The sequence below is a fragment of the Terrabacter sp. 2YAF2 genome (assembly GCF_052114705.1).
In the GTDB taxonomy this organism is placed as follows: domain Bacteria; phylum Actinomycetota; class Actinomycetes; order Actinomycetales; family Dermatophilaceae; genus Terrabacter.
In genome coordinates, this window is record NZ_JBFRFG010000023.1 from 1 (window position 1) to 55729 (window position 55729).

Below are 55729 nucleotides of genomic sequence, written 5' to 3' on the forward strand. Positions count from 1 at the left end.
AGGTGCCCAGGCAGGTGCCCAGGCCGGCGACACCGGCCGCGGCGGCCACGAGCGCCACCGAGGCCAGGACCTTGCCCGAGGTGTTCTTCTTGCCGTGCTTCTTCGAGGTGGCGACGCCCATGGTGACTGCTCCTGGTGTGAGTCCGGCCGGATCGGGCCGGGAGGCTGCGGGTCGGGGTTTCCTCCCGACATCCAGAACTCTGGCGGGCCGAACGCAAGACAAACCCGGCCAAACACCAAGGAATCCCGCAAGAAAGACACAACCCCACGGCATACGACGACAAGACCCGCCCACCGAAGACGGCGAGCATGGCCGCGCGATTGCGGCCGACTGACGGGTCATGGCGCCAACGTCAGGTCCTGGCGCGGTGCCGTCCAATGTGCCGCCGTCCGGGTCCCAGTAGCCTGCGCGCGCCTGAAACGCGCATTGACGAGGACGGACCGGCGGTTTCCGCCAAATCATCTGCACCATGTTGAGGTTGGGCCTGAGACCGAGCGTCCGGCGCGGGTGGCGGCCAGTCGGAGCCGCGGACCAACTCGGCCGACAGATACTGGTCGGTCCAGCCGTCGGCGTCGCGGAAGCGCAGCCACCCGTCCCCGACGTAGAGCCACCCCGGTTGCTCGTGCATGGTCGTTTCCCCCACCTATGCCACAGTCACCGGTCCCCCGACCGGTAGGCCAAACATAGGACCTCGATGAGTTCGCTTCTGCCGGTGTCCGATTAGTCGTTTTCTTCCCCGTGAGAGCCGCGCAGCAGCGCTATCGAGGTGGAGCGGAACCTGTCGACTGGGGGGCACCCCGGCGTTCGCGACGCGCGTCTCGGCCTGCCGACCAAGGCCGATCGGGACAGATCTCCGGATTGCGACCCCATGACGGACGCTTGCGTTGCCTCGAGAAGAAGGGAGGTGGTTGTGCCGTTCTTCTATGCAGACCTCACCATTCGAGCAGAATGAGCATTATGTCTCTTGGGGGCTCGGAGTCCGGCGCCTCGCTGCGGCGATTCAGTCCGTCTAGCCCAAGGTTGCCCAGACGGGTCGAGGCGCCCGTTATAGCGATGCTCTGGTTAGCCGGCGCCTACCTTGTCTTCGTGAGCGTGTCCTACTACGTGGCGCGGGACCGACTTGGTGGCGACGCCCATGCCTACTGGCTCACGGGACAGTCTTGGTATGTCGCCTACGAGATCGCGCCGAACCACAATGATGCCTTTCTCTACTCGCCTGCCTTTGCACAGCTCATTCGCCCACTTACGTGGCTTCCGTGGCCCGCGTTCTTGACTTTGTGGGTCACTGCGGAGACGGCAGCCTTCGGGTGGCTTCTGCGTCCCCTGGGGTGGCGATGGGCATTGCCTCTCATCCTTTGGTGTGCGCCAGAGATCGTCATAGGAAACGTCCTGGGCTTTCTGGGCGTCGCACTTGTCGCGAGCTTTGCCCGACCGTGGATGTGGTCGGCGATGGTCCTCACCAAGCCGATTTTTGGTCTCGGATCGTTGTGGTTCGCCGCGCGGCGGCAATGGCGTCAATTTGCTGGATCGATGGGGGCCACCGCTTTGATCGTTGCGATATCGACGGTTCTGAACCCGACAGCCTGGGCTCACTGGCTTCTATTTCTCGCTACGAACGCCGGAGGCAGCGCCACGACGCTCATTCTTCGGAGTGCACTCGCTGTCACGGTCGTGGTCATCGCTGCCCGGAAGGGGCAGCGATGGCCTGTGGCAGTCGCTCTTCTCCTGGCAACCCCGGTCTTCGCAGGCGCCCCCTCCCTCACGATCCTGGCGGCCATCCCGCGGCTCATGTGGAACACGGAACCCGACAATCGGCAGGATGTGTCTGGGGCGGCAGAGGTCGTGCGGGTCTCGACAGGATGACGCGAGAAGCGGCCGATGGGCTCAGGTGAATGCGTACGCTTCGGCGGCGCGGCCCCGCCGCACTCAGTTCAGTGCTTCGACCCCAGGAGAACGTAACCGTCAGCTTCCCCGGCGATCGACCACTCGCCGGTAGCGCGCATAGCCGGGAGGACCGCTGCATCGATGGGAAGCAAAGCGTACGAGCATCCGACGTGCGCGAGGTAACTTTGCCACCCGGGATCCGCAGCCATAAAGCCGAGGTACGCCTTGATGCGATCCACCGTATAGAGCTCGACACGAGTGTCCATGGTTGGGCGCAGGCCCGGATGCTTGAGCATGAGCCACCCACCGTCGCTCTGGTCGTTGCACAGGACAGTCCCGCTGGGCAGATGGCCCAGCGCAGCGTCAAGACCGTTCGGTCCGAGGGCCGGTCGCGCTGCTGCCGTCGGGACGAGCACTCCGGCGAGCAGCAGACTCAAGAACCCCGACACCAGTACGGCCAGCCGCTCGCGCCGGCCGCCGCGGAAGCAGATTCCTCCCGTGAGTCGCTGGATCGCGGTGGCCGCCAGAGGGGCCATGATGACCGCAGCGAGCCCGGTTGTGCGCGACCACGAGACGGCGAGCACGAGCGCAAGCACGGTGACCAGCGCGAGCGTCCAATCACAACTCCCCCGGGCCACCTGATCGACGACAACCACGACGATCAAGAGCAACGCGGCGATCAGAGCCGGGTCCGTCGCACCCGGTGGTTGCCACTCGCTGATCAACGCAGTCACACCATGCACTTGGAAGGGGGAGGCGAAGAGCAGCGGGCCTGTGGGTGTCCCTGCCGAGACAATTACGGAGAGGAGCGGCACGAGTGTCAACCGGGCAAGCTCGCGCGACGTGACTCGACGCTCCAAAACCATCCCCAACACGACGGCGCCGCCGACGAGCGGACCCATGAACCACATGCCGTGACTGCACGCCCAGAGCCAAGTGAGTGGCACCAGCCACCACCGAACACGACGGTCCGCACGCGTCAGCAACCATGCGCTCGTCGTAACCGCCGTCAGGGCAAACGTGACCAGCTGGGGACGCGGCGAGAGACTCCCGGTGAGCGCGACGAAGACAACGGCGAGGACGAGAGCGGTCACTAGAGCGGACGACCGGCGCCGACACGCGGCATATACCGCGAGTCCGACAAGGAAGGACCCCAGACAGAGCAGCCAGGCGACGCCCGGGAGCCCATAGGCCGCGTACGCCCAGTGCATAAGCACTTCGGGCAGCCACTGGTTGAGAATCCAGATCTTGTCGGTCGCAGCGCCGAAGGGATCAGCGAGGACGAACTGGCCCGTCTGCAGGAGGTGCTCCCCCGCGAGGATGTGCCAGTAGGCGTCTGGGTCTTTGACAGGCCCGAGAGGCTTCAGCGCAAATATCGCCAAGGAAATGGCTGGCAACAACCAGGCGATCTGGCCCACGGGAGAGGCCGCCGACGGGTCATCGGCGACTCGGACCTGCGCGTCAGCAGCGACGGGCACGGCCCGTCAGCCCCCGAAGGCCTGCATCATCCGGATGCCGCCAGGCCCGATGATGACGATAAAGAGGGCGGGGAGGATGCAGAACATCAGCGGGAAAAGGATCTTGATCGTGACCTTCTGAGCCTGCTCCTCAGCCTTCTGGCGGCGGACCAAGCGCATGTTGACGGTCTGTTCGCGCAAGACGCCGGCGATTGGCAAGCCGAGCCTGTCGGCCTGGACGAGAGCGGTGATGAAGTTCTTGACCTCCGACAGGCTGACGCGGTCGCCCATGGAGCTGAACGCCTCGCCCCGGGATTTGCCGATCTGAATCTCGGAGAGCACGCGGGCGAACTCGCCGGAAATCGGGCCGTCGACGTTTCGCGCCACCTGGAGCAGCGCCGCGTCGAAACCCTGGCCTGCCTCGACACACACGCTGAGCATGTCGAGGGCGTCGGCGAGGCTCTTGCTCGTCTGCTCCTGGCGACGCTGCGCCACGTTCTTGATGAGCAGATCCGGCAGGAAGAAGAGCGCTGCGCCGCCGATCAGGGCGTCGAAGAGGGCATTCGGCAGTTGAAACTTCCCGTAGAAGGCGCCGAGCACGATACCGACCAACAGAGCCGCGCCCTTGAGCCCCAAGATGCGTTCAACCGTCCAGCTAGCCGGGTTGCCGGCCTGGTCGAGCATCTTCGTGTACCGGTCGTCTGCCCCTCCCGGGGATAGGGCGCGGGCCAAACCCTTGGTGCGGTCGAGGATCGGGGTAAGGAGCCGGTCCCTGGCGGCCAACTCGGTGGTCACCACCTCGCGACGGTCCACCTGGTGATCGACGAGCATGAGGGACTTTGCAACGCCGCGTGGCTCGCCGCCACTGAGGTCCAAACTGAGCACGGCAAGGATCAGGCCGATGGCAAGCATGGCAGCGGCGACGTAGATGACACCCATGGTCAGGTCACACCTCGATCTTCACAACTTGACGCATCCATACGATGCCGACCCCAAGGGACACGAGACCACCCACGCTCATGAACAGACCCACGGTGGTGGTCCAGAGCAGGCTGACGTATCCGTAGTTGACTTGCGTCATGTAAACGAAGATGAAGATCGGCATTGCGACGAGGATGTACGCCGACAAGCGCCCTTCGGCGGACAGCGTCGCCACCTGACGGTGCAGCGACTCCCGCTCGCGCAGTGTGCCGGCGGTCGTGCGCAGTGTGTCGGCCAGGTTGCCGCCTACCTGGCGCTGGATGCGGATTGCCATGACCGCCCAGTTCATCGACTTGCTCTCCATCCGCACCGCAACCCGTTCGAGTGCGTCCGAGATGTCGGTGCCGATGCGGGTCTCGGCGAGGGCGCGGCTGAACTCCTTGCCGGCAGGCTCTGCCGCGTCGCGCGCGACGGCGTCGAGGGACTGCGGCAGACCGAAACCGCTGCGGAGGCTGGTCGAGATGAGGAGCAGGATCTGAGGCAACTGCGCCTCGAACTTCCGGGCGCGACGGGCGGCCTTGAAGCGGAGACCCAGCGGCATGAGGAGCAACCCCAGGACGGCACCGATGACGAGACCGACGACCTTGCCCTGACCCGCGAGCACCATGCCGACGGCCGCAGCTACGACGATGGCGATGACTCGCAGGACCAGCCATTCGCCGGCTCGGAAGGGTAAGTCGGCCCGTTCGATGAGGGCCATCGTCTTGCTCGTCGACTTGCGGTCCTTCATGACCCGGTCGCCCATGTCGAGCAGTTGCGTTGTGATGGTGCTCTGGGCCGCCTTCAGCTCCTGTCGCGACAGAGGGACCGTGTCGCCGAGGACGTAGGCATCGATGGCGGCTACCCGATCCTCTCGCTTGGTCTGGCGGGTCGGCACGAGCGCGGTCGCGAGGACGAAGAGCGCGAGTGCCAGCAGCCCAGCGGCGATGTAGGGACTCCGGTCTGTGACGGCAACGGTGGCCGGGTCGACTCCGGCTGCTCGGGGGACCAGCGCGGCCGCAGGTTGTGGGCGGCTCGTCGGCGAAGGGGAAGGAGCATCAGCGCCCACATTGATCTGAAGGCTTAACCCGATGTCGGTAACGGCCGTCATGCGAGCGCTGACGGGCCCCCCGGCCGCGTGTGCTATTCCTGCGGGTAGGACGACGAGGACGAGCGCAACCGCGATCTGCCCTGAGACGCGCCGACAGGTCGTGCGCATCAGAGTACTGACCGAGAGAAGAGCGAGACGGGCAACTCGACACCCACGTCGGCGAGGTCGGACGTGAACTTCGGGCGGATGCCGGTGGGCATGAGAGTGCCGAGGAAGCGGCCGTTCTCATCGCGACCGGCCCCGTAGTTGAAGGTGAAGATGTCCTGGAGCGTGATGACGTCCGACTCCATGCCGACGACTTCGGAGATCGCGACGATGCGACGTGAGCCGTCCTTGAGACGTGACTGCTGCACGATGAGGTCGACCGCTCCCGCGACCTGCTCGCGGATGGCGCGAACGGGCAGCTCAATGCCCGCCATGAGCACCATCGTCTCGAGACGCGCAAGGCTGTCTCGGGGGGTGTTGGCGTGCACCGTCGTGATCGACCCGTCGTGGCCCGTGTTCATGGCCTGGAGCATGTCGAGCGCGGCGCCGTCACGGATCTCACCGACGATGATGCGGTCGGGGCGCATACGCAGGCAGTTCTTGACGAGCTCGCGGATGGAGACAAGACCGCGGCCCTCGATGTTTGCCGGGCGAGCCTCCAGGCGCAGCACGTGCTGCTGTTGCAGCTGGAGCTCGGCGGCGTCCTCAATGGTGACGATGCGCTCGTCGTGCGGCAGGAAGGAGCTGATGACATTGAGCGTCGTCGTCTTACCCGAGCCCGTGCCGCCGCTGATGATGATGTTGCGCCGGCCCTTGACGCACGCGTCGAGGAAGTCACGGACCTTCTCGGTCATCGTGCCGAAAGAGATGAGATCCTTGGCGGTGAACGGGTCGGCGGAGAACTTGCGGATCGTGAGCATCGAGCCGTCGAGCGCGATCGGTGGAACCACCGCGTTGACACGAGAGCCGTCGGGCAGACGAGCGTCCACCATCGGGCTCGACTCGTCGACACGACGACCGACACGACCGACGATCTTGTCGATGGTGCGACGCAGGTGCGTCTCATCGGAGAACTGTGCATCGACCGGGAAGATCTTGCCTGCGCGCTCGATGTAGATGTCCGCGGCGCCGTTGACCATGATCTCCGAAACTTCCGCGTCACGCAGGTAAGGTTCGAGCGGACCGTGACCAAGGATGTCGTCCAAGACGTCTTGGGCGATGCGGGTGCGGTCCGAGTGTGACAGCGGCGTCTGCTCAGCGTCGATGACCTCCTGCAGCGTCGTGCGCACCTGCGCGGCCAGCTCGACCTCGCTGAGGTTCGGGTCATAGAGCCGCGGGCCAAGCGAAGCCACCAGCGCCTGATGCACCCGCTCCTTGACCCCGGCGAACGGGTCGACACCACGGCGGCGCACAGGCACAGCACCATTGGTGATGCGGACCTGGCCACCGTTGCCCGGCGCAGGCTCGGCGATCTGGCTCGACGCACGCGCGCGCTCAAGACGGTCGGCGAGGGTGCTCATCGCTTGCCTCCAAACAGGGAGAAACTGCGTCTTTCCTCGTTATGGAGCTCTTCGCCGAAGCGGCGACGAATCTCTTGGTCCGCGAGCTCTCGGATGGCCACCGACACCGGGTTTCGCGGGTCGTCGAGCACGAGGGCGACACCACGGTTGACCGAGGCCGGCACCGTCAGACTGTTGGGCACGTTCGCCGAGATCGGGGCCTTGAGGGCCGTCTCGACGTCATCGGGCCTGAGTCCGACTTTGGCATCGGAGCGGTTGAGCACGATGGTCCGAGCCTCTTTGGACGTGCCGAGCGTGTCGAGGGTGTTGATCGCGATGCGGAGGTTCTTCACCGCGGGGATGTCCAGCGTCGCGATGAGTACGGTGAGGTCGCTGACGTCGATCGCGGCGAGCACGTGCTCGGTGAACGAAGGTGGGGTGTCGACGATGACATAGTCGTACTGCCCTCGCGCCACACGCAGCAGCTCGATGATGACGTGAGACGGCACGCGGTCAGCGTCGGCCGGGTCAGGCGGAGCGACGATGACGTCGAGACCGCTCTCCTCATGCCGGGTAACGACGGACTGGATGCCCTGGTCATCCAGATGTCCGCTCATGGTTACGACATCGCGCACCGAACCATGAGGTTGAAGCTGCAGGCTGATGGCGACATCGCCGAACATCAGGTCGAGGTCGACGAGCAGCGTCTTCGCCCCAATAGATGCGAGGTAGGCCGCGATGTTCGTCGACATCGTCGTCTTGCCGACGCCGCCCTTCGCGCTGAAGACAGTGATGATCTTTCCGTCGAGGCCGCCCACGGTGGTGCCATGGCCGCCAAGTTGCTGGGTCAGCGCGATCGACCGGCGGACTGCGTCGGCGATGGCTGGATGGTCGTCCGCCTGAACGACCTCACGGACGCCGCTTCGCAGGGCCTGCGCCAGAGCAGTGACGTCGAGTCGGTGACGCAACAGGATGACGCCGAGCTCGGGGCGGTCGATACGCTCTCGCTCGGCAAGATCGCACGCGGAGTCCAGATCGATGTCAGGACCGATCACCACAAGTGAGTGGCTCCGGGCCTCCTCGAGCTCACGGCTGACGCGCGGCGCCGAGTTGAGCACGAGCGCGTCTCCACCGAGGGCGAAACGATAGGTGTCGCCTGCCGCGGGGTCGAAGTCCCAGAGGATGGTCATGGTCCGGCCACCGCACTTCGGAGTTGGAGATCGGTGACTTCAAGAGACGGGTCCATCTTGACGTCGGAACCGCGGAGAGCACCGTAGAGCTGGCGATTGTTGATGCCGTGGATGAGTGTCGCAGCATCGGCCGGCTTTACCGCAACGGTGACCAGATAGTTGCCACTTGCGCCGGCGGCAGTCGCAGGCTGCCCCTCTGCAGCAGGCTGAGCCGCTTGGCCCGAGAGCGGTGAGTCTCCCATCGCGATGACAAGAACGTCGGCCAGCAGCAAGCTCGTGCCGTGAACGTCGTTCTGGTTCAGGATCTTGGCCTCGGGTGTGTCGTGCAGGTCCTTGATCTTGTACGACTGGTAAAGCGCGATGTGGGAGCCGGGCGTCACGAATTTGCCGACGCGCGCCGGGTCGGAAAGAGCGACCGATACGGCGAGCATGCCGTTCGGGACCTCGATCGCCTTGGTTCCGGCGGGCGTCGCGCCGAAACGGGCCGCCAGGAGGTACTCCCCGGCGGGGATGTCGGAGGTGGCGAGCAGTGCACCGTTGTCCGCGTTGATGTCTTGCAGGGCGCCCACCGGGACGGCCTTGGCGCTCACCGACGTCTGGGCGATGAGGCCCGTGCGCTGCGCGTCCTTGAGAGTCGTTCCCGCCTGGATTGGCTGCTGCGCGACCCACACCGGCGATGGCGACTCGGCGGCGATGGCCCGAGCATCGGCGTTGCGCGCATACATGATCACGAGAGCCCCGCCGCCCAGTGCGAGGGCTATCGCCACCACAATCGTGAGAATGCGACGGTTCATGCTGGGGTCCCCCCAAGGAAGAAGTTCATGGTGATTCGCTGAGTGTCAGCCCGCGGGTCCGGCCATCGAGGCGCTCGTCGAGCGTCTGAACCGATGGCTGTATCGCCGGCAGAGAAGCCCGCAAGCGAACCAGCCCCCGGACGCGGTCTTTGTCGCAGGGTTGGCTTGGTCCTTAAGAACAACGCCTGACCCCGCGGCTGGAAGTGGCGAGCCCCCGGACCAGGCGGACGGACCCGACGCCACCGTCCTCCACGAGAAACGTGGATCGTCGGCGCCAGCTTTGAGCGCGATGGCGGGCCGGGCTTGGCACAGACACCTTCGCGCGCCGTGATCGTCAGCTCGGTCTGGGTGAAGTACGCCCACTCGAAGTCGACGAGTTGGGCGCTGACGGGAAGCAGCACGATTGCCCGCCCCGCAGCGGATGCGCCGTGCTCAGTTCCGGCCATACCAGATCGCACTCCCCAAGTTGTGTGGTGCCGTCCAGTGCCCCCAGCCTGGACGTCTATCGAGGTCTCAGACCTGGGACGCGACGTTGTTGAACGTCGTCGACAGGTTGGTGCCGAGCAGCGAGACAGCGGCGATGATCACGACAGCGATCAGGGCAACCATCAGGCCGTACTCGACAGCGGTCGCGCCGCGCTCCTTGTTGAGAAGCGTCTGGACGCTGGCAGCAACTTTGGTCATTCTGTTTCCTCCCGTTGGGTGGGTGAGCGTCAGCGATATCTACTCATACCGACAGATTCGAACGGGCCCCGGCGACGAGCGAGTCACGGGTGCGAAGCGGCACATCCGGCTTCGCACCCGTGTTCGGTGCTCAGACCTTGGCGGCGACGTTGTTGAACGTCGTCGACAGGTTGGTGCCGAGCAGCGAGACGGCGGCGATGATCACGACAGCGATCAGGGCAACCATCAGGCCGTACTCGACAGCGGTCGCACCCCGCTCCTGGTGGAGAAGGGTCTGGACCTTGGCAGCAATCTTGGTCATGGTGAAGGGTTCCTCCCAGAGATGCAGGGCCACCCGATGTGCCCCCCGCTGAGGGAAGATTATGGTTCGGCTTCCAGCCATGTCCTGAAAACGGTCGAAATTGCACAATCCTTGCGAAATCCCTCCTCCTGACTACGGGAGATGGCACCGTTGGGCCCGTCGGGGAAGCCCCCTCGGCGAGCGACGACTACTGGAGACGCGGATGCCGATCGACGTGACCCCCACCTCACGGCGCCGCTCGACAGGCATCTCTCGTAAGCTCGGCGTCGCGACGCTGGTGATGGTTGCCGTCGCTGCCCTATACCTGCGATGGGGGCATGCGCCAGCCTGGAATTTCGTCGACCTCACAGACTTCTACTACGGCGGTGTCTCCGTCCTCGACGGAGTGGACCTTTACGCCTCACGGCGCAGAGTCTTGGCATTCAACTACCCCCCCTTCGCCGGCGCCGCCTTCGTCCCGCTCGCCATTATCGGCCTAGGCGCTGCCAAAGCGGCATTCACCGGGCTGACTCTGGCTGCGTACGTGGTGAGTCTCGCGGCGATTCGTCGCGCAGTGGAGATCCCTTGGAGTACAACGCTGCTCGTCGGCCTAATGGGCCTGTCTCTCGAGCCCGTAGTGCGCACGATCGTCCTGGGTCAGATCGGCATCATCCTCATGGCGCTCGTGCTCACCGATCTGTTTCTAGTGCCGCCGCCCTTTCGCGGACTCCTGATCGGACTGGCCGCCGGGATCAAGCTGACACCGGCAATGTTTGTCCTGTGGTTCGTGCTCCGTCGCGACTGGGCATCGGTCGCGAGGGCTGCGGCAGCCACTTTCGCGACCGTTGCCATCGGATGGGTGGTCGCTCCCGTGTCGTCGCAGCGCTACTGGCTCGGCGGGTTCGACAAGCTCGACCGGTTCGGAGATCTTGCCTTCACGCCCGTCAACCAGTCGATGACCTCCTTAGTCGCGCGCGTGAGCGGTGGCGCAACGGGCCTCGTCCTTTGGGTGACCGTCACGTTGGTCGCGGGCCTGGTCCTGGGCGCGGCGGTTGTCCTAACCCGCCGCGGTAGCTGGCCCGGCGTGGCGTTGACGCTCGCCGGCGCCACTCTGCTGCTTTCCCCGATCTCGTGGACCCACCACTGGGTATGGGTCGTACCGCTTCTGGCCGCCCTCACCTCCGCCCGACACGGTGTGGTCTCTGCCGTGGTTGCACTCGTCTTCTACGCGGCGCCGATGTGGTTCGTCCCCGAGTCGGGGTCGATCGAACCTGTCCAAGTCGTCTTTGCCTACGCCTATACCCTTACGACGTTGGCGCTCCTTGTCGCGACCATCACGTTCCCGTCGATCGAACGGTCGCGGCCAGCGAGGACGCAATGACCGCCCCCGACACGCTGGACACGACCCCACTTGACGCCGCCCGGCGCACCCCGGTCGCGGCGCCGATCTTTGTCGCCCTTGCGCTCATCGCGTGCGCAATAGCATGGTTCGGCGTTGTCGGGTCCGATGCCCTTTGGCTTAGCGCCATGGGAGACGCAATCCGACGCGAAGGCCATGTGCCACGGAACGTTCCGTTCGCAGCCGCTCCGACGGACAGCTGGGTCAACAGCACCGTGGCCGGACAGGTCGTTCTCTCCGGCTTCTACGCGGCCGGCTCGATCGGCATCGTGGTGGCCCAGCTCGCGGCCGTAGTCGTCGCGCTCGGCGTCGTCGCGGGGGCTGCGATGAGTCGTGGTGCGGCGCCGCGCGCGACGGCTGCTGTGCTTGGGCTCGTCGCCATCGGAGCCGCCGCGCCACTCCTCATCGGTCGGGCCCAGTTGCTGTCCCTCGTCCCCTTCGCCCTACTCCTCGCCCTCGTCCGCGGGCAGCAGGTCCGTCAGAGCGCCGCCATCTGGTGCGCGGTTCCGATACTGGCAGTGTGGGGCAACCTCCACGGTGCCGTCCTCGTCGGCGTGGCCATCCTCGGTTGTTTCCTCGCCTTCACCCTGCTGCGCAGGGCCCCCATGACAGCGGTCGGGGTCGGCTTCGGATCACTGCTCGCGACGTGCCTCAACCCGGGACTGACCAGGGCACCGCACTACTACCTCGGCGTCTTCGGGGGCGCGGCGACCAGCGACGACTCGGGGATGTGGAGCGGCATCACGCCCTCGAACCCGTTCGACGTGCTCCTGGTCGCTGCCGCGATCGCCCTGCTGCTCATGGCGTTTCGCCGCGCGCGTCCCACCTGGGAGCACGCCGCCGCGCTGGGTCTGGGCTTCGCGACCCTGATTGCCGCGCGGAACGGGGTGTGGCTCCTCCTCTTCCTCGCTGAGCCCGCGATACTCGGCGTCAGCCGTTCGGCGACGGCGCGGCCTGTGGGGGCCCGAGGTGCCGTGCGCGGCACCATCGCGGCGGTCGTGCTCTCAGTGCTCGTGGGAACGGTCCTACTAGGGACACGCCTTTCGTCGTTCCGCGATGCCGACCGCGAAGCCTCGGATCTGGCACACGCGACGCGAGGCTGTGTCGTCCTGGTCGCCGAACCGCTTGCCGAGTCGCTGGCTGCTGCCGGGGCTACCGTCTGGGCCAGCAACCCACTGGACGCGTTCACGCAAGCCGACCAGACGGCATACCTCGCGTTCATGAACGGCGACTCCCCGGCGGCTCAACTTGCACTCCAGAGATCCGACCTAGTTGTGGCACTGCCCGGGTCCAAGCAGGAGAGGCTCGCCAGGCAGGGCGGATTTACCCAGAGCACGACCCATGGCGCATACCTACTCCTGAGGCGCCCATAGACGGTATGCAGCGACGGCTCGGAGGGCCTAACGGTTCGGGTGCCGGGCCTATCGCAAAATCGATCCGATACCTCGTGGGGTGCTGACATGACTCGCCCTTCGCGCTTGGGAATCCCACCAGGGCATGGCCGGTTCAAGGTCCCGTCCGCGTCCACCAGAGCGGCGGCGCGCGTCCTCATACCGCGCTCGGGGCTCGTGCTCGCGGTACCGTGGCGCCGCGAGCACCGGACGGGCTCGTGCGGACAGGACGAGGGGGCGGTCCAGGTGGCACGACACGACGTTGACGACGTGTCCGCGGTGACCACCGTCGGCACGGCCTCCGGCCGCGCGGCCCGCTCGGCAGAACCGCCACTCGTCCGACGCTGGTGGGTATGGCCGCTCGCGCTCTACATCGTGACCAGGCTGGTCAACGGCGTGATGTTCGCGATGGCGAGCCGATCCGCTATTAGCCTGGAAGAGTTTGTCGGCCTGGGTGGCCGGCACTTCGGCACGGACGCGGGCACGGCGCCCCCCGGGTACCTCACTTCAGTAACCCGCTGGGACGCTCAGTGGTACTGGGAGATCGCCGCCCATGGCTACCCGTCAGATCTACCCACCGACGCGTCCGGAAACGTCGAGCAGAACCCGTGGGCGTTCTTCCCGCTGTACCCCTACCTAGTTCGAGCCGTCATGTTCGTGACGCGCCTCGACTTCCCGATCGCTGCGAGCGTGGTCTCACTCACGTGCGGCGCAGCGGCCATGCTGCTCATCTACCGAGTCGTGAAGCGCCAGTACGGGCACCTCGGAGGCGTGCTCGCTGGCCTGGCCATGACCACCTTCATGTGCGCGCCCGTCTTCCAGATGGCCTACGCGGAAAGTCTCGCCCTGGCGCTGCTCCTGGCCTACTTCTGGTGCGTCCTAGAGGGCCGCTACGTCGCCGCCGGATTCGTACTGCTCATGCTTGCGCTCACACGTGGGGTGGCGGCGCCGTTGGCCCCCGTCATGCTCCTCTATGCAGCACTTCTGTGGCGACGCGGTCGGCTAGCCCGGAGCGACGCGGTCGGGCTGCTTTCACTCGCTGCCTGGTCGGGGGCGCTCGCCTTCGCGTGGTTCGTCATCGTAGGAGCAGTGACGGGACGGTGGGACGCCTACGTGCTGACCCAGAAGGCATGGAACCCCGAGCTTACGGTGATCCCGGTGGTGCGGTTCATGCAGCGCAACAGCGACGTTCCCGGTGGGCAGGTCGGTGCCGCAGTCATCGCTCTAGCCTGGGCGGCCTTTCTCATCTGGTTCCTCACCAAGGGCCAGCAGGAGCCGCTACTCGCGCTCTGGACAGGCATGTACGTCGCATACTTGCTCGCCGTCACAGACTGGAACTGGAGCAACGTCCGCTATTACGTTCTGGCCTTACCAGTGCTCTGGCCGCTTGTTGGACGGTTACGAGGCGAACGCAACCCGATGCCACGGGTCATCGTTGCCGGCGCCGTCGCCCTGGTCGGCGTCGCCATGCAATGGTGGTACATCCGCTACTGCGTCACGGTCTCTCGCGAGCTCGTGCAAGTCCCCTGACACGAGAGACGTCGTCAATTCGTGACGGACGGAGCCCGCTGCAACGCAACCGGCGCCGGGTTTTCAATCTCGATCGGTGTCAGCGGCGTCTTGAGCTTTCGGGCCATGGAGAAGTACGCCAACCGTCGTGCGTAGGCAAGTATCTTGGCTCGCGCTCGACCACGCATGAGGTCGCCTTGGGTCAGCCAGTCCGGATGCTCTTGCGCGATGGATCTGTGAAAGTCGACGACCTGCCGGTACTGGCTCCGGGCAAGCGCGTGGCTCCACTGACTGGCGCTCAGTCGAAACGTCGCCAGCGAGTCGCCGATCCCGAAGAAGTGGCCCTGCGCGAGGACCCGAGCATACGTGTGCTGGTCGAGGACGTAGGAGAACGAACCGTCCCAACCTCCGGCGATCGCAAGGCTCTGCCGGTCGAGCAGGACGCACGCGGGCTCTCCGAACGGGTTCGTGCCCGACCGGACTGCCTGGCGGATCGCACGGGCACCGTCGACGGGTCCTACGAGATTAGGCAGTCCCCACGAGCTGAGCAGCACGTCACCGGATGCGGTCACGACGTCACGCCTGGAGGCCACCATCACCGTGCCCGGGTTCGCCCGCATCGCCTCGACCTGTCGCTCGAGGCATGTAGGGGCGATGACATCGTCCCCGCATACGAGCTTGAGATAGGCCCCAGATGCCGCGTGCGTAGCGTTGTCCCAGTTGTCTTCGGGTTTACCAGTGCGCGCGAGCCGCAGGAGCGTGACCCTCGGGTCCGCGGCGTAGGGCTGGAGAATCTCCCACGTGCCATCCGTGCTGGAGTGGTCGCTCACGATCAGCTCGAAGTCGGAGAAGGTTTGATTGAGGATCGAGGACATCGTTGCACGGACGAACGCCGCGCTGTTGTATGTGGGAACCACGACCGAGACGGTGGGCGTCGCGGCGGAGGCCTTCACGGGTTGACCGCCACCCTGTTGAAGGAAAAGCGGCTGTGCCCGAGCCAGCTGATGACGGCGATGATGCACGTCACTAAGGCCTGGGCGCCGACGACCGGGAGCCCGATGGCCTCAACGCAGAACGGAAGCAGCAGGGCATTGACGCCGAGAGAAGTCAGGTTCACCGACTCGAAGCGCCAAAGGTCCTCAAACACGTTGCCCGTGACACGGAAAACGAACTTGCGGTGCATCGTGAACGCGAAGAGGACACTCGTGATGTGCGCCATCAGGAGCACCACCATGTACCCCGTTATATGGTCAAGCATCGCTTCAAAGGCCGCGAAGCACGCTAAACCGAAGGCGGTGTTGAGGCCACCGACGAGAATGAACGCGACCCGGTGATCGCAGAAGACACCGCGTGCGAAGTCGGCGGACGTGACATGTTGCCAAACGGCTCTGTCGCCGATCGCCTCTACTGCCTTCACCGTCATGGCATCCCCCTAACCGAGCGACACCGAGTTGTGCCACGTCTCCCTTGGCGGCAAGCATGCACGGTGCGAGGGACGCTGTCCGGCAAACGGGAGAAACCGCCCTTAGCGGGCACCGCGACAGCCTCGGGCCGACCCAGACGAACGTCCGTCGTTTGGAACGGCTGGCGAGTTAGGGTGCCGAAACGCCCAGTCCGTCGCCCTACGAAAGGTGGCCCCGGTGGCACGAACACACTCGCCGGGTTGGGATTGTCCCTCCGCGCGCACCCTCGCGACGAGGACCGTGTACATCGCTCTCGTCGTCGCCGGCGTTCTCGCCTACGCAGGCGTGGTGTGCCAGCAGCTGGACTACGGGCTCGAGTACGACGAGGCCTACAACCTCACAGTTGTCCGGAATCTAGCTGAAGGTCATGGCTATGCGAGCAACTCAGCCATGTTTCCTGGAGTCGACCTCAAGTCGTTCGACCCCTTCGTGTCGACCGGACCTGCCCTGCTGGTGCCAGCAGCCGTCGTATGGAGAGTAACCGGTGGCACGCTATGGGCTATCCGCCTCGTGCCCCTTGTCGCATTCGCCATCTATCTCTTGGCGGCGTGGTTGCTTGGCAAACGACTGACCGGTCGCACTGGCGGTCTCCTCGCGGTGTTGTCGCCACTCGCGCTCGCCACGGCGGTCCCGGACCTGACAACCCTCTCACTCGTGCCGGGGCGGGTCGTGGGAGAGGTCGCGGCCTGCGGACTCTCCCTGCTCGGCGTGTGGGCCCTCGTCGCGGGCCGGCCGTTCTCGGGCGGCCTGGCCGTTGGGCTGGCGGTCCAGGCCAAAGCCAACTTCCTGATGGCGGCGGCCCTGGTCCTTGCCATCTGGGTCGTGGGCTCGACTTGGCCGACGCAACCAGTGAACTGGAGGGCGACATGCCGGGCTGCCTTGGGGGCGGTCCTCCCGACGGCGGTCTTCGAGCTCTACCGTCTAACTCAGCTGGGACCGGAGGGCTATCTGCCGAGCGTCGCGGAGTTCGCCGCCTTTCTCCGTGCACAGTCCCGAGGACCAGTGACCAACCGGGCCCAGCGCCTCGAGTCCCTGGTGCACGCCATCCCGGTGTGGGGGTGGCTGTTTGTGCTGGGCGCGCTAGTGCTCGCAGTCGTCTCGCGCGCGACGCGCGGCGCCGTGCAAAACGTCCCCCGGAGCGGCACCGGCAGCCTGCTGTTGACACATCTGCTGGTACTCGCCCCTGCGTTCGCGCTTCTGGGCTCATGGCTGCTCGTATCGGTGCAGTCCAGCGTCCGGCAGGGCCTGCCCTTCCTTCTCTTGCTCTTGCCGCTGGTGGGCGCGAGCGTCCCCCTGGCGGCGCGGCATGCGCACGCACGGGCTGCGACGGACGCGGGTACGCACCGCGGCGTCCTTGGGGTGGCGGCGGCCACGACGGCAGTTCTCGGCGTCGGCGTCGCGGTAAGTGCTTTTGGAGTGTGGACAGACGACTTCGGTCAGCAGCTTGCAGCTGAACAACGGAGTGCGGCATCGGCAATCGTCTCCTCTCGCACCAGAAGCCTCCCCGTATCCGGCTGGTGGCAGGCACCAGAGATGCAGGTGCTCACAGGCCTGCGGCCCGAAGTCGCACGAGACGCTTCGCCTGCCACGGTGCGCGTGTTCACATCGGTCCAGGCGCTGCTCGACGCAGGTCGCGCCGATGCGCGGGTGTATCAAGCTAAGTGCGGTGACGTGCTTTACGCGTCGACGGCAGCCGTTGTCTGCCGAGAGCCGTGAGACGGGAAGGAATGCATCAGCGACTGCGGGACACCCTTTTCGGCGGGGACCGGGGACCGACCCGGAGCCGGGTCGGCCGCGAACCACTGGATTGTTGCGTCGCGGCAGAAGGCCATGAATCGGCGACTCGGCATAGAGCGGCGACGGGCGTTCCACGTGGACCCTGATGTTTCGGGTCCACGTCGGGGTCGCGACTCGACATCGATCTCGACGATCCGAAACCCCGACTTCCGGGCTGTCGACGCGATCATGAGGTTCGGCGTCATCGTGTTGGGAGGCAGCGTGTCCAGGAGCTGTCGCAGGATCTCGGGACGATATGCGCGGAGTGGCGTGTTGGCATCGCGAGGCGCCACTCCGCAGCGAGATCGCACCAGCACTCGGGTAGCGGTGCTCGTGGCACGTCGGAACAGCGGATCGTCCCGCCGTACGCGTGAGCCCTCGGCGAGGTCTGACTCACGCTCGAGCAGCGTGGCCACGAGGGCGGCGACGTCGCGCCCAAAGAACTGGCCGTCGCCGTCGATGGCCACGACCACGTCTGCCCCTGACCGTAGCCCGCCGTGCAGGGCGGTGAGTGTGGAGATGCCATGCCCGAGGTTGTGCGCGTTGCGGATGACCTGCACGTCACGGTGCAGCCCGGCCCAAGCCTCGACCGCAGCCGAGGTATCGTCGCTTGACAGGTCGTCGACGACGACGAACGAGACGTCATAGGCGGTCATCTGGGCCTCGATCTCGCCAAGAAACTCCGCGATTCCTGCGCTCTCGTTGAACGCTGGCATCACCACGGACACACTGACTCGCGACATGACCCTGCTCCCCCTGGCTCGTCTCGCGGACTCGGTGGCGTGCGCCGCGCGGTTTGGCCTGTCTCCGCGGAGCGTATATGCGCAGGTTGCGGCATATATATATTTTGCGAAATTCTGCCAGGGCTCATTCTTGGCCCGCGAGGACGGCGGTCGTTGAGCCGCATGTATGCGGTGAACGGCCGGGTTAATCGGCTCTGGTCAGCCGGGGAGCAGTGTGTTGTCCGCTGCCGACAGGGCGGACCGATCGCTGCTGCATGTCGACGCACTTACGATCCCAAGGCGCCTCCGAAGTGCACCCCACCCACGGTCGCGCAGCGAGCGCGTAAGGATTGCCGACGTTTGGGTTGACACTCGTGGTGTTGTGTTTCAGGCCGCGTGAGCGGCTCGGTTGATGGTCTCAAACTGGACCAGGGTGAGCTTGCCCAGGGACCGTGGGCGGCGTCGGGGGTGGTAGGTCCGTTCGATCCAGGTCACGATGACCAGAGGCAGCTGGTGGCGGGCACTCCAGCGCCCCTGGTCCAGGACGTTCTTCTGTAGGAGGGCGAAGAACGACTCGATCGCGGCGTTTTCGGCGCTGTCGGCGCTGTCGGCGCTGTCGGCGTTGTCGGCGCTGGACGCGGCCCGGCCCGTCGAGCCGGCCAGGCCCTGGCTGGCCAGTTCATGGAGAAGCGCCGCGAGTAGAATCCGCCGACCGATTCGTGGTCGGAGTTAAAGATCGTCCCGGCGAGGCTGCCGCGGGTCGCGGCGGCGGGCTTAAAGGCGTTCTGGACGCGCTCGGTGCGCATGTGGTCCGCGACCGACCAGCCGACCAGCCGCCCAGCCGCCGGGAGTGGCAGTCGATGACGGCGGCTACGTACAGGTTGCTGCCGTCGGCGATGGGCAGGTAGGTGATGTTCCCCGACTTGGCGCTGGTTCGGCGCCTCGGCGGTGAAGTCCGGTTCAGCAGGTCGGGCACATGCTGGTCGGCGTGGTTTGGGATCGTGGTCCGGACCCTGCGTTTGCGCCGGTGGCCGCGGATCTACTCCTCGCGCACCACCCCGGCCACCCGCTCGTGGTTGACTCGCTCCGCCTCGCCGGCGCCGTCGTTCAGCTCGGCGGTGATCCGCGGGGCCCATCGTCTCGTCCTGCTCGTGGACCTCGCGGATCCGCTGGCCGGCTCCGCGTCCGCGGCGGCCCGAGCCTCACGCGCCCGGGCCGCGGCCTTCCACGGGTACAAGGACGAGCGCTCGACCTGCACGAGCTCACACAACCGCTTCACCTCGTAGGCAGGCTGGTGGTCGGAGACGAACTGGAAGCTGCTCACCAGTTCGTCTCCCCGGCGAAATGCTTGACCTCCGACCGGAGAATCTCGCTCCGTGGTGAGCTTAGCGTTATCGGCCTCCAGCTCCGCGACCCGCGCCGCCAGCCGCGCGGCGCGCTGCTCGGGCGTGTCGTCGAGCACCTCGCCGACGGCAGCTGCCGGGTCCGCAAGGGCGGCGGGCCAACGTCCCGTCAGGAGCCGCTTCCTGCCGGTCCCGTACCGTTCGAGCCAGCGCCGCAACGTGCCCCGCTCGATCCCCAGGTCCTCGGCCATGCCACGCACCATCGCGCCCGGAGTGGCCTCGCACAAGTCGACGGCCTGCCTACGACACTCCTCGAAGTAGTTCTTGCGGGCCATCGTTCGGGATCAGTTCGCCTCCCCGCAGATGATGGGTTCTGCGTGTCCAAGAACCAGGTCGGCGCCCCGGCGCCGGGAAGTTTCAGTGACGTGGGCGATGCTTTCGGAAGAGCGTCAACACGCGGGGGCCGCGATTGACGCCCGCAGCAGAGCGCGCGACCTCTTCGTCGCGCAGTCGCTGGAGCAGTGTCTTCGGGTCTGGTGGCGGCCACTCCCGAGCCCTCGGGTCGTGTGTGTCCATGTGGTACTCGGTCCAGCCGTGTTCGTCGCGATACCGCAGCTGACCCTCGCCGACGTAGTACCAACCGGGCTCTACTCGAGCACCCATCGTGCGCCCCCATGCTCTTCGTTTTCGAGATATGTCCCGCCCCAGGCACCAATGTAGGGACGCAGTCGTCCCCAAACAGCCGATGTCTGATTAGTCTGATTTACCCGTGTCATACCTAAATTTTCCGAATCTTTACCATGGTTGCGTCTCGTGTTAGGCACCCCGACACGAGTCACCGCGGCGGATCTTCGGACCCCGGGCTCGGGGATCCGGCCGCCTCGATAGGCTCGAGGCGGCTCACGGCGACGACGCGAGTGGCCATGGTGTGCCGGGAAGTCTGGTCGGCGTCCGATGACCCATTCCCGAAAGGACCCACAGTGAGCGACCCGCGCGCTCCCACAGACCGGTCGACTACGCCGCCGGTCGGCACGACGAACCGGCTGCTCGGACGTGGAAGCTGGCGCGAGGCTCGCTACGTCGCTGACCTCCTGCGCACCGAGACCGTCGGTGGCGCGATCCTCCTCGCGGCCGCTGTCGCCGCTCTCGTCTGGGCCAACTCGCCGTGGCGTGACGGCTACGCCAGGCTCCGCGACACCGTCATCGGTCCTCACGCGTTGCACCTCGACCTGTCCCTCGGGACTTGGGCGGCCGACGGACTCTTGGCGGTCTTCTTCCTCGTCGCCGGCATCGAGCTCAAGCGCGAGTTCGTCGCCGGTGACCTGTCCGACCGGCGCAAGGCCGCCCTGCCGATCGCCGCCGCCGTCTGCGGCGTCGCCCTGCCCGCCATCCTGTTCGTCGTCACGGCCACGCTCATGAGCCCGGGCGACAGCCCGAGCGAGGCCAGCGGCATACTCCGCGGTTGGGCCATCCCGACCGCCACGGACATCGCCTTCGCACTGGCGGTGCTCGCCGTCATCGGCACGCACCTCCCGAGCGCCCTGCGGTCCTTCCTGCTGACTCTCGCGGTCGTCGACGACCTCATCGCCATCACGATCATCGCCGTCTTCTACACCGACACCGTCAACCTGCTTTGGCTGCTGGCGGCCGTCGTCCCCCTCGCCGTGTGGCGCCTCCTGCTCAAGCGGAAGATCACCCATCCCCTCGTCCTCGCGGTCCCCGCCCTGCTCGCCTGGGGCTTCGTCCACTCGAGCGGCGTGCACGCGACGGTCGCCGGCGTCCTGCTCGGTCTGCTGGTCCCCGTCAGCCGCGAGGTGGAGGACGACCCCGACCGGAATTCGCTGGCCGAGCGCATCGAGCACCGGATCCGGCCGTTCTCCGCGGGCTTCGCGGTCCCGGTCTTCGCGTTCTTCGCTGCCGGCGTCACGGTGATCGGTGGCGGCTTCGGCGCCGCCCTGCGTGACCCGGCTGCGATCGGCGTCGTCGTCGGACTCGTCGTGGGCAAGACGGTCGGCGTCTTCGGAGGGACGTGGGCGGTCTCGCGCTTCACCCGAGCAGAGCTCGACGATGACCTGAGCTGGACCGACGTCCTCGGGCTCTCTGTCCTGGCGGGCGTGGGCTTCACCGTGAGCCTGCTCGTCGGCGAGCTCGCCTTCGGCAACGGCTCCGAGCGCGACAACCACGTCAAGCTCGCCGTCCTGTGCGGGAGTCTCATCGCGGCCCTTCTCGCGAGCATCGTCCTGCGCCTGCGCAACCGGCACTACCGTCTGGTCGAGGCCCGCGAGACCGCGGACGAGGATCACGACGGCGTCCCGGACGTCTACCAGGCAGAGGGACGACTCGATCCGGCCTGATGGTGCCAGCCGTGCACGTTCGGGTAGGGACTGCGCAGTAGGGTTGCACCGGGTAGGCGCGACCGCGTCATCACCAACGAGCACCGAGGAAGTGAGCCGATGAGCACGGATCCCCGGCAGGAGCGGACACTGGGCCAACTGGTCGCGTCCGCGACACAGGACATCTCGACGCTCGTTCGCAGCGAGATCGCCCTGGCCAAGGCTGAGGTCTCGGTTCAGGTCAAGAAGGCGGGCGTCGGCGGAGGCCTGCTCGCCGGAGCGGCCGTCGTCGGCTTCTACTCCGTCTACTTCATCTTCATCACGATCGCCGAAGGCATCCAGGCCCTGGGCCTGCCGCGCTGGCTCAGCTTCCTCATCGTCACCGTATTCATGCTGCTCGTCGCGGCCGTGCTGGCTTGGCTCGGCGTGAGGAAGATGAAGACCGTCAACCCGACGCCGGAGAAGACGATCTCCGAGGCGCAGGAGACGGTCGCTGCGCTCAAGACTGCAGCCGAGCACCCGGGGACCACGGTCCCCGCGCCGCGTCCCGCCTGGGACCGCAAGGATCTCCCGGCCGGAAGCACGTCCGCTCCCACCGCAGCCATGCCGGCCGTGTCGTCGGGCAACGGAACTGCGCCCACCTCGCCGAACCCGTCCCGCGACGCCTGAGCCGACACTCCTGACCACCTCCATGTCCGTCGACGCTGCGTTCGTCAACATCGGCGGACCCTGGGAGCATCGCTACGTCTCCGCCAACGGAGCCCGCTTCCACATCGCCGAGATCGGCGACGGGCCGCTGGTAGTCATGCTCCACGGCTTCCCGCAGTTCTGGTACGCGTGGCGTCACCAGATGGTCGCCCTCGCCCACGCCGGCTACCGCGTCGCCGCGATGGACCTCCGAGGCTTCGGCGCGTCCGACAAGCCGCCACGCGGCTACGACACGTACATGGCCACTCTCGACGTGGCGAGCGTCATCCGCGCCCTCGGCGAGAAGGACGCCGTCGTCGTGGGCCAAGGTCTGGGCGGCTGGATCGCCTGGTGCATGCCGACACTGCGGCCCGACGTGACGCGGGCCATCGCATCGCTGTCGATGCCACACCCCCGGATCATGCGCCACGCGACGTGGACTAACCCGAAGCAGCGTCGCGCATCGGCGTGGATCGCTGGGCTGCAGAAGCCTTTTCGTCCCGAACGCGAGATGGCCTCATCGCACGACTACGTCGAGGGCCTCCTGCGCTCGTGGGCGTCCCCCTTCGGCAGCTTCCCCACGGCGGAGGACGTCGCTCGCTACGGCGACGGCATGATGATCCCGTTCGTGGCCCACTCGGCCGCGGAGCACTACCGCTGGCTCGGGCGCTCCTCGGTGCGCCCCGACGGCCCGCTCTTCATGCGCCGCATCCGTCACGCGATCCGCGTACCGGTGCTCCAGCTCCAGGGCACTGACGACGGCTGCGTCATCGCTACCGTGACCCACGGGTCCGGCGCCTTCGTGCCCGGCGACTATCGCCAGGTCAAGGTCCCCGAGGCCGGACACTTCCTCACCGAGGAGGCGCCCGAGCAGGTGAACGCCGCCCTCATCACGTGGCTCGGGTCCCTTGCCTAACATGGAGCTCGAGCTTCCCGACGCGGGTGGAGTCACGTGGGCCGTGTGTGTCCGTGACGGATCAGGTATGCCGTTGAGCGCGGTCGGCGCCGACGTGCCGTTGCGGACGGCGAGTGTCGGCAAAGTACTTCTCCTCGTGGAGACCGCCCGGCTCATCACGGCAGGCGAGCTCTCCCCCGACGAGCCGCTGACCCGGTCCGTGGACCTGTGGGTCGGCGACTCGGGCCTGTGGCACACGCTCTCTGTCGAAACGCTTCCTCTGATCGATGTCGCTGCCCTTGTCGGCGCTGTCTCAGACAACCTGGCGACAAACGTCCTGCTACGGCGGGTCGGGTTGGCCGAAGTCGCGGCTGGCGCCACGTCCCTCGGCCTGCGCGCCACCGCCCTTCACGACCGCGTCCGAGACGTTCGCGGCGACGACCATCCCGCCACACTGTCGACCGGAGCGGCGGGCGAGCTCAGCGAGCTCATGAGTCGGCTGGCCAGTGGCACGGCCGCCGGACCTGACGCGGATCGCCTTGTCCGGCAGTGGCTCTCGGCCAACGTCGACCAGTCCATGGTCGGATCCGCGCTCGTCGAGCAAGGCGGCCTCGATCCAATCGCCCACCACTCGTCACTCGACCTGCCGACGACGTTCTGGAACAAGACCGGAACCGACGATGGAGTACGCGCCGACGTCGGTGCCGTGACGGCTGGTGGCCGCACGGTCTCGTGGGCCGCCATCGCCAACTGGGATCCCTCGCCGGGCAGCACCCTCGACCACTTGACAGTCTGGGCCGTCCTGCGCGGCATGCGTCACATCGGCGAGCAGGTGCTCGCCACCCTCTGACCCGCCGGTCAGGCGTTGGCGGCCGGGATGAGCAGAGAGAAGGTTGCCCCGCCGCCCGGGGTTTCGGTCACCTCCAGACGGCCACCGTGCGAACGGACGATCTGGGTCACCAGGGCGAGGCCGAGACCGACGCGTCGACCGCCTGACGCGCCGTCGCCGCGCGAGAAGCGACGCGACAACCGCTCGACATCGGCCACTTCGACGCCGTCGCCGTGGTCGACGACGTCGACCCGCACCTGACCGTCCCCACCCGACGACCGAACCTCCACCCGGGACCCTCTGTCGGAGTGCGCGATCGCGTTATCGACGAGGGCAAGCACCGAGCGCCGGAGGCTGGGGCCGACCCCGTCGACCGTGCAAGCGCCGCCCCCACCCGTACCCTCGTCGACGAGGGTGACCCCCCGATCGGCGGCATACGGCGTCAACGACCGCACGACCTCCGAGGCCAGGTCGGCGAGGTCGACGCGCTCGGCCGGTTGCTCGGTGTGCTCGAGCTGGGCTGAGAGCAGGAGGTCCGAGACGACGTCGGCCATGGCCTGGGTGTCGTGGACGAGCTGGTCGACCTCGGCCAGACGCGTGCCGGCGGCTGGGTCGCGCGCGGCGTCGGCCGCGAGGTGCCGACGCAGCACCTGGGCCCGCGTGCTGATCACGGCGAGCGGTGTGCGCAGCTCGTGGGAGGCGTCCGCGACGAACTGGTGCTGCAGCTCCATCGCCTCTCCGAGCGGACGCACGGCTCGGCGCCCCGCGAGCAGACCTGTCAGCGCGGCGAGCAGCACGCCCAGACCGCCCGCGACCGCCGTCGACACGAGCAGCCGCTGCTCCTCGCCGGCGTGCAGGCGGATGTCGTAGACGGCGACGTAGCTGACGCCGTCGCGTCGGTCGACCCAAGCGGGCCACGAGCGCCCATCCGCCGTGAAGCTCGTCTGGCCCGAGACGTCCGGGCCGACCGCAGCCACCTGCGTCGCGAGGTCCGCCGGCATCGACGGGCTCTCCTCGTGACCGGACGCGGTCAGCTTGGCCAGCCAGGTGCCGGGCGGCGCGTCGACGACGTCGTCGGCCGTGCGCGCCGTCGTCTCCGTGCGTCCGCGGATCTCCGCGAGCTGCTGCCGGTCGAAGAGCACAGCTGCCCCGACGATGGCGAGCAGCACGACGAGAGCCGTGGTCGCGCCTACCCGCAGCGCGACCGACCGGGACGCCTGCTTCAGCGGATCAGGGTCCGCCCGGCGCCGCCTCATGACGCCGCACTCAAGACGACGCACCGAGCCGGTAGCCGACGCCGTGCACCGTGTCGATGACGGCTTTCCCCAGCTTGCGGCGCAGGTAGTAGACGTACGTGTCGACGGCCCCGAGCGTGTCGGCGTTGTCGAAGGCCAGCGTGAGCAGCTCGTCCCGGGTGAACACGCGCGTCGGCCGGCGCGCCAGCGTCTCGAGCAGCCGGGCCTCCCGGCCGGACAGCATCACCTCGCCGTCGCCACCGACGAGCCGCTGCTGGCCGACGACGAGCCGACGGTCCCCGACGACGAGCTCGCTGGCCCCGCCACCGACCGGGCGCAGCATCGCCCGCAGCCGGGCCAGCACCTCCTCGACGTCGAACGGCTTCACGACGTAGTCCTGCGCCCCGGCATCGAGCCCCTCCACCCGGTCCGCCACCGTGCCCCGCGCGGTCAGGAAGAGCACCGGCGCCGTGAGCCCCCGCGAGCGCAGCCGCGTCACGAGGTCGACCCCCTCGATGCCCGGCAGTCCCCGGTCGACGACGAGCACGTCCCACTCGTCGACCAGGCCACGGTGCAGCCCGGCCTGTCCGTCGCGAACGGCCGTGACGGCATACCCCTCCTCGTCGAGCAGCTCGGCGAGCAGCTGCGAGAGGTCCGGGTCGTCCTCGACGAGGAGCAGTCGCGGGCGCAGCGACGGAATGGTCATGGCTGCACCCTTTCTGCCGCGTCTCATAACTTTCTGAGATCGCCTGACGACGATCGTCAACGTGAGCACCACCATCGCACCACACCGCGGGACCCCGAGCCGGGTCCGTCGCGCCCTACGCGCCGGGGCGGACTTCCGCCGGTGGCAGGCCCGCACGGGCGACCTGCTCGAGACCCTGGCCATCGCCAGCCTGCTCGCGGTCGCGGCGCAGTTCCTGCTCGGCGGGGGCAGCCACGACCTCACCGCGGGCACGTCGAGCACCATGCTCATCGCCGTCGGGCGCCTCACCGGCCTCGTCGCCATGGACCTGCTCCTCATCCAGCTGCTCCTCGCCGCCCGCGTGCCGTGGATCGACCGCGTCTACGGGATGGACCGCGCGCTCAAGGCCCACCGCATCCTCGGCCGCGTCACCGTCCCTCTCGTGCTCGTCCACGTCGGCGCCATCGTCCTGGGCTACGCGGCGCGGGACGAGCTCCACGGCCCGTTCGCCCCCGTCATCGAGTCCTTCCGGCTGCTCACCGGCGGCAGCGACCTGCTCTTCGCCTTCGGCGCCACGACCCTGCTCGTGGTCATCGCCGTCACGTCGGTCAGCATCGCCCGCCGGCGCCTGTCCTACGAGTGGTGGCACCTCGTGCACCTCACGGCGTATGCCGCCGTCGTCCTCTCCGTGCCGCACGAGCTCTCGATGGGCTCGGACTTCACTGCGTCGCAGTGGGTCCGGACCTACTGGTGGACCCTCTTCGTCCTCGTCGCGGCCAGCGTCGTGTGGTGGCGCGTGCTCGTCCCGGTCGCCCGGAGCCTCCGCCACGGCCTGCGCGTCACCGACGTCGTCGAGGAGGCCCCCGGCGTGTGGTCGGTCCGCATGGAGGGGCGTCACCTCGACCGCCTCCCGGTCCGCGCGGGCCAGTACCTCAACTGGCGCTTCGTCAGCCCCCGCCTGCTCGCGACCGCCCACCCGTGGTCGATCTCGAGCGCCCCCGACGGGCGGCACCTGCGGATCACGGTCCGCGAGCTCGGCGACCACTCGAGCCGCCTGGCCCACCTGCGCCCCGGCACGCGCGTCCTCTTCGAGGGCCCCTACGGCGCCTTCACCGCCCGCCAGCGCGTCCGCCGCCGGGTCCTGCTCCTCGCCGCCGGCATCGGCGTCACCCCGGTCCGCTCGATCCTCGAGGAGCTCGTCCGCCACGGCCACGCCGGCCCCGGCGACGTCACCGTCGTCTACCGCGCCAACGACGAGTCACAACTCGCCCTGCGCGACGAGCTCGAGCACCTGACCGCCGTCGGCGGCCACCGACTGCTCCTGCTCGTCGGGCCGCCCGTCGCCGGCTCGTGGCTGCCGCCCGACCACTCGCGCCGAGGGGGCACCCCCGTCCCCGACGCCGAACGGCTCGCCGAGCTCGTCCCCGAGCTGCGCCGCCACGAGGCCTACCTCTGCGGACCCGGCGGCTGGATGAACCTCGTCCACCGCAGCCTCCTGGAGGGCGGCATCCGCAAGGCCCACATCCACGACGAGAGGTTCTCCTGGTGAGAAAGGGAACGACCGTCCTCGTCGGCCTGGCCGGCATCGTCACGCTGGGTGCGTCCTGGGCCAGCGGCCTGACGCCGAAGCACGCCACCGCCACCGGCGTCCACGTCGTCTCGTCCGCCAAGGCCGGGACGCCCGTCGCCGCCGCACCGCCGCGACCCGCGAGCGGTGTCACCAGTTCGAGCGGCTCGCGGGCATCCGGGACGCCGTCCAAGGCCGCGGCCCCGGCCCCGCGCTCCGGCACCGTCGACGGCGCCGTCGTCGACACCCAGTACGGCTCGGTCCAGGTGCGGGTCAGCTTCACCGGCAAGAAGATCACCGACGTCCACGCCCTCCAGCTGACCGACAGCTCGGGCACGTCCGTGTCGATCAGCGCCGGCGCCGCCCCGATCCTGCGCCAGGAGGCGCTGGACAAGCAGTCCGCGCAGATCGACGTCGTCAGCGGCGCGACCTACACGAGCGAGGCCTACCAGCAAAGCCTCCAGGCGGCGATCGACGCCGCCCACCTGGGCTGACGCCGCCCTCCACGAACGCGGTTCGTCGACCTACCCCTGGGGTCGGCAGACCGCCGCGGCCCGCCGATCTCCTCCCTGTGGTCGGCGGGCCGCATCTTTCGTCCTCGCGTGGGCTCGGTCTCGAGTGCACGTTCCGAGGGTGCGACGCTGGTTCGCCCACTGTCTGGGAGTTCCCTGCGAATAGGAACAACTCGGGCATAACACGCACATCGCCCTGCCATGATTCGCTCGCACCCATCCAGCTGGACGGTGCGCTCGCACACCTCTTCACCACAGGGAACCGTCCATGCCCTCTCGCCGCCTCTCCTCGGCGGCCCTGGCGCTGGCGCTCATCACGCCCGTCTCGGCCATGTCAGCGTCCGCCTCGGCGGCCTCCCCGTCGCCTTCGTCGAAGGGCAGGGTCTCAGCCGCGAAGCACCTGCCGCGGCCGACCCGGCACCAGGCGCACACCCAGGCTCACGCACCACACACGGTGCTCGTGAAGTTCCGGACCTCCGCCCCGAAGGCCAGACGCGACAACGCCGTCACCTCCCACGGCGGCCGGGTTGCGCAGACACTTCCCGGCACCGGCTTCGTCAAGGTCACGACGAGCGGGAGCGCCGAGGACCTCGCGAAGCGCCTGAAGGCCGACCCCGCGGTGGCTGCGGTGACCCTCGACTACGTGCGGAAGGCCTCGGCCACCCCGAACGACCCTTTCTACGTCTACCAGCACTACCTCGACACGGTGCGCGTGCCGACCGCCTGGGACCGGTCGAAGGGATCGCCGGCTGAGGTCGTCGCGGTCATCGACACCGGCGTGAACGGCACGCACCCCGACCTCCTCGGGCGCACCGTCGCCGGGTACAACGCCATCACCAAGGCCGGCATCGCCGCCGGTGCCGCGAGCGACGACAACGGCCACGGCTCGATGGTCTCCGGCATCATCGCCGCCGGAACCGGCAACGGCGAGGGCATCGCCGGGGTGGCCTGGAACGCCGAGGTCATGCCCGTCAAGGTCCTCGACTCGAACGGCGAGGGCGCCGACTCCGACGTCGTCGACGGCATCAACTGGGCCGTCTCCCACGGCGCGAAGATCCTGAACCTCTCCCTGGGCGGCGATGCCGACAGCCCTCTCCTGCACGACGCCGTGAACAACGCCGTGGCCCAGGGCGCAGTCGTCGTGGTGGCTGCCGGCAACTCGGGTGACGACGTGCCGCAGTACCCGGCCGCCTACCCCGTGGCCGTGGCCGTCGCGGCGACGGACACCGATGGAGCGCTCACCCAATTCAGCAGCTACGGCTCCTGGGTCGACCTCGCCGCCCCCGGCTTCGGCATCCTCTCGACGGAGATCGCGGACTCCTCCGGCAACGACAACTACGCCTACGGCGACGGCACGTCCTTCTCCGCGCCGATCGTCTCGGGCGTGGTCGCGCTCCTGCGCGCCCAGACGCCCACGTTGACCCCTGCGCAGGTCCTCGCGCGCCTCAGGTCCACCGCCCGTGATGCCGGCCCGCGCGGCATCGACCCCTACTACGGTGCCGGCATCGTCGACGCCACCAACGCCGTGGGCGGCGGCTGGGCGCCGAGCTTCGGCCTGCCCGGCCTCGGCGCCGACGAACCCAACGACGTCCCGAGCCGGGCGACGCCGCTCACCGGCACCACGACAGGGACCCTCGGCGTCGAGGGCGACGCGGACTGGTACCGCGTCGACACGACGACGACCCAGTCGCTCTCGGTGACCGTGACCCCTCCAGCCTGGGACACGAACGTCGCGCAGAACTCAGACCCGGTGGTCTCGGTCTACGACTCGAACCTTCGGCCCCTGGCCGTGACCGACCACCACGGAATCGGCGATCCCGAGCTCGTCGGGTGGACTGCCGCTCCCGGCACCTCGTACGTCAAGGTCCAGAACGTCAACGGCGCACGCGACCCGCGTCCCTACACCGTGTCACTCGCCAGGCACCCGGGCGCGCTCCTCGACTCCCCGTCGTGGCTCGAACAAGCGACACCGATGGCGGGTTCCACTGCCGTCGCTGACGTCACCGGCGACGGCCGCGCCGACGTCGTCACCATCCTCGGCGAGTACAGCGACCCTGTCACCCCCAGGGGGATCATCGTCTACGCGCAGACAGCGGCCGGCCAGCTCGACGAGGGCACCTTCTACCCGACGGCGAACGACTCGCCGGTGATGCGGCTCTCCTTGGGCGACGTCGACGGCGACGGGGCGGCAGAGGTGCTGGCCGGCACGTACGACGGTGTGCAGGTCTTCCATCGGCTGCCGGACGGGACGCTCGCGGCGCCGCAGTACCTCAGCGGCATCTCGGGGTCACAGGTGCAGGAGATCGCGACGGGTGACCTCGACGGCGACGGGCACCCCGACGTCGCGGTCACCCTCAACGGCTCGCCCTACATCCGGATCCACCAGGCGGACGGCTCGTACGCCACGGCCGTGCACTTCCGGATCTCGATGTCCGACCTGTCCATCGCCGACCTCGACGGTGACGGCCGGCCGGATGTCCTGGGAACCAGCGGTGCTGGTGTGGTCGTCCTGCACAACGATCCCACCGGCTGGCGCATCACCACGCACCCGGTCAGCTCGAGCCTGCCCGCCGGCTCGGGGGTGGGCGCCGCGCGCAACGTCGACGTCAACCGCGACGGACGCCCCGACGTGGTGGCGCTCGTGCGCAGCAACGACGGTCCGCCGATGCTCGCGACGTACCTGCAGGCAGCCGACGGCACCCTGCAGGCGCCGACCACCACCCCGGTGCCGAGCCACAGCGAAACCCTCGCGGTCGCGGACGTCAACGGCGACGGGATCCCGGACCTCGTCACGTCGGGGACGGGCTACCCCGCGATGGTCTCGGTCCTCCCGGGCCTCGCAGGCGGCGGCTTCGGCGAGCCAGCGTCCACGGGCCTGGGCGAATCCCTGTTTCCCACGCGCCAGGGCGAGCTCTCCATCGGAGACCTCGACGGCGACGGGCACCCCGACGTGGCCCTCATGACGCGGACCGGCGTCGCAGTGCTCCGCAACGCGACCACGGCCACTCCGCCCGGGCCGGACGGCTTGTGGGTGCAGGGCTCCACCCCCTCCGACGTCGCGACGGGCGTCGCAACGGCGGCGGCACCGACCGTCACCTTCGCCCGTGACGTCAGCGCCTCGACGGTGACCGCCTCGACCATCAGCCTGGTCGACGGCCGGACGGGATCGGACGTGCCGGCTTCGGTCACCTACGACGCCGCCACTCGCACCGCGACGGTCACGCCCACGTCACCGCTCGAGAACGCCGCGCCCTACCGCCTGACGGTCTCCGGCGTGACCGACACGTCCGGCGCGACGATGGGCACGGCATACTCCTCCACCTTCCAGACCGTGGACCCCGCTCCCTCGGCGGTCGGCTCGTTCACGGCCACCGGCGCCGTGCGGGCTGCGACGCTGACGTGGAAGGCCACGGGGTCACCCGACGCGAACCGCTACCTCGTCCGGATGGCTGCGGGCACGACGCCTCCCGCCAGCATCACGAGCGGCACCGACGTCTACTCCGGCTCCGGCACGAGCGTCACGGTCCCGTACCTACCCCAGGGCAGCACCTACAGCTTCAGGATCTGGGCCCAGGACCGCTCGGGCACGCTCGGCCCAGCCTCCTCGCGCACGCTCGTGGGGACCGCCCCGACGATGTCGGCCACCGTCACGTCGCTGACCTACGGCGGCGCGGTGACCCTGAGCAGCAGGCTGACGCGTCGGGACACCGGCGCCGCCCTCGCCGGGGTCCCCGTCCAGCTCCACTGGCGCAAGGTCGGCACCACGACGTGGTACCTCCTGACGACGCCCACGACGAGCTCCACCGGCACCGTGTCCTTCGTCAGCCGGCCGGGGGCCTCGCTCGACTACCAGTGGGTCTACCGCGGTTCGGGCAGCTTCGTCGGCTCGAGCAGCCCCGCGGCGCGCGTGGGGGTCCGGACCACGGTCACCGGCGCCGTCAGCCGGAGCTCGCTGGCGCTGGGCGGCTCGTTCACGATCTCCGGGTCGGTCGCGCCGGCGCACGCCGGCCAGACCGTCTACCTCCAGCGGTATGCCGGCAACGGCGCCTGGACGAACGTGGCCAGCCGGACGCTGAGCTCGACGAGCGCCTACGCGTTCGCGTTCAGGCCGGGATGGCGCGGCACCTTCACCTATCGGATGTACAAGCCGGCCGACGTGGACCACCTGGCCTCCTACAGCCCCAACCGTGTCGTCAAGGTCTACTGACCAATGGCGCGGGAGTCTGGTCGTGGCTCAGAGCCAGCGGTAGCGGCGCTCGGGTCGGCCCGTGGAGCCGTAGCGGAGCGTCACCTCCGCCTGCCCGAATGAGACGAAGTGCTCGAGGTAGCGCCGCGCACTGACTCGCGAGATCCCCACGACCTCAGCGCATTCCGTCGCCGACAGCGTCTCTCGTGACTCTCGCAGCGCCCGCTCGACCGACTCCGCAGTCTCCGCGCTGAGCCCCTTCGGCAGCACCGCGAGGGGCCCCCGCCCGACCGGCTGCGACGTGAACGCCGCGTCGATCTCGGCCTGCGTGAGGTCGTCGCCGAGGTCGCGGGCCCGCTCGGCGGCATACGTCAGCAGGCGCTGTTCGAGGTCGGTGAAGGCGAACGGTTTGAGGAGGTAGCCGACGACACCCTGCCTCACAGCGCCGCGCACGGCGTCGGCCTCCTTCGCCGCGGTGATGACGAGGACGTCGCACGTCTCGCCCGCTGCCCGCAGCTGCGCCACGACGTCGAGCCCGAACGCATCGGGCAGGTAGAGGTCGAGCAGCACGAGGTCGGGCTGCAGCGAGGCGACGAGGGCGAGCGCCTCGTCGCCGGTGCGTGCCGTGCCGACGACCTCGAAGCCGTCGACGCGCTCGACGAAACCCCGGTGGATCCGCGCGACCATGAAGTCGTCGTCGACGACAAGCACCCGAGTCATCACTTCTCCTCGCTGGTCAGGGGCACGAGCACGGGAACGGCCTCGACGGAGAGGCGGGCGACGAACTTCGCCCCCGTCGGGGTGCTCTCGACCTCGACCTCGCCGCCCCGACGTTGACAGATCAGGCGCGTCAGCGCCAGCCCGATGCCGCGCTCCCCCGCCCGGGCCGCCTTCGTCGTGTAGCCGTGGGTGAAGACCTCGGTCACGACCTCGGGCGCGATGCCCGGACCCGAGTCGACGACGCTCACCTCCAGCGAGCTGGCGTCCTGCCGGATCGTCAGCTCGACCCACTTGTCGTCGCCCTCGGACGATGCCGCCGCGTCGATGGCGTTGTCGACGAGGTTGCCGACCACCGCCGCCACGTCGGCCGAGTCACGCGGACCGATGCGCCCGAGCGAGGTGTCGTCCGAGACGCGCAGCTCGACGCGACGCTCGGTGGCCTGCGCAGCCTTGGCCATGACGAGCGCCGTCACGGCCGTGTCGCGGACCCGACGCGACACGGTGAGGTCGAGCTGGGCGCGGTGCTCGCTCACCGAGTCGACGTAACCCACGACCTCGTCGTACTCCCCGAGCTGGATGAGCCCCGAGATCGTGTGGAGCTGGTTGGCGAACTCGTGGGCCTGCGCCCGCAGCAGCTCCGTCGTGCTGCGGAACGAGCCGATCTCGCGCTCGAGGTCGGCGAGCTCGGTCCGGTCACGCAAGGTCGTCACCGACCCGAGCGGCCGACCGTCCTTGGTGACCTCCATGCGGTTCATGACGAGCACCCGTCCCCGGCGCAGCACCACCTGGTCGCGCGACGTGCCGGCCTCGCTCGCACCGTCACCGGCCTCGTTCTCGTCCGTGACGCCCCGCAGCACGTCCCGCAGCCGCGGCCCGATCGGCAGGTCGTCCAGGCGCATCCCCACCGCGTGCTCCGGGAGGTCCAGCAGATGATGGGCGACGTTGTTGACCAACGTGATCCGCTCGTTCGTGTCGAGCGCCACCACCCCCTCCGCCAGGCCGAAAAGCATCGCCTCACGACTCTCCGCGAGCCCGGTGATCTCCGCCGGCTCGAGCCCGAGCGTCTGCCGCTTGATCCGCCGCGCGAGCAGCCACGACCCGACGCCGCCGAGCACCAGGGCGATGCCGAGGTAGGTCGGCAGGTACGACGAGTTGCCCTGCAGACGGTCCCAGGCAGACGGCATACGCACGGCGACCATGACGGTTCCGAGCTGGGCGCCGACGGGCAGCGGCGCCGACTCCGACGAGCTCGTCGGCGTGTAGAGCAGCGGGCTCTGCGCGACGAGCATCCGCTCCCCGCGGACGTCCATGACCCCGGTCCAGCTCGCCCCCTCACCGACGGCCGGCGCGCCGAGTGGGATGCGGGTCTTGTCGATCGTCGGGTCCGACGACACCCGCGCGACCTCGTCGGCGTCCGCGATCGTCACCGAGGTCACGTCGTACTGCGTCACGACCGACTGCACCACGGCCGGCAGGACGTTGACGACACCGCCCGGCCCCATCTCGGTGCGCACGATCGGGGTGCTCGCGAGCTGCTCCGCGATCGCCGAGACCCGACGGCCCTCGGTGCGGGTGAACGTCGCGTCCGACTGCGCCAGTGAGACGAGCGCGACCGTCACGAGGACACCGAGGAGGATGACCATCTGCACGACGAGCAGCTGCCCGGCGAGGGAGAGGCGACCGAAGCGGCCCGGTCTCTGCGTGACCAAAACGAACTCAACCTTCATTGCTGACACAAGGGCGACACGGCGTCGTGGCGCAGGCCACGATCATGCCGTTCCAGCCACAGAACGCGAAAGAGACCTCAACGATGAGCACTCGCACTCCCGCCCGCAGGTCCGTCCTGCTCGGCGTCACCGTCGGCGTCACGGCCCTGGCCCTCTCGGCCTGCGGCGCGACCGCGAAGAAGGACGACACCGCTGCCGGAGCCTCCGGCGCCGCCGGCGGCTCCCCCGCCAGCAACCTGCAGATCATGGTCCCCAACGCCCCCGGCGGCGGCTACGACACGACCGCGCGCACCGCGGCGAAGGTCATGGAGGCCGCCAAGATCACGAGCGCGATCCAGGTCTTCAACCTCCCCGGTGCCGGTGGCACCGTCGGCCTGCAGCGCACCGTCAACGAGAAGGGCAACGGCAAGCTCGCCATGCAGATGGGCCTCGGCGTCGTCGGCGCCGCCTACACGCAGAAGAGCAACGCGACGCTGAACGACACCACCCCGATCGCCAAGCTCATCGAGGAGGCCGGCGCGATCGTCGTGCCCAAGGACTCGCCCTACCAGGACGTCAAGGCGCTCGTCGCCGCGTGGAAGGCCGACCCCAAGAAGGTCAACGTCGGCGGCGGCTCGTCGCCCGGCGGTCCCGACCACCTTCTCCCGATGCAACTGGCCAAGGCGGTCGGCATCGACCCCAAGACCGTCAGCTACATCGGCTTCGACGGCGGCGGTGAGCTCCTCCCGGCCCTCATCGGCGACAAGATCTCCTTCGGTGCCAGCGGATTCGGCGAGTTCCTCGACCAGGTCAAGGCCGGGCAGGTCAAGGTCCTCGCGGTGACGAGCGACAAGCGCATCGCCGCCCTGCCGAACGTGCCGACCCTCAAGGAGTCCGGCATCGACCTCGTCTTCACCAACTGGCGCGGCATCGTGGCCCCTCCCGGCATCTCCGAGGCCGACAAGGCCACGTGGATCGACGCGTTGACGAAGATGCATGCCTCGCAGGGCTGGAAGGACGAGATGACCAAGCGCGGCTGGACCGACGCCTTCGTCACCGGCCCGGAGTTCGGCACGTTCCTCAAGGAGCAGGACGCATCGGTCGCCGAGATCCTCACCACCCTCGGGCTCGCGAGCTGACGATGTCCGACACGACGTCCGACTCGCTGCCCGACGCCACTCGCGACGGAGTCACGACGAAGACCGGCAGGGACCGCGCACAGTACGGCCTGTGCGCGGCCCTCGCCGTCCTCGGCGTCCTCCTGCTCGCCGACGCCGCCCGCATCGGGCACGCGACGAGCAGCAACGACCCCGTGGGCCCCCGTCCCGTGCCGATCATCCTCGGCCTCCTCCTGCTCGTGACCGCCGTGCTGTATGCCGTCGACGTCTTCCGCGGCGGCGTCGGCAGTGCCGAGGAGGGCGAGGACGTCGACCTCTCGACCGGCTCCGACTGGAAGACGCTCGGCCTGCTCGCCGCCTTCTTCATCCTCAACGCCGTGCTCATCGAGCCGCTCGGCTGGGTCATCAGCGGCACGATCCTCTTCGCCGGCTCGGCCTTCGCCCTGGGCAACCGCCACCACGTGCGCGGCCTGCTCATCGGCCTGGGCCTCGCGCTCGCCACCTTCTACGCCTTCGCCATCGGGCTCGACGTCAACCTGCCCGCCGGCGTGCTGCAAGGAATTCTCTGATGGACAACTTCGCCAACCTCATCGACGGGTTCGGCCACGTCCTGACCCCGATGAACCTGCTCTTCGCCCTCATCGGCGTCACGATCGGCACCGCCGTCGGCGTCCTCCCGGGCATCGGCCCCGCCATGACCGTCGCGCTGCTGCTGCCCGTCACCTACGGCCTCGAGCCCACCCAGGCGCTCATCATGTTCGCCGGCATCTTCTACGGCGGCATGTACGGCGGCTCGACGACCTCGATCCTGCTCAACACCCCGGGCGAGTCCTCCTCGGTCGTCACGGCCATCGAGGGCAACAAGATGGCCAAGGCCGGCCGGGCCGCGCAGGCCCTCGCCACCGCCGCCATCGGCTCGTTCATCGCCGGCACCATCGGCACGCTGCTGCTCGCCCTGCTCATGCCGCAGGTCGTGAAGTTCGCGGTCAGCCTCGGGGCGCCGGAGTACTTCGCGATCATGCTGCTCGCCTTCGTCGGCGCCAGCGCCGTGCTCGGCAGCTCCCGCATCCGCGGCTTCGCGGCCCTGCTCATCGGTCTCTCGATCGGCGTCATCGGCATCGACAAGGTCACCGGACAGCAGCGCATGACCTTCGGCGTCGCCCAGCTCGCCGACGGCATCGACGTCGTCGTCGTCGCTGTCGGCATCTTCGCCGTCGGCGAGGCGCTCTGGGTGGCGGCCCACCTGCGGCGCAAGGCCGCCGGCGTCATCCCTGTCGGTCGGCCGTGGATGGGCCGCGACGACTGGGGCCGGTCATGGAGGCCGTGGCTGCGCGGCACCGCCTTCGGCTTCCCCTTCGGCGCGCTGCCTGCGGGCGGCGCCGAGATCCCGACGTTCCTGTCCTACATGACCGAGCGCAAGCTCTCGAAGCGTCCCGAGGAGTTCGGCAAGGGCGCCATCGAGGGCGTCGCCGGGCCGGAGGCCGCCAACAACGCCTCTGCTGCAGGCACCCTCGTGCCGATGCTGGCGCTGGGCCTGCCGACCAACGCGACCGCGGCCATCATGCTCGCGGCCCTGCAGGGCTGGGGCCTCGAGCCCGGACCGTTGCTCATGGAGAAGCAGCCGGTCCTCGTCTGGACGCTGATCGCGAGCCTCTTCGTCGGCAACACGATGCTGCTCCTGCTCAACCTGCCGCTCGCGCCCGCCTGGGCCAAGCTGCTCCAGATCCCGCGCCCCTACCTCTACGCCGGCATCCTCTTCTTCGCCTCGATGGGGGCGTATGCCGTCAACGCCCAGCCGTTCGACCTCTTCCTCCTCCTGGGGCTGGGGCTCGTCGGATTCGCGCTGCGCCGGTTCGGGCTCCCCGTCCTGCCGCTCATCATCGGCGTCATCCTCGGGCCGCTGGCCGAGCTCCAGGGCCRCCGGTCGCTCCAGCTCTCGGGCGGCGACATCAGCGGGCTCGTCGGTGGTCCGGTGGCCTGGGTCTGCTTCGCGATCATCGCGATCGTGCTCCTGTGGCCGCTCGTCGCCAAGCTGCGAGGCCGCGGTCGCGACCACGACGGCGGGCCGGGCTCCGGCACGACGGCAGCCGTCCCTACCGCTGCGGAGGTGACGGCATGAGCATCCTCGTCGGCTACATCCCCACCCCGCAGGGCGAGGCGGCCCTCGCGGCCGCGATCGCCGAGGCCAAGGCGCACGACGAGTCGATCCTGGTCCTCAACATGTCGCGCGACGACAAGCTCGTCGACGCGCACCGCGCGGCAAGCTCGGACCTCGACCGGCTCGACGCCGACCTCGCCGAGTCCGGCGTGTCGCACGAGGTGCGGCGCATCGAGCACGGCACCGACCCCGCCGACCAGATCCTCCAGGTCATCGACAGCGAGAACCCCCGGATGCTCGTCATCGGCGTCCGGCACCGCAGCGTCGTCGGCAAGCTGCTCCTCGGCTCGACCGCGCAGCGGCTGCTCCTCGACGCCACCTGCCCGGTCCTCGCCGTCAAGGCGGACTGAGGCACACGGCATTCCGGCGCTGAGCGCCGGCTCCAGCCACCACCGTCGAGTGCCCACTTCCCCCGCGTGGGGACGTGGGTACTCGACGCCTCGGGAATCAGGCCGGAGGCCGCGAGACGCCGACGTGGCGGGCCACCTCGGCGAAGCCGGCCCGGTGGTAGAGCCCGATCGCCGGCCCTCCGTCCTCGGCGACGATGACGAGCTGCCCGACCGCCGGGTCCTCGAATGCCCACTCCCCCGCGGCCCGGACGAGCGCGCCGGCGAGCCCGCGCCGCCGGTGGCTCTCGAGCGTCACGACCTCCTGGTAGCGGGCCAGGTCGCCGAGCCGCACGATCCCGAGCCGGGCCACGAGCCGGTCACCGTCGAACGCCCCGAACCACCGCGCCCGCCCCGAGTCGACGAGCCCGCGCTGGGCCGTCACGCGACGCCGCTCGAAGACGAGGCGCCCCTCGCGCTGCGCCTCCGAGGTGTCGCGGGCACCGACCTGCGCCGACTGCTCCCAGTCGTCGTCCGTGGCGAGCGCCCGGAGCTTGGAGCCGGCGCTCAGCGCCGGAATGCCGTCGGGCGCGTCGGCGGCCGTCGGCACCGCCGTCGTGGCGAGGTCGACATCGCTCTCGACCTCCCAGCCGCGCGCAGCCCAGGCGTCGGTGTCGCCGCCGTCCTGGGCGAAGCCGACAGCGCGGTGCTGCGCGTCGGGGAACTCCTCCTCGAAGCGCGCGACCCACCGGTCGACCTCTGCTGAGCGCGCCTCGCCGAGGACGAGCACGAAGTTGCCCCACCAGAAGGTCGGGTTGGCCTCGGTCCGCACGACGAGGTGGTCACCGTGGTCGGTCACTGTCGATCCTTGAAGCCGGAGCAGCTCGAGGTCGGTGACGAGGCCGGGGCTGTCGAGACGCATCTCCTGATCATGACGCACCCCCAACCCCAACCGTCGAGAGGCCACGTTGTGCCGCCTGCCCCACGTCGAGAGGCCACGGACACCCGACCACCTCTGGCCTCTCGACGGTGTCACCCCGACAACATGTGGCCTCTCGACGGTTCAGGTCGGGTGGGGTTGGCGTCGCGTGGTGGGCGCAGGCAGGTCAGCCGGAGACGCAGGCGCCGGTGGCGACCGGGGCCCCGGCCGACGTGCCCTCGTCGAGGACCGGCTTGGCCTCGGCGAGCGTCAGGGCGTAGCCCGTCGCGTTGTCCTCGAGGGACTTGGCGAAGATGACGCCGACGACCCTGCCGTTGGTGTCGAGGAGCGGGCCACCGGAGTTGCCGGGTTGCACGACCGCCGCGAGCGAGTAGATCTCGCGCACGACACGCTCGCGGCCGTAGATGTCGAGCCCGCGGGCGTCGAGCTTGGCGCGCACCCGGGCCGAGACGACGTGATAGGGACCGTCGAGCGGGTAGCCCGGGACGGCCGCGGAGTCGCCGCGCTGGAGCTCGCCGCCGAGCTGGAGCGGAGGTAGCGGGAGCCCCGGCACACTGAGCACCGCGAGGTCGCGCCGCGGGTCGAAGACCACCACCCGGGCGCGGAGCGTCTCGTCGCCGCCCTGCACGCGCACCTCGTCGGCGCCCGCGACGACGTGGGCGTTGGTGACGATGAGTCCCGGGGACAGCACCCAGCCGGTGCCCTCCTGTCCGCGCTGGCAGGACTGGGACTGGGTCGTCACCTTGACGACCGAACGACCTGCCGTGCGGATCGCCTGCGACCGCGCGACCGCCGCGTCGGGAGCCGGGACCGGCGTGATGGGCTCGGGCGCGAGGCCGCCGAACACCTGGGGGAAGCCCTGGCTCGACAGGAAGCCGCGGAAGCCAGCGAAGACCTGACCGGTCTCCTCGGGGACGACCGAGTTGACGACCTGGAGCACCCTCGACTCGGCCATGGCCTTCGACAGAGCGGGGTTGCCGGCCGTGCGCAGCGCCCCGCCGAGGAACCAGATGATGAGGCTCGCCGCGAGCGTCACGACGACCGCACCGAGCACCGAGTCGACGCGACGCAGCGACGTCTGGCCCACGCGCTGCCTGATGCGACCCCCGACGAGACCGCCGAGGAACTGACCGAGCCAGCCGAAGGCGACGACGCCGAGCAGGAGCACGATCACCCGGGTGCGGTCGTTGTCGGCAACGGACGGCCAGTGGGCGAGCACCTCGGGCAGCCGCCACACCGCGATCATGGCGAAGGCGAAGAAGCCGACGAGCGAGAAGACGCTGTGGATGAGCCCCTGCCGGTACCCCGAGAACGCGTAGGCGAGCAGGAGCAGGACGAGGGCGACGTCGAGGAGGACGCTGCCGCTCACGGGCGCCTCCCCGCGAGGTAGCGATCCGGCAGCGGTCGCAGGACGTCGGCGTCCCACGGCTGCGCGAGGCCGCCGAGCTCGAGCACGCTGCTGATGAGCCCGGCCGTGAAACCCCAGAGGAGCAGGTGGTCGAGGTCGAAGCCCGGCCCGACGTAGCCCGAGGGGTGCGTCACGGAGAAGCGCGTCGCCGGGTCGACGAGGTGTGACACCGGCACGGCGAGCACGTCGTGCACCTCGGCAGGGTCACGCACCCCGATGGGTGAGGGCTGCGCCCACCACCCGAGCACCGGCGCCACGACGAACTGCGCCGGCGCGAGGAAGAGCGAGGGCAGCTGCGCCACGACCTCGACGCCCGCCGGATCGACGCCCGTCTCCTCCTCGGCCTCGCGCAGGGCCGTCGCGACGAGGTCGTCGTCCTCGGGGTCGCGCGAGCCGCCGGGAAAGGCGATCTGGGCCGGCTGGGTGCGCATCGTGTGCGAGCGCTCGATGAGGACGACGTGCTCACCGTCGTCGTCGGCGCCCGCGGGCGGTGGCCCGAAGAGGATGAGCACCGCCGACTCCCGGCCGCCCTCCTCCGGGGGCAGGAAGCGTGAGAACCACTCTGGGGCAAGGCCTTCGAGCCGCACGGCGACGTCGTCCATCCACGCGGGGCGCGCGACCGTCCCCGCCCGGAGCGTCGGGGAGGGCTCGATGGAACCGGACCTGCCGGCATACGCGATCCGGCTGACCACGTCGGTCACTTCGGCGCCAGCTCGTACTTCAGGAGCTTCGCCGCCTTGTCCGGGTCGGTCTCGCCGGCACCGTAGCTCGGGCACCAGCGCGCGACCGGGCACGCCCCGCACGCCGGCTTCTTCGCGTGGCAGGTGCGGCGGCCGTGGAAGATCACGACGTGGCTGAGCATGGTCCAGTCCTTGCGCATGAACAGCCGGCCGACCTCGTGCTCGACCTTGACCGGGTCCTCCTCCTCGGTCCAGCCGAAGCGGCGGGCGAGGCGACCGAAGTGCGTGTCGACCGTGATGCCGGGGATGTCGAAGGCGTTGCCCAGCACGACGTTCGCCGTCTTGCGGCCGACCCCGGGCAGCGTCACGAGGTCCTTCAGGCGCGGGGGCACCTCGCCGTCAAAACGTTCGACGAGCGCGATGCCGAGCTTGATGAGCGAGTCGGTCTTGGCGCGGTAGAAGCCGGTGGGCTGGATGATCGTCTCGAGCTCGGTGCGGTCGGCGTTCGCGTAGTCCGCGGCCGTCGGGTACTTCGCGAAGACGATCGGTGTCACCTTGTTGACCCCGACGTCCGTCGTCTGCGCCGAGAGGATCGTCGCGACGAGCAGCTCGAGCGGCGTCGAGAAGTCGAGCTCGCAGTGCGCGTACGGGTAGCGCTCGTGGAGGGAGCGGTACATCTTGCGGGCGCGGCGCGTGCGCGAGACCGGGGTCTCGTCGTCGACCACGAGGGCTCGGGAGGACACGGACGACACTGTATGCCGCCCGGCTGGGTCCCGAGCTCCGCGTCCCCTTGTACAAGGTTTCGCGTGAGGGAAACCCCGGGTGGGTACGTCTTGCGTGCACGAGAGGAGTCCGACATGTCAACGGATACGCGCACGCAAGCACCGACGCCGACGGAAACCGTCCGGCTGCACGTGCCGGACGACCAGCACCACAGGCTCGAGACGACCCTCGACCTGCTCGCCGACATGGACCTGGCGCACGCGCCCGAGGCCGACGTCGTCCGGTCCCTGGAGCTCATGGTGACGCACGCCGAGTTCCCTTGCCTGGGCGCCAAGTCCGTCTTCCGGCGCGGGAACCTGGCCCACGTCGTCCTCGACGACATGGCCAGCCCCGACGTCCCCGCGCAGCTCCTCGAGCGGTTGCGCGCCTTCGCGTCCGCCATCGAGGGCGAGGGCGGCTTCCACTCCTTCATCGCGACCTTCCGCGGACCCCTGCCGAGCAGCGAGGCCGACTTCGAGGCCTCACTCTTCGGGCTGCTCCAACGTCTGCACGACGCCGACGACGAGTCGTGGGCGCCCGGGGTGGGCTCTGACCCCAACGACCCCCACTTCGCCTTCAGCGCCGGCGGAAGCGCGTACTTCATCGTCGGTCTGCACCCGGCTGCGTCGCGCGTGGCGCGCCGGGCACCGCTGCCGACCCTCGTCTTCAACCCGCACGCCCAGTTCGAGGAGCTTCGCGCCGAGGGCCGCTTCGACGGCATGCGCACCACGATCCGGCGGCGGGACGAGGACCTCCAGGGCTTCATCAACCCGATGGTCGCCGACCACGGCGACAGCACCGAGGCGCTGCAGTACTCCGGGCGTCACCACGCGAGCGGCTGGGAGCCGCCGCTCGAGGTGAACGCGGCCGCCGGCATCGCCCTCGACGAGCCCCTCGACGCCCACACCTTCGATCACACCGGCACACCTTCCGACACTCACCAGGGGAACAGGCATGACGATCTCTCAGGACGCACGACCCGGCAGGACTGACCGTCACTTCGGACCGGGCGGGCCGGTGGTCCAGCCACCCGGCGGCTACCGTGACGGGATGACCCTGACGCGGCTCGCCCCCCAGACCGGCACGGCCTTCCTCCTGCGTGCCGGGCAGCGCCTCACGGTCGTGGACCCGACAGGCGAGCAGGTCAGCGACTTCTTCGCCGTCATGGACGACGACCGTGACGAGTGGCTGAGCTCGGGACGCACCATCGACTACGCCAACTCGACCGCCGTGACGACCGGCAGCGTGCTCTACAGCAACCGCAGCCGGCCGATGGCCACCGTCGTCGAGGACACCTGCGGGCACCACGACCTGCTCCTCACGCCGTGCTCGCAGCAGACGTTCGACCTGCTCTACCCGGAGTTCGAGGGGGCCTACCACCCGAGCTGCTTCGAGAACCTGGCGACGAACATGGCGAGCTTCGGGGTCGACCCCGACCGGATCTCGACGACGCTCAACATCTTCATGAACGTGTGGGCCGAGCGGAACGGCGAGCTGCACATCGACCCGCCGACCTCGCGGGCCGGGGACCGCTTCGTCCTGCGGGCCGAGGCCGACCTCGTCGTCGGCCTGACCGCCTGCTCGGCGGAGAAGTCGAACAACGGCGTGTGCAAGCCGATCGACTTCAGCATCGACGACTGACCGCGCGGGGCGCGCGCGTTCGACCCGCAGCGCGAGTTGCCCATGGTGGCGGGGTGACCGCGCGGACGACGTGGCACACTGACCCCGTGGATCTCGACGTGGTGAGGCGCGCCCCCCTGTTCAAGGCTCTGGACGACGAGGCGGCCTCCGCGCTGCAGTCGGAGATGAGCCGGTCGCACATGGAGCGCGGCGACGTGCTGTTCCACGAGGGCGACCGGGGTGACACGCTCTACGTCATCGCCGAGGGCAAGATCAAGCTCGGCCGCACGAGCCCCGACGGCCGCGAGAACCTCGTCGCCATCCTCGGCCCCGGCGAGATGTTCGGCGAGCTCAGCCTCTTCGACCCGGGCCCGCGCACGATGACGGCCACCGCCGTCGCCGAGACGCAGCTGCTCGGTCTCGGCAACGAGTCCCTGACGGCGATCCTCACCGGGCGCCCCGAGGTGTCCAAGACCCTGCTCGCTGCGCTCGCCCAGCGCCTGCGCCGCACCAACGCCCACCTCGCCGACCTCGTCTTCACCGACGTCCCCGGTCGCGTGGCCAAGGCGCTGCTCGACCTGTCCGAACGTTTCGGGCGTCCGGTCGAGGGCGGCATCATGGTCTCCCACGACCTCACCCAGGAGGAGCTCGCGCAGCTCGTCGGCGCCTCCCGCGAGACGGTCAACAAGGCACTCGCCGACTTCGCCACGCGCGGCTGGCTGCGGCTCGAGGCGCGCGCGGTACTGCTTCAGGACGTCGAGCGGCTCAAGCGCCGCGCTCGCTGAGGACGGCGAGTTCGACCCAGCAGCACGGTCGCTCGAGGTTGCCCAGCAGCACGGTGCTCAGCGCTCGAGCACCCAGCCGTCCGGGCCGTTGACGACGATCCGGTCGGCACGATCCGCTGCGGCAGCGACGAGGACCGCGTTGGCCTCGTCGCTCTGATCGACCCACGCCGCGGCCAGCGCCTGTTCCTTGCCGAAGGTCACGTGCCGCTCGACGAGGCGCGACCGGCGCACGTCGTCGTCCCCCGAGACGAACCAGACCTCGGCGAGCTGCTCGCGCGCCCGCTCCCAGCGGGCCTCGGGAAGCAGCAGGTAGTTGCCCTCCGTGACGACGAGTCGGGCAGACGGCGGCACGACAACCGCCGCGGCAAGGGGCTGCTCGAGGGTGCGGTCGAAGCCGGGCGCGTAGACCCACGAGTCGGGTTCGTCGACGATGCGCCGGAGCAGGTGCGCATAGCCATCGGCGTCGAACGTGTCCGGAGCGCCCTTGCGCGAGCGCGACCCGAGCCGGTCGAGCTGCACGTCGGCGAGGTGGAAGCCGTCCATCGGCACGTGCGCGACCCAGCCCGCCCCCTTCCGAGCGGCGACGGCCCCGACGAGCGCGTCGGCCAGGGTCGACTTGCCCGCGCCCGGCGCCCCCGCGATGCCGAGGACGACTCGGCGCCGGTCACCGACGAGCGTCACGGCCGCGTCCGCGAGCTGCCCGATGCTCATCCGTGCTCGCGGAGGTACTCCAGCTGGGCCTGGACCGACAGCTCGGCCGCCGGCCAGACGCTCCGTGGCACGTCGGCGTACACCTGCTCGACGACGTCGTATGCCGTCTGCGCACCTCGGGCGACCGCGCCTCGCACCTGGTCCAGCCGTTCCGCGCGGTGCCGCAGGTAGAAGGCGACGGTCGCGGCGGCATCGGCGACGAACGGCCCGTGGCCCGGGAGCAGGCTCGTGACGGCCCCGGACCGGGTCAGGGCCTCGATGCGGTCGAGCGAGATGAGGTAGGACTCGAGGCTGCCGTCGGGCCACGCGACGACGGTCGTGCCGCGACCGAGGACCGTGTCGCCGGTGAGCAACGTGTTGTCCGCCGGCAGGACGAAGGAGAAGGAGTCGCTCGTGTGACCGGGCGTCGGGGTGGCGAGGATCTCGAGGCCGCCGACCGTGATGGTCTCGCCGGCGCGCAGGTCGTCGTGGCCGCGGCCGAACGCCCGGACCGGCGCACCGGTCAGCTGGTGGAAGCGGTCAGCGCTCTCGGCGTGGTCGTCGTGGCCGTGGGTGAGCAGGGTGAGGGCGACGCGACGACCGGACTCCTCGACGCGGCGCAGCACTACCTGGAGGTGGCTCTCGTCGAGCGGGCCCGGGTCGACGACGACGACCTCGTCGGACCCTGGCTCGGCGAGCAGCCACGTGTTGGTGCCGTCGAGGGTCATCGGCGAGGGGTTGGGGCACAGCACGCACTCGGCACGCACGGTCGCCGCGCCGCCATGCCAGGCAGGATCCGCCGCTCCGCCCTTCACCGACGCCCCACCCCGCACCTCATCGTTCGACGATCTCCATGGCGGCCCCGTCGGGGCCGTCGACGACCTCGGGCATGATGAGCGGCAGCTCGTCGCTGTGCACGACGACCGCTGCAGCAGAAGGCGCGTCGCGGATCTCCTCCACGCAGATGACGGTCGGCGGGAGCATGAGGGCCGAGCCCGCGGCATACGCGCTCAGCAGCTCCGACGGGACGAACCAGTCGGCGTGGTCGGCCTCGGTGGTCTCCCCGTCGGCGACCTGGAAGGGAGGCATGAGCGCGGCGAAGAACCACGTGTCGTAGCGGCGCGGCTCGAAGACCGGTGTCAGCCAGTGCGCCTTGGCAACGATGAGATCGGACCGCAGGACGAGCCCCCGGTCGTGCAGGACGTCGGCGAGCGAGAGCCGGCGGTCGACGAGAGCGAGCCGGATGTCGCGCCACCCGGGGTCGTCGACCCGGGCCAGCGGCCCGCTCGCGGACGGGCTCGCGAGCAGCACGCCGCACTCCTCGAAGACCTCGCGGATCGCGGCAGCGACGTACATCTGCGCCTCCGCTGGCGAGCAGCCGAGCCGCACTGCCCACTCGGCCGGCGCCGGGCCGGCCCAGGGCAGGCCGGTCTCGCCGTCTCGCTCGTCGACGCCGCCACCGGGGAAGACCATCATGCTCGGCGCGAACTCCATCCCGGAGACGCGCCTGAGCATGAAGACCTCGGGCCCGGCGTCCCCGTCGCGCAGGAGCATCACGGTGCTCGCGCGGCGGGGTGGCGCCTCGTCCCAGCGCTCGCCGGCGAGCCAGCGGGAGGCCGCGTCGGAGATGCCCGGCGTGGTGGTCAACGAGAACCGTCGGTTCACGGTGCCGGTCATGCGCCGGTCACGCACCGATCATCGGGCGACGGAGACGATGACCTCGACCTCGACGGGTGCGTCCAACGGGAGCGCAGCGACGCCGACGGCCGAACGGGCGTGGATCCCCTTGTCACCAAAGGCTTTGACGAGCAGCTCGCTCGCGCCGTTGATGACCCCGGGCTGGCCGGTGAAGGCCGGGTCGGAGGCGACGAAACCGACGACCTTGACGACACGGGTCACCGCGTCGAGGTTACCGATCTCGGACTTGATGGCCGCGATGGCGTTGAGGGCACACGTGGCGGCGAGGGACTTGGCGGTCTCGGCGTCGACGTCGGCGCCGACCTTGCCGGTCGCGGCGAGGGAGCCGTCGACCATCGGCAGCTGGCCCGAGGTGAAGACGAGGTCGCCCTCACGGACGACGGGGACGTAGGCGGCGACGGGCGGCACGACCTCGGGTACGGTGAGGCCGAGCTCGGACAGGCGGTCTTCGACAGCGGACATGGAACGGCTCCTCAGGACTTCGGACGCTTGAAGTAGGCGACGAGGCTCGTGCCGTCGGGACCGTTGACGATCTGGACGAGCTCCCACCCGTCCGCCCCGAAGTTGTCGAGGATCTGCTTGGTGTTGTGGATCAGAAGCGGTGCGGTGAGGTACTCCCACTGGGTCATGGCCCTCACCCTACTCAGTGCGCTGACGGCTCTCGGCGGGTGCGTCGGCCGCACCGGTGACACCATGACGCCCATGAGCAGCCGCCCCGACCAGACGTCCCCCGCGCGGGCCACGACTCGCTCCTACGGCGATGACCCCGCGCAGGTCTACGACGTCATCCCGCCGTCCCCCGGCGCCCCCGCCGCTGCCGGCACGGTGGTCGTCGTCCACGGCGGCTTCTGGCGTCAGCAGTACGACCGGGAACACGCACGCCCCGAGGCCCAGGCGTTCGCGGCGGTCGGCTACCACGTCGTGCTCGCGGAGTACCGCCGAGTCGGTATGCCGGGTGGCGGCGTCCCCGGCACCCTCGACGACGTGCGCGACCTCCTCGCGTCGATCTCGTTGCAGGCCGACCTGCCCAAGCCCCTCGTCCTCGTCGGTCACTCCGCCGGCGGACAGCTCGTCACCTGGGTGGCCGGGCAGTCGTGGGCCCGCGAGCGCGGTGTCGCGGGTGTCGTGTCGCTGGCCGGGGTCGTCGACCTCGGAACCGCGGACCGGATGCACCTGGGCTCCGACGCGACGCGCGACTTCGTCGGGTCAGGGCCGGGCACCGAGGCCTGGCGGTCCGCAGACCCGATGTCGACGCTGCCGCCGAAGGTGCCGGTGCGGCTCGTCGACGGCGCTGACGACGACACCGTGCCGCCCGCGGTCGCCGACGCCTACGTGGCCACGGCGAAGGCGGCCGGCGGCGACGTGAGCGTGGACCTCGTCGAGGGCGCCGACCACTTCGCGGTCATCGATCCGACGACGCCCGCCTTCAGCCACGTCCTTGCCGCCGTCCACTCACTCACGTCAGCGCCCTGACGCCGGGCCGGTGGGCGAGCGCCGCCCGCAGCCCCCGTTCCGTACGTCAGTGCTGCGCCCCACGCAGCAGTGACGCACGCCGCGGGGTCGGGACGGATCGGGAGTCGGGCCGCCCTATGGTGGAACCCGTGACGACGGACCCTGACGCCGCACCGTGGGCGGGCGCGCGACTGCACGTCGTCACGGGCAAGGGCGGCACCGGCAAGACCACCGTCGCCTCGGCCATCGCCCTGGCCCTCGCCTCGTCACCTGCCCACGTGCTGCTCACCGAGGTCGAGGGCCGGCAGGGCATCAGCCAGACGTTCGACGTGCCACCGCTCGGCACCGAGGAGACCCGGATCCTGCGTCTCCCCGGAGGCGGTGAGGTGGTCGGCCTGTCCATCGACCCCAAGGCCGCCCTGCTCGAGTACCTCCAGATGTTCTACAAGCTCGGCCGGGCAGGCCGGCTGCTCGAGAAGTTCGGCGCGATCGACTTCGCGACGACCATCGCCCCCGGTGTGCGAGACGTGCTGCTCATCGGCAAGATCTACGAGGCCAACCGGCGCCGCCGCGACGGTCGGCACAAGGGCGACTCCGCCCCGGTCTACGACGGGCTCGTCCTCGACGCACCGCCGACGGGGCGCATCGGCCGGTTCCTCTCCGTCAACTCCGAGGTGGCCGACCTCGCGCGGGTCGGACCGATCGCCTCGCAGGCCACCTCGATCACCCGTCTGCTCCAGTCGGACCAGACGGTCGTCCACGTCGTCACCCTCCTCGAGGAGATGCCGGTGCAGGAGACCCTCGAGTCGATCGAGGAGCTGCGCGACAAGGGCCTGCACCCGGGCGCTGTCATCGTCAACATGGTGCGCGAGCCGCTCCTCGACGACGTCGCGCTCGACCAGGCGCGCGAGGGTCGACTGCACAAGGCTTCGATCCGCACCCAGCTCGCCGAGGCAGGTGTCGGCGCGACGCCCGAACTCGTCGACGGCCTGCTCGAGGAGGCCCGCGACCACGCCGAACGCATCGACCTCGAGCGCGAACAGCTTGCGCTCCTCGAAGCCACGGGCCTGCCGATCGTCCGGCTTCCCGCGCTGCCGGCCGGCGTCGACTCCGGCTCGGTGCGCGAACTCGCAGACCTGCTCGTGCCGCTCTTCGTCCGTCACTCCGCGACCGCACGGGTCGAGGCATGAGCCCGGGCCCGGTCTCGAGCAAGGCTCCGGCCCTCGACGTCGACGCCCTCATCGACGACCCGAGCACCCAGATCGTCGTCTGCTGCGGCTCCGGCGGTGTCGGTAAGACGACGACGGCCGCGGCGCTCGGCCTCCGGGCGGCCGAGTCGGGACGCAAGGTCGTCGTCCTGACCATCGACCCCGCCCGCCGTCTCGCCCAGTCGCTCGGGCTGACCGCGCTCGACAACACGCCCCGTCCGGTCACCGACATCGACACGACGGCAGGCGGCAGCCTCCACGCGATGATGCTCGACATGAAGCGGACCTTCGACGAAGTCGTCCTGGCCCACTCCGAGCCCGACAAGGCCGAGCAGATCCTCGCCAACCCCTTCTACCAGGCCGTCAGCAGCTCCTTCGCCGGCACGCAGGAGTACATGGCCATGGAGAAGCTCGGCCAGCTCAAGGCCAGCGCCGGCACCGAGGACGCCCCGTGGGACCTCATCGTCGTCGACACCCCGCCATCGCGATCTGCCCTCGACTTCCTCGACGCCCCCAACCGACTCGGCAGCTTCCTCGACGGGCGTTTCATCCGGCTGCTCACCGCCCCCGCCAAGGCCGGTGGACGCGCCGGCCTCAAGGTCTTCGGCGTGGGCGTGCAGCTCGTGACCGGCACGATGACGAAGATCCTCGGCGGTCAGATGCTCACGGACGTCCAGACGTTCGTCAACGCCCTCGACACGATGTTCGGCGGCTTCCGCGAGCGCGCCGACGAGACCTACCGGCTGCTCTCCGAGGAGGGCACGGCCTTCCTCGTCGTCGCCGCACCCGAGCGGGACGCGCTGCGCGAGGCGTCCTATTTCGTCGACCGCCTCGAAGCGGACGGTATGCCGCTGGCCGGGCTCGTCGTCAACCGCATCGGGCGCGTCTCGGCGACCGGGATCAGCCCGTCGCGGGCCCTCGCCGCCGCCGAGTCCCTCGAGGACGGCGGAGGCCCGAAGTCGGCCTCGAACGCCGCCGGCCTGCTCCGGCTGCACGCAGCGCTCGTCCGGACGGCCGAGCGTCAGCGCGAGCTGGCCGACCGTTTCTCACGGTCACACCCCGGCATACCCGTGGTGCAGGTGCCGGCGTTGGGACGCGACGTCCACGACCTCGACGGCCTCCGCGAGATCGGGCACGCGCTTGCGGGGTCGTGACGCACCCAGCGGGTGGTCACGGCCCCGTTCACGTGTTGAATCGCCTCAGAGGTGCTTGCTCTGGGAGGCCATGCCTGCCCGGAGCGCCGACTTCCACGACGTGATGTCCGGCCGCTTGCGCAGCAGGGCTCGACGCTCGCGTTCGGTCATGCCTCCCCAGACACCGAACTCGGTCCTGTTGTCGAGGGCCTCGGCCAGGCACTGCGCGAGGACAGGACACGTCTTGCAGACGGCCTTCGCGTCGTGCTGGGCCTTGCCTCTGACGAACAGTGCATCAGGGTCCGCCCCGGAACAACTGGCCTGACTGGCCCACTCGTCCACCCACGGATCCACCATGACGACAGCACTCATTGTGTTACCCCTCCCCGCTCGGCACCTCCCATGACACCGAGCAGACCCGGACCGTCCCACCGATCCTGATCACGCGGACCCCCCTTAGGCCCAAACGAGACATTACGAGCGTGCGGCCCGGTCCGACATAGCCTCTATGCATCATTTAGGCGAGAAGGTGACTAGTCACCTGACCATCCTGTGGTGGTCACCGGACAGCCCACTCACGCCACAGCGACACCGCCCGCACCGGCCGCACCGCGACCACGCACAAACCCGGTGGCCATAGAGCTAGCGGTTACCCTTGGCCCCATGTCTTCACGCACTACCTCGATCGGCGGCGTCATCAGCCTGCTCGGCGCGTTTCTCGCGTCCGCGCTCGTGCTCGGACTGCTCGCCGCCGGCCTGGTGATGCCCGCGGTGGGCGCCACGGGTGCTCTCGCCCGCAGCGGCGTCGACGTCTTCAACGAGCTCCCGAGCGAGTTCACGACCGATCCGCTGGCCCAGACCTCCCGCATCCTGGCCGCCGACGGCTCCGTCATCGCGACGCCGCAGGAGCAGAACCGCACCATCGTGCCGTTGAGCAAGGTCGCGCCGATCATGCGTGAGGCCCAGGTCGCGATCGAGGACCACCGCTTCTACGAGCACGGCGGGGTCGACCTCCAGGGTGTCCTGCGTGCGGCGATCTCCAACATCCGCAGCGGAGCGACGACCTCGGGAGCGTCGTCGCTCACCCAGCAGTACGTCAAGATCTCCCTGCAGTACTCCGCCCTCAACTCCGGCAACAAGCAGGCGGCGGCTGCAGCGGTGAAGAAGGACTACATGCGCAAGCTCAAGGAGCTGAAGTACGCGATCACGCTGGAGAAGAAGCTCACCAAGGACCAGATCCTCGAGGGCTACCTCAACCTCGTCTACTACGGCGACCGCGCCTACGGCGTCGAGGCAGCATCCCTGCACTACTTCAGCGTCCACGCGGACAAGCTGAGCCTCTCGCAGGCAGCGCTCCTCGCCGGTCTGACGCAGAACCCCGGCACGACCGACCCGGTGAACTTCCCGAAGAAGGCGGTGGCTCGCCGCAACGTCGTGCTCGACCGCATGCACGAGCTCGGCCGGATCACGGACAAGCAGTGGACCGACGCGAAGAAGCGCACCCTCAAGCAGGACATGCGCGTGCAGCAGCCCAAGAGCACCTGCCTCGCGTCGCCCTACCCCTACTGGTGCGACTTCATCGTCAGCTACGCGTTGGCGATGCCCGAGCTCGGCAAGACCGTCGAGGAGCGCAAGCGGATGCTCTACCGCGGCGGTGTGACGATCCAGACCACTCTCGACCCGCGGGTGCAGCAGGTGGCCCAGCAGGAGCTCACCAAGAAGGTGCCGATCGGCGACCCGTCCCGCGTCGGCGCCGCGGCCTACGTCTCCGATCCCTCGACGGGCAAGGTGCTCGCCTTCGCCCAGAACACGACCTACACCGTGGACAAGGAGTCGTCCGGCAAGACGGGCATCAACTGGGCCCTCGACCAGCGCTGGGGCGGCTCCGGCGGTTTCCAGTTCGGCTCGACGGCCAAGGCCTTCGCCCTCGTGACCGCCATGGAGTCCGGGATGACGCTGCAGGCGAGCGTCAACGCCAAGGCGGCCGGCAACGGTCACATGGCGGCCTACCAGCCGAAGGACTTCCCCGGCGGCTGCGGACCGGGCAGCACGTGGGACGTCGACAACGACACGTTCTGGCCCGGCGGCAGCATCAGCCTCATGAAGGCGACCGCGCTGTCGACCAACACCGCCTTCGTGGCACTCGCGCAGCAGCTCGGTGGCTGCAAGGTGCGCGACACCATGCTCCGTCTCGGCCTCCACCAGTCCGACGGGCAGCCGGTCGGCAAGTACGCGCCGCAGTACATCCTCGGCGCCTCCGACGTCTCCCCGCAGGGAGTGGCGCAGGCCTACGGCGTCCTCGCCGCCGACGGCAAGAAGTGCTCGATGATCGCGGTCACCAAGGTCACGCAGGGCAGCAAGGTGCTGGCCGAGCCCAAGACGACGTGCACCCAGGTCGTCGACCCCGACGTCGTCCACGCCACCGACAAGTTCCTCGAGTACAACATGACCAACGGGTCCGGCATCCGCAACCAGCTCGATGGTGGAGCGCGCCCGTCGGCCGGCAAGACCGGTACGGCCAACAACAACAACGAGTCGTGGTTCGTCGGCTACACGCCGCAGCTCGCGACGGCCGTCTGGGTCGGCACGCCCTACGACCCCATCTCCCGCGTGATGAAGAACGTCACCGTCGGTGGCACCTTCTACCCCGTCATGCACGGTGCCGCGATCGCCGCCCCGATCTGGAAGGGCATCATGAACGGCGCCCTCCAGGGCCAGCCGATCGTGCCGTTCACGGAGCCCTCAGCCAAGTTCACGCAGGGCACCGGGACGCCCCCGGGTGTCATTCCGAGCGTGACGGGGCTGTCGGTCCCTGAGGCGATAGCGACCCTCCAGGCCGCCGGGTATCCCGCTGGCGTGGGAGGCACCATGGGATCGTCGGTGCCCAGCGGCCTCGTCGCCGGCACCTCGCCCTACGGGAGCGCGCCCAGCGGCACCTTCGTGACGATCTACACCTCGCGCGGCGGTGGCGGCCAGCAGCAGCAGACGCCCCAGACGCCCCCGGCTCCCCAACCGGCCGTCACCACTCCGCCACCCCCGACCCCGACCCCGACCCCGACGGGCGGCGGTGGCAAGCCGGGCAAGCCGGGCAAGCCAGGCAAGCCGACCCCGCCCCCTGGCGGCTGACCCCGTGACGACGAAGGCCCGACCCGATCGACGCGGCCGCCCTCGGCGCGGCCGGCCACGGCGGCATTGGCAGCCTTCATCGCGAGGCCCATCTGCGGCATACCACTGGCTCCGGAGGCCGTGACGGCCTCGCGGACGATCGTCTCGAGCTCGTCGTCGCCGAGCTGCTTCGGCAGGTAGGCCTCGAGGACGGCCAGCTCGGCCTCCTCCTTGTCGGCGAGCTCCGCTCGACCGGCGCCGGTGTAGGCCTCGGCGGCCTCGCGGCGCTTCTTGGCCTCCTTGGTGAGGACCTTGAGGACGTCGTCGTCGGTCAGCTCGCGGTGCTCCTTGCCCGCGACCTCCTCGTTGGTGACGGCGGTGAGGGCCATCCGCAGCGAGCCGGCCCGGACCTGGTCGCGCTCGCGCATCGCGGAGGTGAGGTCGGACTGCAGCTGCTCCTTGAGGGTGGTCATGCGTCCAGTCTGTCAGGTCGGGCCACACGGCCTCGCTGCGCTCGGACGTCGTGGCTGCGCGCGGATGCGAGGATGGGGCCCATGCGTGCCGTGACCAAGACCGTGCTGGGACTGGGGATGGCCGGCACAGGGGTGCTCGGCTGGGCCTCACTCGTCGAGCGCAACGCCTTCGTGCTGCGCCGCTTCGACGTGCCGGTCCTGCCCGACGAGGCTCCCCCGCTGAGGGTCCTGCACCTGTCGGACCTGCACCTGTTGCCGCGCCAGCGGGCCAAGCAGGCCTGGGTGCGCAGCCTCGCCTCGCTCGACCCCGATCTCGTCATCACGACGGGCGACAACATCGCAGCACATGACGCCGTGCCGTCGCTGCTCGACGCATACGAACCCCTCCTCGGCATTCCCGGGGTCTTCGTCCTCGGGTCCAACGACTACTTCGCGCCGAAGCTGAAGAACCCGCTGGGCTACCTGACCCGCAACCACGCGAAGGGGGTCGGCACGACCCTGCGGCTGCCCACCGCGGACCTGCTGCGCGGTCTCGGTTCACGGGGCTGGATCGACCTGACGAACCGTCGCGACTCGATCACCGTGCGCGGCCTGCGCATCGACGTGCGCGGGGTCGACGACCCGCACCTCGGCTACGACCGCCTCGACCTCGTGGGCGGACCGGCCGCACCCGACGCCGACCTGGCGCTCGCGGTGACGCACGCCCCGTACCTCCGGGTGCTCGACGCGTATGCCGCTGACGGCGCCGACCTCATCGTGGCCGGCCACACGCACGGCGGGCAGGTCTGCGTGCCCGGCTTCGGCGCCCTCGTGACGAACTGCGACCTCGACACGGGCCGCGTCAAGGGCCTGTCACGCTGGTGGCCGGGCGCCGGCGGGACGCCCTCGTCACACGCCCCGGAGGGCGCCGCGTGGCTCGAGGTGTCCGCGGGGCTCGGCACGGCGCCCACCGCCCCCGTACGTCTCGCCTGCCGTCCCGAGGCCACGCTCCTGACGCTCGTCCCCCGCTCGCAGGGCTGACTCGACGCCCGCATCGGCGCGGCACCGGGCACGGGACCCGGTGCGTGAGCGCGACCCGATTCGGAGATGGACGGGAGGCTGCGCTAGCATCTCTGCTTGCTGCCTCCGGTCCACGGACCAGGGCAGATGCAGCACCGGGGTGTGGCGCAGCTTGGTAGCGCGCTTCGTTCGGGACGAAGAGGTCGCAGGTTCAAATCCTGTCACCCCGACCATTGTGATGTCTCAGGACATCGGAATGAGCCGGACCTACGGAATGTAGGTCCGGCTCATTCGTTTGTGCGGGTCCGGGTGGGGCGTCCGGTGGGTTGGTAGTCACGGCTGGGGTCCAGGACGAGCTGGCGCAGGAGCTC

The 55729-nt window shown here is 69.3% G+C and carries 50 protein-coding genes, 1 tRNA gene and 2 pseudogenes; 25 read left to right on the forward strand and 28 right to left on the reverse strand.

The window, feature by feature from the left end; genetic code table 11:
• The first annotated feature begins 1087 nt into the window (after positions 1–1087).
• A complete protein-coding gene (locus AB4030_RS19335; protein ID WP_442280839.1) occupies positions 1088–1864 on the forward strand; it encodes a glycosyltransferase family 87 protein in 777 nt (258 codons plus the stop codon).
• 68 nt (positions 1865–1932) lie between these two features.
• Here the strand turns inward: AB4030_RS19335 and AB4030_RS19340 are convergent, their stop codons facing one another.
• The 8 genes from AB4030_RS19340 to AB4030_RS19375 all read right to left on the reverse strand — a co-directional run bounded on the left by AB4030_RS19340 (position 1933) and on the right by AB4030_RS19375 (position 9866).
• Positions 1933–3363: a hypothetical protein gene (locus tag AB4030_RS19340; RefSeq protein ID WP_442280840.1), complete on the reverse strand. Its 1431-nt coding sequence runs from the start codon at positions 3361–3363 to the stop codon at positions 1933–1935.
• Between the two features lie 6 nt (positions 3364–3369).
• On the reverse strand, positions 3370–4281 hold the full coding sequence (locus AB4030_RS19345) for a type II secretion system F family protein (protein ID WP_442280841.1): 912 nt from the start codon (positions 4279–4281) through the stop codon (positions 3370–3372).
• 7 nt (positions 4282–4288) lie between these two features.
• Positions 4289–5413 carry a type II secretion system F family protein gene (locus AB4030_RS19350; RefSeq protein WP_442280842.1) on the reverse strand — a complete coding sequence of 375 codons (1125 nt, stop codon included), beginning with the start codon at positions 5411–5413 and terminating at the stop codon, positions 4289–4291.
• 107 nt (positions 5414–5520) lie between these two features.
• The gene (locus tag AB4030_RS19355) at positions 5521–6918 is read right to left on the reverse strand and encodes a CpaF family protein (RefSeq protein ID WP_442280843.1); all 1398 of its coding nucleotides are present in this window, start codon (positions 6916–6918) and stop codon (positions 5521–5523) included.
• Positions 6915–8087, reverse strand: a complete 1173-nt coding sequence (locus tag AB4030_RS19360; RefSeq protein WP_442280844.1) for an AAA family ATPase — start codon at positions 8085–8087, stop codon at positions 6915–6917. The genes AB4030_RS19355 and AB4030_RS19360 overlap by 4 nt, the downstream gene beginning before the upstream one ends.
• Positions 8084–8881 carry a Flp pilus assembly protein CpaB gene (cpaB, locus tag AB4030_RS19365; protein ID WP_442280845.1) on the reverse strand — a complete coding sequence of 266 codons (798 nt, stop codon included), beginning with the start codon at positions 8879–8881 and terminating at the stop codon, positions 8084–8086. The genes AB4030_RS19360 and cpaB overlap by 4 nt, the downstream gene beginning before the upstream one ends.
• A gap of 513 nt (positions 8882–9394) precedes the next feature.
• Entirely contained in the window at positions 9395–9565 is a 171-nt protein-coding gene (locus AB4030_RS19370) for a Flp family type IVb pilin (protein ID WP_442280846.1), read from the reverse strand.
• A 130-nt stretch (positions 9566–9695) separates the two neighbouring features.
• Positions 9696–9866 carry a Flp family type IVb pilin gene (locus AB4030_RS19375; protein ID WP_442280847.1) on the reverse strand — a complete coding sequence of 57 codons (171 nt, stop codon included), beginning with the start codon at positions 9864–9866 and terminating at the stop codon, positions 9696–9698.
• A gap of 202 nt (positions 9867–10068) precedes the next feature.
• Here AB4030_RS19375 and AB4030_RS19380 point away from each other — a divergent pair, with 202 nt between their 5' ends.
• The 3 genes from AB4030_RS19380 to AB4030_RS19390 all read left to right on the forward strand — a co-directional run bounded on the left by AB4030_RS19380 (position 10069) and on the right by AB4030_RS19390 (position 14165).
• A complete protein-coding gene (locus tag AB4030_RS19380; RefSeq protein ID WP_442280848.1) occupies positions 10069–11226 on the forward strand; it encodes a glycosyltransferase 87 family protein in 1158 nt (385 codons plus the stop codon).
• A 176-nt stretch (positions 11227–11402) separates the two neighbouring features.
• Positions 11403–12617 carry a hypothetical protein gene (locus AB4030_RS19385; RefSeq protein ID WP_442280849.1) on the forward strand — a complete coding sequence of 405 codons (1215 nt, stop codon included), beginning with the start codon at positions 11403–11405 and terminating at the stop codon, positions 12615–12617.
• A gap of 288 nt (positions 12618–12905) precedes the next feature.
• Positions 12906–14165, forward strand: a complete 1260-nt coding sequence (locus tag AB4030_RS19390) for a hypothetical protein (protein WP_442280850.1) — start codon at positions 12906–12908, stop codon at positions 14163–14165.
• A gap of 14 nt (positions 14166–14179) precedes the next feature.
• On the opposite strand, the gene AB4030_RS19395 is transcribed toward AB4030_RS19390, so the two are convergent.
• Positions 14180–15097, reverse strand: coding sequence for a glycosyltransferase family 2 protein (locus tag AB4030_RS19395; protein WP_442280851.1), 918 nt, complete (start codon positions 15095–15097; stop codon positions 14180–14182).
• On the reverse strand, positions 15094–15567 hold the full coding sequence (locus AB4030_RS19400; protein ID WP_442280852.1) for a GtrA family protein: 474 nt from the start codon (positions 15565–15567) through the stop codon (positions 15094–15096). Before AB4030_RS19400 ends, AB4030_RS19395 begins: the two co-directional genes overlap by 4 nt.
• Before the next feature lie 280 nt (positions 15568–15847).
• Between AB4030_RS19400 and AB4030_RS19405 the strand changes: the two genes are divergently transcribed.
• The gene (locus AB4030_RS19405; protein ID WP_442280853.1) at positions 15848–17323 is read left to right on the forward strand and encodes a hypothetical protein; all 1476 of its coding nucleotides are present in this window, start codon (positions 15848–15850) and stop codon (positions 17321–17323) included.
• On the opposite strand, the gene AB4030_RS19410 is transcribed toward AB4030_RS19405, so the two are convergent.
• The 3 genes and pseudogenes from AB4030_RS19410 to AB4030_RS19420 all read right to left on the reverse strand — a co-directional run bounded on the left by AB4030_RS19410 (position 17284) and on the right by AB4030_RS19420 (position 19699).
• Positions 17284–18126, reverse strand: a complete 843-nt coding sequence (locus tag AB4030_RS19410) for a glycosyltransferase family 2 protein (protein ID WP_442280854.1) — start codon at positions 18124–18126, stop codon at positions 17284–17286. The genes AB4030_RS19405 and AB4030_RS19410 overlap by 40 nt on opposite strands.
• Before the next feature lie 366 nt (positions 18127–18492).
• Positions 18493–18845 (reverse strand): annotated as a pseudogene (locus tag AB4030_RS19415) (hypothetical protein); the annotation flags it as partial.
• Between the two features lie 299 nt (positions 18846–19144).
• Positions 19145–19699, reverse strand: a complete 555-nt coding sequence (locus AB4030_RS19420) for a hypothetical protein (RefSeq protein ID WP_442280855.1) — start codon at positions 19697–19699, stop codon at positions 19145–19147.
• A 729-nt stretch (positions 19700–20428) separates the two neighbouring features.
• On the opposite strand from AB4030_RS19420, the gene nhaA reads away from it, so the two are divergent.
• From nhaA to AB4030_RS19440, 4 genes are all read left to right on the forward strand, one after another.
• Positions 20429–21802 carry a Na+/H+ antiporter NhaA gene (nhaA, locus tag AB4030_RS19425; protein WP_442280856.1) on the forward strand — a complete coding sequence of 458 codons (1374 nt, stop codon included), beginning with the start codon at positions 20429–20431 and terminating at the stop codon, positions 21800–21802.
• Positions 21803–21901: 99 nt separating this feature from the next.
• Positions 21902–22450, forward strand: coding sequence for a phage holin family protein (locus tag AB4030_RS19430; protein WP_442280857.1), 549 nt, complete (start codon positions 21902–21904; stop codon positions 22448–22450).
• A 22-nt stretch (positions 22451–22472) separates the two neighbouring features.
• Entirely contained in the window at positions 22473–23384 is a 912-nt protein-coding gene (locus AB4030_RS19435; RefSeq protein WP_442280858.1) for an alpha/beta fold hydrolase, read from the forward strand.
• 1 nt (position 23385) lies between these two features.
• Positions 23386–24213, forward strand: coding sequence for a serine hydrolase (locus tag AB4030_RS19440; protein WP_442280859.1), 828 nt, complete (start codon positions 23386–23388; stop codon positions 24211–24213).
• A gap of 8 nt (positions 24214–24221) precedes the next feature.
• Here the strand turns inward: AB4030_RS19440 and AB4030_RS19445 are convergent, their stop codons facing one another.
• On the reverse strand, positions 24222–25448 hold the full coding sequence (locus AB4030_RS19445; RefSeq protein WP_442280860.1) for a sensor histidine kinase: 1227 nt from the start codon (positions 25446–25448) through the stop codon (positions 24222–24224).
• 10 nt (positions 25449–25458) lie between these two features.
• Complete coding sequence (locus AB4030_RS19450; RefSeq protein ID WP_442280861.1) at positions 25459–26133, reverse strand: response regulator transcription factor; 675 nt, start codon at positions 26131–26133, stop codon at positions 25459–25461.
• Positions 26134–26194: 61 nt separating this feature from the next.
• Here AB4030_RS19450 and AB4030_RS19455 point away from each other — a divergent pair, with 61 nt between their 5' ends.
• From AB4030_RS19455 to AB4030_RS19465, 3 genes are all read left to right on the forward strand, one after another.
• Positions 26195–27661 (forward strand): ferredoxin reductase family protein, encoded by a 1467-nt coding sequence (locus AB4030_RS19455; RefSeq protein WP_442280862.1) that lies wholly within the window; start codon positions 26195–26197, stop codon positions 27659–27661.
• Entirely contained in the window at positions 27658–28173 is a 516-nt protein-coding gene (locus AB4030_RS19460) for an FMN-binding protein (RefSeq protein WP_442280863.1), read from the forward strand. Before AB4030_RS19455 ends, AB4030_RS19460 begins: the two co-directional genes overlap by 4 nt.
• A gap of 286 nt (positions 28174–28459) precedes the next feature.
• Positions 28460–32398 (forward strand): S8 family serine peptidase, encoded by a 3939-nt coding sequence (locus AB4030_RS19465; RefSeq protein WP_442280864.1) that lies wholly within the window; start codon positions 28460–28462, stop codon positions 32396–32398.
• A 27-nt stretch (positions 32399–32425) separates the two neighbouring features.
• Here AB4030_RS19465 and AB4030_RS19470 read toward each other — a convergent pair whose 3' ends face one another.
• Together AB4030_RS19470 and AB4030_RS19475 are read right to left on the reverse strand one after the other, a co-directional pair.
• Positions 32426–33097: a response regulator gene (locus tag AB4030_RS19470; protein WP_442280865.1), complete on the reverse strand. Its 672-nt coding sequence runs from the start codon at positions 33095–33097 to the stop codon at positions 32426–32428.
• A complete protein-coding gene (locus AB4030_RS19475) occupies positions 33097–34824 on the reverse strand; it encodes an ATP-binding protein (protein WP_442280866.1) in 1728 nt (575 codons plus the stop codon). Before AB4030_RS19475 ends, AB4030_RS19470 begins: the two co-directional genes overlap by 1 nt.
• An 83-nt stretch (positions 34825–34907) precedes the next feature.
• Here AB4030_RS19475 and AB4030_RS19480 point away from each other — a divergent pair, with 83 nt between their 5' ends.
• Genes AB4030_RS19480 through AB4030_RS19495 form a run of 4 tightly spaced genes read left to right on the forward strand, consistent with a single transcriptional unit; the run spans position 34908 to position 38429 of the window.
• Entirely contained in the window at positions 34908–35942 is a 1035-nt protein-coding gene (locus AB4030_RS19480) for a Bug family tripartite tricarboxylate transporter substrate binding protein (protein WP_442280867.1), read from the forward strand.
• Between the two features lie 2 nt (positions 35943–35944).
• Complete coding sequence (locus AB4030_RS19485) at positions 35945–36490, forward strand: tripartite tricarboxylate transporter TctB family protein (RefSeq protein ID WP_442280868.1); 546 nt, start codon at positions 35945–35947, stop codon at positions 36488–36490.
• Positions 36490–38040, forward strand: a complete 1551-nt coding sequence (locus tag AB4030_RS19490; RefSeq protein WP_442280869.1) for a tripartite tricarboxylate transporter permease — start codon at positions 36490–36492, stop codon at positions 38038–38040. The genes AB4030_RS19485 and AB4030_RS19490 overlap by 1 nt, the downstream gene beginning before the upstream one ends.
• Complete coding sequence (locus tag AB4030_RS19495; protein WP_442280870.1) at positions 38037–38429, forward strand: universal stress protein; 393 nt, start codon at positions 38037–38039, stop codon at positions 38427–38429. Before AB4030_RS19490 ends, AB4030_RS19495 begins: the two co-directional genes overlap by 4 nt.
• 97 nt (positions 38430–38526) lie before the next feature.
• Here AB4030_RS19495 and AB4030_RS19500 read toward each other — a convergent pair whose 3' ends face one another.
• The 4 genes from AB4030_RS19500 to nth form a co-directional block, all read right to left on the reverse strand.
• Positions 38527–39327: a GNAT family N-acetyltransferase gene (locus tag AB4030_RS19500; protein WP_442280871.1), complete on the reverse strand. Its 801-nt coding sequence runs from the start codon at positions 39325–39327 to the stop codon at positions 38527–38529.
• A gap of 184 nt (positions 39328–39511) precedes the next feature.
• Positions 39512–40714, reverse strand: coding sequence for a MarP family serine protease (locus AB4030_RS19505; RefSeq protein ID WP_442280872.1), 1203 nt, complete (start codon positions 40712–40714; stop codon positions 39512–39514).
• Entirely contained in the window at positions 40711–41454 is a 744-nt protein-coding gene (locus AB4030_RS19510) for an NUDIX hydrolase (protein ID WP_442280873.1), read from the reverse strand. Before AB4030_RS19510 ends, AB4030_RS19505 begins: the two co-directional genes overlap by 4 nt.
• Complete coding sequence (gene nth / locus AB4030_RS19515) at positions 41451–42110, reverse strand: endonuclease III (protein ID WP_344255962.1); 660 nt, start codon at positions 42108–42110, stop codon at positions 41451–41453. The genes AB4030_RS19510 and nth overlap by 4 nt, the downstream gene beginning before the upstream one ends.
• Positions 42111–42290: 180 nt before the next feature.
• Between nth and gntA the strand changes: the two genes are divergently transcribed.
• From gntA to AB4030_RS19530, 3 genes are all read left to right on the forward strand, one after another.
• Positions 42291–43187 (forward strand): guanitoxin biosynthesis heme-dependent pre-guanitoxin N-hydroxylase GntA, encoded by an 897-nt coding sequence (gene gntA, locus AB4030_RS19520; RefSeq protein WP_442280874.1) that lies wholly within the window; start codon positions 42291–42293, stop codon positions 43185–43187.
• 58 nt (positions 43188–43245) lie between these two features.
• Positions 43246–43836 (forward strand): DUF1989 domain-containing protein, encoded by a 591-nt coding sequence (locus tag AB4030_RS19525; protein WP_442280875.1) that lies wholly within the window; start codon positions 43246–43248, stop codon positions 43834–43836.
• 86 nt (positions 43837–43922) lie between these two features.
• A complete protein-coding gene (locus AB4030_RS19530; RefSeq protein ID WP_030203573.1) occupies positions 43923–44600 on the forward strand; it encodes a Crp/Fnr family transcriptional regulator in 678 nt (225 codons plus the stop codon).
• A gap of 57 nt (positions 44601–44657) precedes the next feature.
• Here AB4030_RS19530 and AB4030_RS19535 read toward each other — a convergent pair whose 3' ends face one another.
• Genes AB4030_RS19535 through AB4030_RS19555 form a run of 5 tightly spaced genes read right to left on the reverse strand, consistent with a single transcriptional unit; the run spans position 44658 to position 47617 of the window.
• Positions 44658–45311 (reverse strand): nucleoside/nucleotide kinase family protein, encoded by a 654-nt coding sequence (locus tag AB4030_RS19535; protein WP_442280876.1) that lies wholly within the window; start codon positions 45309–45311, stop codon positions 44658–44660.
• Positions 45308–46105: an MBL fold metallo-hydrolase gene (locus tag AB4030_RS19540; protein ID WP_442280877.1), complete on the reverse strand. Its 798-nt coding sequence runs from the start codon at positions 46103–46105 to the stop codon at positions 45308–45310. Before AB4030_RS19540 ends, AB4030_RS19535 begins: the two co-directional genes overlap by 4 nt.
• 19 nt (positions 46106–46124) lie before the next feature.
• Positions 46125–46967, reverse strand: coding sequence for an NUDIX hydrolase (locus tag AB4030_RS19545; RefSeq protein ID WP_442280878.1), 843 nt, complete (start codon positions 46965–46967; stop codon positions 46125–46127).
• Between the two features lie 18 nt (positions 46968–46985).
• Complete coding sequence (locus AB4030_RS19550; protein WP_442280879.1) at positions 46986–47450, reverse strand: RidA family protein; 465 nt, start codon at positions 47448–47450, stop codon at positions 46986–46988.
• Positions 47451–47461: 11 nt separating this feature from the next.
• Complete coding sequence (locus tag AB4030_RS19555) at positions 47462–47617, reverse strand: DUF4177 domain-containing protein (protein ID WP_142179199.1); 156 nt, start codon at positions 47615–47617, stop codon at positions 47462–47464.
• Positions 47618–47690: 73 nt separating this feature from the next.
• On the opposite strand from AB4030_RS19555, the gene AB4030_RS19560 reads away from it, so the two are divergent.
• From AB4030_RS19560 to AB4030_RS19570, 3 genes are all read left to right on the forward strand, one after another.
• Entirely contained in the window at positions 47691–48461 is a 771-nt protein-coding gene (locus tag AB4030_RS19560; protein ID WP_442280880.1) for an alpha/beta hydrolase family protein, read from the forward strand.
• 128 nt (positions 48462–48589) lie between these two features.
• Entirely contained in the window at positions 48590–49630 is a 1041-nt protein-coding gene (locus AB4030_RS19565) for an ArsA-related P-loop ATPase (protein ID WP_442280881.1), read from the forward strand.
• Positions 49627–50802 carry an ArsA family ATPase gene (locus AB4030_RS19570; protein ID WP_442280882.1) on the forward strand — a complete coding sequence of 392 codons (1176 nt, stop codon included), beginning with the start codon at positions 49627–49629 and terminating at the stop codon, positions 50800–50802. Before AB4030_RS19565 ends, AB4030_RS19570 begins: the two co-directional genes overlap by 4 nt.
• Positions 50803–50847: 45 nt before the next feature.
• Here the strand turns inward: AB4030_RS19570 and AB4030_RS19575 are convergent, their stop codons facing one another.
• On the reverse strand, positions 50848–51153 hold the full coding sequence (locus AB4030_RS19575) for a WhiB family transcriptional regulator (RefSeq protein ID WP_442280883.1): 306 nt from the start codon (positions 51151–51153) through the stop codon (positions 50848–50850).
• A 291-nt stretch (positions 51154–51444) separates the two neighbouring features.
• Between AB4030_RS19575 and AB4030_RS19580 the strand changes: the two genes are divergently transcribed.
• Complete coding sequence (locus tag AB4030_RS19580; protein ID WP_442280884.1) at positions 51445–53907, forward strand: transglycosylase domain-containing protein; 2463 nt, start codon at positions 51445–51447, stop codon at positions 53905–53907.
• A 29-nt stretch (positions 53908–53936) separates the two neighbouring features.
• Here the strand turns inward: AB4030_RS19580 and AB4030_RS19585 are convergent.
• Positions 53937–54359: pseudogene (locus tag AB4030_RS19585) on the reverse strand (GatB/YqeY domain-containing protein); the annotation flags it as partial.
• A gap of 81 nt (positions 54360–54440) precedes the next feature.
• Between AB4030_RS19585 and AB4030_RS19590 the strand changes: the two are divergent.
• Entirely contained in the window at positions 54441–55379 is a 939-nt protein-coding gene (locus AB4030_RS19590; protein ID WP_442280885.1) for a metallophosphoesterase, read from the forward strand.
• A gap of 135 nt (positions 55380–55514) precedes the next feature.
• Positions 55515–55591, forward strand: a tRNA-Pro gene (locus AB4030_RS19595).
• Positions 55592–55729 lie beyond the last annotated feature (138 nt).

Excerpts from the sequence above, each read along its gene's own strand:
- AB4030_RS19345 (WP_442280841.1), bottom strand. The coding sequence starts at position 4,281 with ATGGGTGTCATCTACGTCGCCGCTGCCATGCTTGCCATCGGCCTGATC.
- AB4030_RS19350 (WP_442280842.1), bottom strand. The coding sequence starts at position 5,413 with ATGACGGCCGTTACCGACATCGGGTTAAGCCTTCAGATCAATGTGGGC.
- AB4030_RS19355 (WP_442280843.1), bottom strand. The coding sequence starts at position 6,918 with ATGAGCACCCTCGCCGACCGTCTTGAGCGCGCGCGTGCGTCGAGCCAG.
- AB4030_RS19360 (WP_442280844.1), bottom strand. The coding sequence starts at position 8,087 with ATGACCATCCTCTGGGACTTCGACCCCGCGGCAGGCGACACCTATCGT.
- cpaB (WP_442280845.1), bottom strand. The coding sequence starts at position 8,881 with ATGAACCGTCGCATTCTCACGATTGTGGTGGCGATAGCCCTCGCACTG.
- AB4030_RS19370 (WP_442280846.1), bottom strand. The coding sequence starts at position 9,565 with ATGACCAAAGTTGCTGCCAGCGTCCAGACGCTTCTCAACAAGGAGCGC.
- AB4030_RS19375 (WP_442280847.1), bottom strand. The coding sequence starts at position 9,866 with ATGACCAAGATTGCTGCCAAGGTCCAGACCCTTCTCCACCAGGAGCGG.
- AB4030_RS19380 (WP_442280848.1), top strand. The coding sequence starts at position 10,069 with ATGCCGATCGACGTGACCCCCACCTCACGGCGCCGCTCGACAGGCATC.
- AB4030_RS19400 (WP_442280852.1), bottom strand. The coding sequence starts at position 15,567 with ATGACGGTGAAGGCAGTAGAGGCGATCGGCGACAGAGCCGTTTGGCAA.
- AB4030_RS19410 (WP_442280854.1), bottom strand. The coding sequence starts at position 18,126 with ATGTCGCGAGTCAGTGTGTCCGTGGTGATGCCAGCGTTCAACGAGAGC.
- AB4030_RS19420 (WP_442280855.1), bottom strand. The coding sequence starts at position 19,699 with ATGGCCGAGGACCTGGGGATCGAGCGGGGCACGTTGCGGCGCTGGCTC.
- AB4030_RS19430 (WP_442280857.1), top strand. The coding sequence starts at position 21,902 with ATGAGCACGGATCCCCGGCAGGAGCGGACACTGGGCCAACTGGTCGCG.
- AB4030_RS19435 (WP_442280858.1), top strand. The coding sequence starts at position 22,473 with ATGTCCGTCGACGCTGCGTTCGTCAACATCGGCGGACCCTGGGAGCAT.
- AB4030_RS19440 (WP_442280859.1), top strand. The coding sequence starts at position 23,386 with ATGGAGCTCGAGCTTCCCGACGCGGGTGGAGTCACGTGGGCCGTGTGT.
- AB4030_RS19445 (WP_442280860.1), bottom strand. The coding sequence starts at position 25,448 with ATGAGGCGGCGCCGGGCGGACCCTGATCCGCTGAAGCAGGCGTCCCGG.
- AB4030_RS19450 (WP_442280861.1), bottom strand. The coding sequence starts at position 26,133 with ATGACCATTCCGTCGCTGCGCCCGCGACTGCTCCTCGTCGAGGACGAC.
- AB4030_RS19465 (WP_442280864.1), top strand. The coding sequence starts at position 28,460 with ATGCCCTCTCGCCGCCTCTCCTCGGCGGCCCTGGCGCTGGCGCTCATC.
- AB4030_RS19470 (WP_442280865.1), bottom strand. The coding sequence starts at position 33,097 with ATGACTCGGGTGCTTGTCGTCGACGACGACTTCATGGTCGCGCGGATC.
- AB4030_RS19475 (WP_442280866.1), bottom strand. The coding sequence starts at position 34,824 with ATGAAGGTTGAGTTCGTTTTGGTCACGCAGAGACCGGGCCGCTTCGGT.
- AB4030_RS19480 (WP_442280867.1), top strand. The coding sequence starts at position 34,908 with ATGAGCACTCGCACTCCCGCCCGCAGGTCCGTCCTGCTCGGCGTCACC.
- AB4030_RS19485 (WP_442280868.1), top strand. The coding sequence starts at position 35,945 with ATGTCCGACACGACGTCCGACTCGCTGCCCGACGCCACTCGCGACGGA.
- AB4030_RS19495 (WP_442280870.1), top strand. The coding sequence starts at position 38,037 with ATGAGCATCCTCGTCGGCTACATCCCCACCCCGCAGGGCGAGGCGGCC.
- AB4030_RS19500 (WP_442280871.1), bottom strand. The coding sequence starts at position 39,327 with ATGCGTCTCGACAGCCCCGGCCTCGTCACCGACCTCGAGCTGCTCCGG.
- nth (WP_344255962.1), bottom strand. The coding sequence starts at position 42,110 with ATGTACCGCTCCCTCCACGAGCGCTACCCGTACGCGCACTGCGAGCTC.
- gntA (WP_442280874.1), top strand. The coding sequence starts at position 42,291 with ATGTCAACGGATACGCGCACGCAAGCACCGACGCCGACGGAAACCGTC.
- AB4030_RS19525 (WP_442280875.1), top strand. The coding sequence starts at position 43,246 with ATGACCCTGACGCGGCTCGCCCCCCAGACCGGCACGGCCTTCCTCCTG.
- AB4030_RS19535 (WP_442280876.1), bottom strand. The coding sequence starts at position 45,311 with ATGAGCATCGGGCAGCTCGCGGACGCGGCCGTGACGCTCGTCGGTGAC.
- AB4030_RS19545 (WP_442280878.1), bottom strand. The coding sequence starts at position 46,967 with ATGACCGGCACCGTGAACCGACGGTTCTCGTTGACCACCACGCCGGGC.
- AB4030_RS19550 (WP_442280879.1), bottom strand. The coding sequence starts at position 47,450 with ATGTCCGCTGTCGAAGACCGCCTGTCCGAGCTCGGCCTCACCGTACCC.
- AB4030_RS19555 (WP_142179199.1), bottom strand. The coding sequence starts at position 47,617 with ATGACCCAGTGGGAGTACCTCACCGCACCGCTTCTGATCCACAACACC.
- AB4030_RS19560 (WP_442280880.1), top strand. The coding sequence starts at position 47,691 with ATGAGCAGCCGCCCCGACCAGACGTCCCCCGCGCGGGCCACGACTCGC.
- AB4030_RS19570 (WP_442280882.1), top strand. The coding sequence starts at position 49,627 with ATGAGCCCGGGCCCGGTCTCGAGCAAGGCTCCGGCCCTCGACGTCGAC.
- AB4030_RS19575 (WP_442280883.1), bottom strand. The coding sequence starts at position 51,153 with ATGAGTGCTGTCGTCATGGTGGATCCGTGGGTGGACGAGTGGGCCAGT.
- AB4030_RS19580 (WP_442280884.1), top strand. The coding sequence starts at position 51,445 with ATGTCTTCACGCACTACCTCGATCGGCGGCGTCATCAGCCTGCTCGGC.
- AB4030_RS19590 (WP_442280885.1), top strand. The coding sequence starts at position 54,441 with ATGCGTGCCGTGACCAAGACCGTGCTGGGACTGGGGATGGCCGGCACA.